Here is a 46543-nt window from a genome sequence, read left to right on the forward strand (position 1 = left end):
GGGAATGCCAATATCGAATACCATATTCTAGACGAACTTAAAGTGAGTGTTAACGTTGGACACAATGATGAGGCCGTGAATCGTTATACTGCTGTTCCTGCAACCCATCCTATTGGACAGGCTGAAAATGGTCGTGCCTCAATTAGTAAAATACAAAATTCAAGTTCGTTGATTGAAACAAACCTAACGTATAACGAAGAATTTGCAAACAGCAGTTCATTAACTGTTCTGGCAGGATATTCTTTTCAACGATTCGTGACCGAAAATACGTTTACTGCTGCCAATCAGTTTGTTGCATCTTCAGTTAAATGGAATTTGATGCAATCAGGAAGCCTGGTATCCAATACTTCCTATAAGTCTGCTAATCGTTTAGCCTCAATGTATGCCCGCGCAAATTATAAACTACTGGATCGTTACATATTTACTGCGACATTACGTCGAGATGGTTCCAGTCGCTTTGGGGGCAACAACCAGTATGGACTTTTCCCGTCAGGTGCATTTGCCTGGAAGTTGTCTGATGAGCCTTTCTTTAGCAGCTCAATAATCAGTAATATGAAAGTTCGCTTGGGGTATGGTGTGACTGGTAATCAGGAAATTCCGAATGACCTGTTTCGTGAGCAGTTATCCATCTCAGGTTCTAATGTTTACGTTTTAGGTGGAACTGCTATTCCAAGTGTGCTACCAAGTAACTACCCAAATCCGGATTTGAAGTGGGAAACAACCAGCCAAGCCAATATTGGAATCGACTTTGGATTGTGGGATCAGCGCTTAACCGGTACGTTAGACTTTTATAAGAAACATACTACTGACCTACTATTGGAGTTCTCAACTGCATCTCCATCCGTGGTTACTAGTCAGTGGGCCAATGTTGGTGAAGTTGACAATACCGGTTTCGAATTATCGTTGGATGGTAAGATTATACGCAAAAGTGAATTCCAATGGAACGCGAATTTCAACTTCTCTACCAATAAGAATGAAGTTATTACGCTCTCGAATGAGAATTTCTCGAGAGATGAAATCTTAACGAATGCAACTTCAGGAGTTGTTAGTAACGGAAGTTCAACACAAATTATCAAACCCGGGTATGAGTTGGGTACTTTTTATGGACGGCAATTTACCGGTTTGGACGCTGACGGCATGGAAACTTATCTTGATGAAGATGGAGTGGATGGAGCTGATATGGTCGTTTTGGGATCTGCTAATCCTGATTTCACATTTGGATTTAGCAATAGCTTTTTCTGGAAGAACTTCGATATGTCAATTTCTTTCAGGGGTGTTTCCGGAAATAAAATATATAACAACACAGCAGCTGAATTTTCATACGTGAATGCTGCCCCTGGTGTTAATATTCTTAAATCAGCACTTGACCTCGGAATGAGTCGTGATCAGATTTCTCAGTTCTCTTCTCAGTGGTTGGAAGATGGCAGTTACTTTCGTTTGGATAACATGAGTATCGGGTATACGTTTGACACCAGTCGTTTGACCTTTTTATCAAAAGCACGACTTTATCTGACTGGGCAAAACTTATTTGTTATAACAAACTATTCTGGCTTTGATCCTGAAGTAAGAACGAATACAAACCGCGGAGGTGTTGCTCCGATTGGTATTGACTATTTATCTTATCCAAGACCCCGTGTTTTCATGCTTGGAGCAAGTTTGTCATTTTAAACAGAAGGGTGAATAACTATTAAAATTTAAGATTATGAAATTTTTCAAATTACTTATAAATAAGCAATTTATTGTTTGTCTCTCCTTCTTGCTTGTTATGTTTTCAAGTTGTGAGCTTGAGGAAGACGTTTATTCAATCTATACCCCGGATAACTTTTATGCGAATGATGCGCAGGTTCTTTCATCGTTATCAGGAGCCTACAGAAATTTTGCCGGAATCCCTACTTTTGGTGCTCCATATCGAGTGCTGGAGTGTTGCACTGATCAAGTAGTCGTACATGGTAAAATTCAAGGCTGGTGGGCAAATAGTAGTTTTGAGCAATTGGCCGAACATCAGTGGGATGCAGATCATGGTTATCTTTGGAGCATGTGGAATACCTTGTTCCTGACTGTTGGTCAGGCCAACGCCCTGATTGCTTCACTTGACGCTGCCGGTTTGGATAATGTTGCAGGAGCAAAAGCTGAATTGAGAGCTTTAAGAGCTTACGCCTATTTCTATTTGATGGATCTTTTTGGTAGCGTTCCAATTTTTACTGAACCTAAAGTTGATCCCAATAACCTACCGGATCAAAATTCGAGACAACAAGTTTTCGATTTTGTCATTTCGGAGTTGGGTGAAGCTGTTGTAGAATTGCCTTCACAAAACGATGTCGGAAGTGAATACTATGGAAGATTAACCAAAGAGGCAGTTTACAGTCTATTGGCCATGGTTTATTTAAATGCCGAAGTTTATACAGGAACAGCGCAGTGGGATAAAGTAATTACAAATGCTGATCTGGTTATTAATTCTGGTGCCTTTGGTTTATTGGATAACTATTTCGATAACTTCGTATACAACAATGAGGAAAACGAAGAAATGATATGGGCAGGTGTGTATACACCTGATATTACCGGCGGAATTGGACACCCAATTGTACAAAAAGTACTTCCCGGAATTGGGGGCGGTTTGTTTGGGCTACCTTATACTCCTCAAAATGGTTTTGGAACCAGACCTTCTGTTGCTGCTTTGTATGAAGAGCAAGATGATCGAAAGGGATTGTTCTTAATGCCTGGCGAATTAAAGGATCCTCGTAATGGTGAAACAGTCATGGTTGAGGAAATTGTTCCGGATGGTAACTCATTTTTATATGTTGAGGGAGAATCAGCTAAAGGTCCCGTTCCTTATGTGATTATTGAAGCAACTGGAATTAGAAATCAGCCAATGAATGCTGGAATCAAATGGATTAAGTGGGGACTTGACCCAAATACAAATGGCGGAAATGCAGGAAATGATATTGCCTGGTTTCGCTTAGCTGACATTATTCTCATGAAAGCTGAAGCATTGGCTCGTCAAAATAAATTTGGTGAAGCTTTACCTTTGGTCAATCAAGTTCGGGAACGAAGCCATGCGAGTACATTAACGTCAGTTACTTTAAACGATATTTTTGAGGAACGTGGTCGTGAACTGGCTTTTGAAATGAAGCGCAGAAATGACTTGATTCGTTTTGGTAAATTTAACGATGCGTGGGAATTTAAAGCCGCCGCATCTGATGATCATTGGAACTTGTTTCCAATACCAAAAAGAGCCATTGATGCAAATAATAAATTGCAACAAAATCCTGGTTATTAATTTTAATCTTACAAAAAAACAGCCCGGAATTTATTCCGGGCTGTTTTAGCTTTTTTAGTTTCTGTTATCTATAAATTCCTTAAATATCAAACGTAATATTTAAGGCGGTGTTGCCTATACACCGGAATAGAACGTTCATGTTTATATCTTACTTAAACCTAACCAAATGAAGAATTATAGCATTATTCCAGCCTGTCAAGTCAGAACCCTGACAAACCTTTCGTTTAGGAAAATACTTTTGATTAGTTGTTTTGTATTCATTGCAGTGGCAAGCCGAAGCCAGACGGTAAATGGTGTTGATTATTCCCATCTATCGGGAGTTTATCACACATTTGATATGGCGGGAGATGATGTCTTTGGACAACGTTTCCCTTCCGAAAATTTCACCTATGTTGATGACGTGACTGGAACAACAGATAACGCCTTGACCACTTCACGCCACAACAACTCCAAAATGTACCAAACTCATCCGCAATGGACTGCGGATGGGAAATACGTCGTGATCACTTCTGACCGCACATCTACTCGTGAAAAAAGAGATCGGCAAGCCTATGCGATTTCCATGGATAATTTTGAAATTGTTCAAATAACAACAGGAGACAGGGGTAGTAACCTGCACTTGGGGTGGCACAAAAACTCAGCTTACCTATTTCGAGGAAATAAACTAGTTGAACTTCAGCTTGAAAAACTGTTGGAAGATAGCAAGAATGGGACGGTTGGAAGCCCGGAAGATTACGAAATTGTTTTGGCTACGGTTCCTGATTCAATTCACCCTTCTGGCTTGGGCTTGGATGCCAACGAAAATCGTGTGTTTTTCTCAACCAGAATAAACAAAGACACTTCGGCTATTTATAGTGTTGAGTTTAATTCAGGAAAAACCAAGAAAGCATTGGAAGTACCTTTTCGTATCGGGCATCTTCAATCAAATCCATTTGTAACCGGAGAGGTGATGTATTGTTGGGAAACCGGCGGCGATTCTCCGCAACGGATGTGGTATATGACAATCGACGAAGATGGAAACGTGACCAACAAACCAATTTATAACGAGGATGATAATGACTGGGTGACACATGAGGTATTCATGGGGCCTGATCATATTTTGTTTCACCTGATGGGACACCTGGATCGTTTGCAAACCAACCAAACCGGACTCTATTCGTTAAATATCCGTACCAACGAGCCCGAATTTCACGGTCAAACGGTAATGGGCGGGTACTGGCATTGCAATGCTACACCCGACCGCAAATGGATTGTTGCTGACACCTTTGATGGAAAGCTTTACCGAATTAATGCTGAAGATAACGATGATGTGGTGCTACTGACTCAGGGACACCGAAAAAATAGTATTAGCCCGTTTACCGATGAAGCCCACCTACATCCGTCCGTAAGTCCTGATGGTAAATGGGTGTTGATTAATTCCAGTTTATTCACTGATAGCGATGTATTGCTTTTACCATTATTCCCGAAGAAATAAAGGGAAACGGTTATATACACGGATACTTTTAAATTTATAGGCAATGAATAAAAGGAGACTTCTTTTATTAACAGTATTTGGATTTTTTTCTTTGGCTTCTTCATCTGGTGAGTTTGAAAATCCACTCGGGAACCAGAATTTTATTTACTCTGAAGAAAATCTAAATGAATATATTAAAAAGGCTCATGATACCAACCCATTGCGTATTCATCAAGCCTTTGAGCAAGCTGCTATAGAAAGTGGAGACGATGCGAGAATACCATATCATTCTTATTTTGCTTCTTTATGGCTGGGTAGAGATCTTGATCGGGTGAATGAGACTTTGCTTGCCATCTTCACGAGCGATGACCCTCAGGTAAATGGACTGGATGACTACTGGAATCTATCTCTAAATCAATGGCTTTATCATTTATATTACGCTTTTGGGGCAAAGGGGACTGTTTCTCCCGGACGGTTATATCCTGAAACAGAAAAAGCACTTTTGGAAATGCTTTGGCAGCGAATGGAGTATAAAGATGATATCCTTTTAGCCAGATGGAGCACGTGGTGGATGGAAGGCAGTGAAAACCACGACATCGTTGCTAAGGTTAGTAGCTTAATCACTTCTCAGATTTTCATGAATGAGCCGGAATTTAAGGACCGCATATATCCTGATTTGGGCAATGGTGGTGGTTATAAGTTCTGGTTTCATAGTATGTATGGAGGTGGATCAGATGACGGGCCCAAACCGCGCGGAAATTATAAAGATGGAAAGCAATACACTGCTGCCGAGCATCATAGGGAATGGGTTGCTTATTTTGATAAGTATTTTTTGGAAAGGGCGAAAAAAGGATTTTTCCTTGAGGTTGCTTCTCCTGGATATATGGCAGTCAGTATTTCGTACCTCACAGATATATTTGATCTTTGCAACGAGCAAAAACTTGCAATAAAGGCTGAAAATTTTTTAGACGCTGTTTGGGCGGATTGGGCATTGGATCAGCTTAACGGTGTGCGGGGTGGCGCTAAAACGCGTGTTAAGGATGGAAATAAATGGAGCAGTGCGATGTATCTTCAAAGCCGCTTTTATTTTGGTGGTGAAGGCAGTGCGGAAGATCATTATTTTACGCAGTTGATTAGTAATTATAAACTGAAGCCGATTCACTGGAGCATCGCACTGGACCGGCAGGGGCTTGGCGAATTTGCTTATGTGTCGCGCAAGCCGGGGGAAGAGGAAAATATATGGCCAAGGCCTTTGGGAACCGAACGCACCATGTTATGCGATACGGAAGCTCGTTTTGTGCGATATAGCTGGATTACACCGGATTATATTATGGGCTGTCAAATGGATCACCCGGTAGCTGTTCACAGTCATTTGAGTGTCCAGGCTCGCTGGTTGGGAATTATCTTTAAAGGAGAAAACGGGCCACGAATTTATCCAACTGATGCTGCAGTGAATACAAAAGGCTGGACAAACGAACATGCACTTTGCAGGGCTGTCCAACACGAAAACGTGATGCTGGTTCAGCAGACCCGCCGTTTTTCGCAGGTTAATCCTGACTGGTACCCATCTAAGCTTATGATTGGGAATGATTACGGTATTTATATTGGCGATACTCATGATCGGGTGGTTGAAAAGAAAGGCTGGATATTTGTGGAAAAAGGAGATGCATTTGCAGCAGTTCGCGTAGTGAAAGGCAATGATGGTGGCACATCGGGGGTGCATAGTGAATTGGTAGACGATAGTTATTCTTGGAGTTCGGATAAAAAAATGATCTATTTAAACGACAAATATGCCGGGATGATATTTGAAACATCGCGGCGGGTTCATCATAAAACCTTTGAAGCTTTTATGGATGATATTTTAGATAACCAGCTGGTGCTGGATAAAACCGTTGTCGCAGGTTTTAATATCTTGCACTATCGGGGATGTGGCGAAAATGCGAAGGAGATGTATTTCAATCTGGCAAACGAAGAAATATCGATGATTGGCGGTGAGCGGGTTAATTACTCGCCTGACGTGCTATTTGACAGCCCGTATATTAAATCGAGATACAAAAGCGGTGTTATTAAAATCAGTAAGGATGATCAGGAACTTGTTCTGGATTTCAATCAGTATTAATTGTTAACTTGAATTCAGAAAGTATTGATATAAAAATTTTAGAAATGTGTAAAATCGGAAAGACAATATTCGCATTGATTTTCATAGTGTTCGGTCATAGTCAGGTCATGGTTATGTCTCAGGAAGCATCGGTCGTTCAACTAAACTGGCTTGGAGATAATTCTCCAAAACATTCGACAGGGGTCAGCTGGGGAGTTCCATTTTCAGAAGGAGCAATTACAAAATCAGATCAGTTTATTTTGACAAACGAACAAGATCAACAATTGCCTGTTCAATCGTGGCCTTTAGCCTATTGGCCTGACGGCAGCTTTAAATGGGTTGGTTTGAGTACGGTTGTGTCAGGAAGTGAAGGTACAGCATTTCAACTTCAATCTGATCGATCGGAACGAAGTGATTCGTCGCAACTTCTGGTTGCAGATGATGTTGACAATTTAGTTGTCAATACAGGATTTTTGCAATGTGTCATTCCCAGGCAGGGATCGAGTATAATCCAATCATTGTCGATCAATAATCAGGAAATTTCTTCCGGTGGAAAATTGGTGTGTATTACACAACAAGGGCCAGATCGTGAAGTTGGCGAGCAACCGACAAAGAATAAGTTTGTTGGACAAATTGAGAGAGTAACTCTTGAGCAAAATGGCGACGTGAGAGCTGTTGTGAAAATTGAAGGGAATCATATCTCCGAAAATGGAGATCGGGAGTGGCTGCCTTTTGTATTGCGGCTTTACTTTTATACCGGGCAGCAATCTGTGCGGATGGTTCATACAATTATTTATGATGGCGATCAACATCAGGATTTTATTCGTGGGCTTGGAGTATTCTTTGATGTTCCTCTCAACGAAACTTTGTATAATAGACATGTTCGGTTTTCAGGAGAGAATGGGGGCTTGTGGGATGAACCGGTGCAACCGTTAAAGGGACGACGCCCGTTTATTCACAATCGGGAAAATTTATATGAAAAGCAGTTGAGGGGAGAGCGAATTCCTGAAATAGAAGCGCTTGACAAGGGCAATCAGTTTTTGGTGAAACACTGGGCTTCGTGGAACGATTTTCAATTGGCTCAGAATAACGCGGATGGTTTTCAAGTAAAAAAGCGTACGAACGACCAAAGTGCCTGGATCGACGCCGGAGCTGGAGGAAGATCGAACGGATTGGCATTTGTAGGAGATGTTTCTGGTGGTTTGGCTATTTGCATGCGCGATTTTTGGCAGTCATTTCCGTCGGCTTTGGAGGTGAAGAATGCTAGAACAGATCAGGCAGAATTACGAGCCTGGCTTTGGTCGCCTGAAGCTGAGGCGATGGACATGCGCCATTATGATACCTTGCAGTGGGGGCATAACCTGAATGCCAGCTACGAAGATGTTCAGCCGGGGCATAGCACGCCAACAGGTGTGGCCCGTACTACTGAATTTGTACTATTTGCGTCATCAGAAGTCCCTTCCTACGAGTCTTTAAGTAACTTGGCTGAGCAAGTTAACAATCCCCCTTTGTTAACCGCTTCACCAGAATATATTCATCAAATTCCGGTTTTTGGTGTATGGAGCTTACCAGATAAAAGCACGAAAGGCAAGCGGTGGATTGAAAATCAACTGGATAGTGCTTTTGAATATTATCAGTTGGAAGTTGAACAACGACATTGGTATGGCTTCTGGGACTATGGTGATGTGATGCATGCCTACGACTCAGAAAGACACGTGTGGATGTATGATATCGGAGGTTTTGCCTGGGATAACACTGAGTTGATGCCGAATATGTGGCTTTGGTATAGTTATCTGCGATCAGGCAGAGAGGATATTTTTAGAATGGCTGAAGCGATGACCCGTCACACCGGGGAAGTCGATGTGTATCATTTGGGTGAGTTTGCAGGTTTGGGTTCCCGACACAATGTCCGCCACTGGGGAGATGGAGCGAAAGAAGTTCGCATTGCTCAGGCAGCTCTTGGTCGCTTTTATTATTACCTGACCACGGATGAACGAACCGGCGATTTGATGCAAGCCTCCGTTGAAGCATCCAATCAAGCCATAGGGAGACTCGATCCCTTACGTCTCATTCTGGATAAAAGCAAATATCCTACGCATGCGCGATTTGGCCCCGACTGGCTGGCTTTAGTTGGCAATTGGATGACGGCTTGGGAACGAACCGGAGATGATCAGTACAAAGAACGGATTTTGGCAGGAGTGAATAGTTTGGATGAAATGCCATATGGATTTTTCTCAGGCAAAGGTGCTGCAATGGGATACGACCCGGAAACTTACAAGTTGTACCAACTTCATCCAGAGGATATTGGACACAGTCATCTTTCAGTGCTAATGGGTGGGCCGGAAATAGCTTTTGAATTAACAAAATTGATTGATAATTCGACATGGGACAATCGCTGGATGCAATTTTGCCAATTGTATGCACAACCTGTTGATTCGGTACAAAAAGCATTTGGCGTTGGGGTAACGCTGGGAGATCCTGCTCCATGGTATGCAAGACTACCAGCTTATTATGCAAAAAGAACAGGGAATCAGGATTATGCAAAAATGGCCTGGAAAATGTTTTTCAATGCCGATTCGAGATGGGGAAACACAAATTTCAATATGGAGAAGTTTGAAGGCATACAAAGTTTGGAGCCCGTTTACGAAGTGGAAGGCGTATCAACAAATAACACCGCACAGTGGTGTTTGAATGCCATTGAACTATTGGAGTTGATTGGAGATCAATTGCCGGAGGATAACCCGAGAGTACAGGATGCAAAATAGTTTGATCTCATTAACTTAGTCGTAAACTTTGGAAAGGAGACAGTGTATAAAAATGAAATTAAGCTTACCACATCGATAGGATTTTAATATTTTCCCTCTCCTTTTTCACTCAATCTGCCAACTGTCAGATTGTGAGTAAAAACAGAGCAATTTTTTAAAGATGGCAAAAGACTAAACGAATAAATCAATGAAAAATCGAACAGAATCAGGAATTGGAGCAGTGCTTTTGCTGGTGTTGCTCCAATTTGGTTGTCAATCCACAAAACAAACATCTACAGCTGAAGAGCCGATTAATCGGTTCGATCTGGTGAACCGACATAATGTTGTTTTACACGAAATTGACCCGATGGCTGCAATGTCTGTTGGGAATGGTGACTTCGCATATACCGCCGATGTCACCGGTATGCAGTCGTTGAGTGATTTTTATTACCAAAATGGTCTTCCGTTGGAAACCCGTACGACCTGGTCCTGGCATTCTTTTCCCAATCAAAAACATTTACAATTAAAAGATGCCATGAAGGAGACTGATTTTCATGGCCGACCAATTTATTATGCCAGTAGTCAGAAAAGTCCGGCAGGCGACTATTTTCGTAAAAATCCACAACCGCTTCCGATGGGACAAATTGGTCTGGTTGATGAAAAGAATCAACCGCTGACACCCAAAATGATTCAGGACATCAACCAGAAGCTGAATTTGTGGAATGGGCTGGTCACTAGTCAATACAAATTGAACGGCCAGCAAGTGAAGGTTGAAACAGTCAGTCATCCGGAATTGAGTGTTGTCGTTTTCAAACTAAAATCCGATTTGCTAAAGTCTGGAAAATTGAAACCGGCTTTTCGATTTCCTTATACTTACGATCTTTCTAAAAAGAACAAACCGGCTTTCGATTGGAGCAAGCCTGATCAGCATCAAACAGAAGTGATTGAGCAAGATGCCAACCATGTTCTTTTGAAGCGAACCGTTGATACGACCCGCTATTTTGTAAATATTCATTGGCATGAAACCGGAAAATGGCAAGAGAATACGAAGCACGAGTTTTCATTGGACTGCACAGGATCAGACAGCTTGACCTTGGTTTGCGAGTTTGTGCCCGCTAGGGAAATGAAAACCATGCCTTCATTTGAAGAAACCAAACAGGCCAGTGCTCAATCCTGGAAAGCTTACTGGACAAAAGGCGGGGCAGTAGATTTAAGTGGCAGTACCGATCCTCGCGCACAGGAACTTGAACGGCGCATTGTTTTGTCGCAGTATCTCATGAAAGTCAACTATTCAGGTTCTTTCCCGCCTCAGGAGTCCGGACTGGCAAATATTAGTTGGTACGGAAAACACAATTCCGAAGTGTACTGGATTCATGCAGCTCAGTTTTATCAATGGAACCACACGGAGTTGCTGGAAAAGGGTTTGAAATGGTATCATAAGATTTTGCCAGTGGCGTTGGCCGACGCAAAAAGCAAAGGTTTAGATGGCGCCCGCTGGCCAAAAATGTCGGGAATAAACGGCCGAATCAGTCCGGGAGAGATCAACCCGTTTATCATCTGGAACCAGCCCAATCCCATTTATTTATCGGAATTGGTTTATCGCGCGCAACCCGATTCAGTTACGCTAAACAAGTACAAAGACATTGTTTTTGAATCAGCAAAATTCCTGGCTTCTTATGCATATTATGATGCCACTACCGATCGTTATATACTGGGGCCTCCTATTAAATCGGTAAATGAAAGCACCGAGGAGAACACAACAATGAATCCCACCTTCGAACTGGCCGGGTGGTATTATGGGTTGAAAGTGGCGCAGGATTGGCGCGAAAGACTTCATTTGGAACGGGATTCACTTTGGGATAATATTTTAAATAAGCTGGCACGTCCGACCATTCAGGACGGAAAGTATGTTGAGTTGGAGACCGATCCCAATATGTACGATAGGCAAGGGTATTTTTCTTCTGCTATGTTGATGGCGTTGGGATATCTCCCGAAAACACCAATGATTGACGAACAGATCATGCAAAATACGTTCAACGCTATTGTTGAAAGAAATGGCATCAACAGCTTCGTGAGCTGGAGCATGGGAAAGGGTGCGCTTACGGCAGCCCGTTTGGGCGACAGACAAACAGCTATTGACATTGTTTGTAATGATGCACCCAAGGCAAAATTTTATAAAACGGGCTATGTTCCCCGACCCAAAGAAGGAATCAAAAATCCGGCTTATTTGCCTGTGAATGCTTCTTTTCTTGAAGCAATCGGATTAATGGCTGCAGGATGGGATGGTGGTCCGGATGAAGTTGCTCCTGGTTTTCCACAGGATGGAACTTGGAACGTAAAGACCGAGAACCTTCAGAAACTACCTTGACAATTGTTGAGTAGATACCGTAAAGTGAAAGAAACGATAATTCTTTTTATTTTGCAGATTATAAAAACGAATATATAACGAATAAATATGAACGAAATGAAACGATACACCTTATTTGCTTCAGCGGGAGCAGCAATTTTAACACTTCTGTTTAGTCAATGCCAAACGGCAACAAAGGACATTGAGATTGCATTAACGAATACGGCTACTATCGATTTGACCGATAAAGCGATTTCCATTGACCGATCAGAGATTTCTGATCTTCCGGAAGGTGAAGTTTTTCCATTGATTGTTTCTACGGAAGGAGACACGATCCCTTCTCAATTGAATGATCTGGATGGTGACCAGAAGTGGGATGAACTGTTTTTTGTTGTTGATCTGCTTTCAAATGGATCGGAAACTTACTCTTTGCAATGGGTCAGTGAGAAGCCACAATATGTGGTTCGCACAAGTGCCCGTTTTGGGAAACGCAGTTCGGCTGATACTCCGGTTGAACCTGCTACCAGCGAAACTTTATACGCCGATGATCTTCCAAAAAGTATCGGCTTTCAACGCTATCAAACGGATGGGCCTTCATGGGAAAACGACAAAGTTGGCTTCCGCGATTATTTGGATGGTCGCAATGCCAAGGATCTTTTCGGCAAAACAACGTCATTAATGTCGCCGGAAAATGTTGGAATTAATGCTGAAGGTGCAGTGGAGGATACCTACCATGTTATGGCTGACTGGGGGCGCGATATTTTATCCGTCGGTAATTCTGTAGGGATCGGAGGTTATGCCTTAGCGGTTGAAGACCAATTGATGCGCTTGGGCGTAACGGTTGATGATTCCATCAATAATGTTGAGGAGACAACTTTCCGGATTGCGGCTGAAGGTCCGGTGAAATCGGTATTGAGCTATCATTTTGAAAACTGGCATCCGAATGACCGGGAATACAATGTGGATGAAACCACCAGTATTTGGCCCGGCATGTATGCATACCAGAATACCGTGAAGTTTTCAGGCTTGAAAGGCGACGAAAATCTGGTGATTGGTTTGGTCAATATCAATAATCAAAACCCGTTGGAGGAAATTGAAATGAATGACCAGTGGGTTGTTTTGTTCACCCATGATATGCAGACCTACGACCGACAATGGTGGCTTGGGTTGGCACTAATCGTCCCGCGCGATTTATATCAAGGATATTCCGAAGCACCGGAAACAGGACAGTTATCCAAGTCTTTTTTAGCTAAACTGAAAGTTGAAGATGAAAAGCCGGTAACTTATTATGCTGTGGCAGGTTGGGAATTGAGCGACCAGGGTTTTAAAGATCCTGACTTTTTCAAAAGCTATTTGGAAAATTTAGTGAGTCAGCTTTCGGCCAATGTTGAAGTGACTATTAAATAGCGCAGTCATTTGTTGTCAATTAGTTGTGCCCAAAATCAATTAATGGGCATCGAATGACGTTGTGTAACAGATATTAACAGGATTCAATAAAATCAATCTTTCATGCGACAAATCAATTATATTCTCGCAGTTGTTTTTTTTCTCTTGTTAGGAATTCAAAGCTCTGCAACGGCGCAGGATCGAGAGACGCAAGCTTGCATTGAGCAATATCGAAAAAGTCAGCTTCTTTATCAGGACAGTTTTGACCACGGACTGGGAAACTGGGCGGTGGAAACCCCCGACTCTCCCTATTCTTCAATATCGACTGAAAATGGAAAACTGATCGTCGATGTTGATCATGGTGCGACTGTTTGGTTAGACAAAAAGTTATCAGGCAATATTTTGATTGAATATCATCGCGAAGTGATCATGAATAATGGTCACAATGATCGGCTTTCTGATTTAAACATGTTTTGGATGGCAACCGATCCTGATAATAAGAATCTGTTCACCCGGGATGGGACTTTTGCTGAGTATCATCCTTTAAACCTGTATTATGCCGGCATTGGGGGGAATTACAATTCGACGACACGGTTTCGAAAATATGATGGAACAGGTGAGCGGGAATTGTTGCAAGAGAAAAATGATGAGAGTCATTTACTGAAGCCCAACCATAACTATCTAATCCAAATAGTCGTTTCCGACGGAACAACTAAGGTCTTTGTGGATGGAGAAGAGTATTTTTCATACACCGATCAACAAGCTTTAACTGAAGGTTATTTTGGGTTCAGAACAGTAAAATCACATCAAGTGATAGATGATTTGAAGATTTACCAATTGAAATAACGATAACCAGATTAATAAAATGAAATCAACAAATCAATTAATAACAAATCGACTCACTCTGAAAGCAATTTCTGCAACTTTAATGGTTGTTGTGCTGCTGCTTGGAGTGTTTCCAACCTATCTGCATGCAAGTGTGACAGGACAGCACGAGAAGGTTTTCAATGTATTGGACTTTGGAGCAGTTGGCGATGGGGAAACATTGGACACCGAAGCGATACAAAAAGCGATAGATGAAGCTGAAATGGCGGAGCAAGGTGCAAAAGTTTTAATTCCTACCGGGCATCAGTTTTTGATTGGAACTTTAATCTTAAAAAGCAACATCAATTTTCATCTTGAAGGTGATGCGCAATTGATTGTTAGTAATCAACATCAAGACTATTCGGGTGAAGCTGCGATAGTTGCGAACGGAGCCACCCATTTAACTATTTCAGGGACTGGAAGTGTGCAGGGCCGTGCGTTGGAATTTATGTCGCATTACGAAGAAGAGAATGAATGGTGGATACCGAAAGAGTGGCGTCCGAAGTTATTTATCCTTACAGAATGCAAGGATTTACACATTCAGGATATCACCATTGAAAAAGCCCCGCTTTGGACGGTTCATATGCTTGGTTGCGAAGACGTTCTAATTGAAGGAATCAAAATTAACAACAATCTTAATGTGCCGAACTGTGACGGAATTGATCCGGATCATTGTCGCAATGTGGAAATCCGGAATTGTCAGATTTCTTGTGGCGATGATGCGATTGTTGTAAAAGCCACACGGCAGGACCAGGATTATGGCCCATCCTCAAATATTTGGGTTCACGACTGCGTGTTGGAAACCCAGGATTCGGGCGTAAAAATTGGAACCGAAACGACTCAGGATATATTTGACATCGTTTTTGAACGGTGTGAAATTAAAACCAGCTGTCGCGGACTGACCATCCAGCTTCGCGACGAGGGAAGTGTTTATAATGTTGTTTTCAGAGACGTTAATTTTGTTTCGCGTTATCATTCGGCTCCCTGGTGGGGACGAGGAGAGGCTATTTCGTTTACTGCTATTCCCCGAAATCCGGGCGGCGAAATTGGATCAATCCACAATATTGTCGTCAAAAATGTAACCGGTAAATCTGAAAATAGCGTGCGAATAAATGGAACAAAAGAAAGCCGGATTAGCAACATTCGTCTTGAAGATGTCAACATTACCATGGAGCGCTGGACTGATTACCCCGGAAACTTAATGGACAATCGCCCAACAAAAGCATATCCTGCTATTGAATTCCGGGATAATCCCGGCTATTACATACGTTTTGCAGATAACATTGAGTTGATTAACAGCAGTATCCAATGGGGAGAAAATATCCCCGACAATTATACTTATGCTGTGGAAGCGCACGATGTTTCAAATCTGAGCATAGAAGGTTTTGAAGGAACGGCTGCCCATCCTGAACGTGATGAGGCAATTGTTATTCAAAAAGAAAATTAAAAAATCAATACTAACTATCAAATAAAACTAGAATGAAAAAGAAGTTTCAATTAATTTGCATGGCAGGTCTTGTGTTGCCTTTTTTGTTGGGGGCTTGTACAACAAATACAGATCAGGAAAAAACGCCGGAACCGGTTACTGATACCACGACACCATTACATTTGCTTCAACCCGACTATCCGACTCCTTACGGAGCACCATCGGTTGAGGAGGTCACCGAAGTGATTGATAAGGTCTATACTTATTTGGACGAATCGACTCCTGCAAAAGTGAATGATGGAAAGACCAACGAAGAGGTGACGGATTTTACTTCATTACCGGAAGAGGCCGTATTTGCACCGGGTGATTTTCGCTTGACGAGCTATGAGTGGGGAGTAACCTATGCCGGAATGCTTTTGGCCAGCGAAATGACAGGCAATTCAAAATATGCTGAGTATACAACAAAGCGTTTAAATTTGATCAGTGAATTGGCTGGTTATTACTGGAGCTTGGGGGACGTTGAAGCCGAAAAGCGTTCTATGATTCACTCCGTATTGCATCCGGGCGCTTTGGACGATGCCGGAGCGGTTTGCGCTGCCATGATAAAAACCGAGCGGTTGGAAACAATTGAAAGCTTACGGCCGGTGATTGATAATTTTGCCGATTATATTCATATGAAGCAGTTTCGATTGCCTGACGGAACATTGGCCCGAAATCGTCCGCAGCCTAACACCTTGTGGTTGGATGATTTGTTTATGAGTGTGCCTGCATTGGCTCAAATGGGCAAACTGACCGGTGATTCAAAATATTACGATGACGCTGTCAAGCAAGTTCTACAATTCTCTGAGCGGATGTTCAATTCCGAAAAAGGCTTATACATGCATGGTTGGGTGCAACACATGGATATTCATCCTCAATTTCACTGGGCTCGGGCAAATGGCTGGGCTGTAATGGCCATGGTTGAATTGTTGGATGTGCTCCCCGAAACGCATGAAGGATACCCTGCCGTTTTGGAACAACTACAGGCGCATATCAAGGGATTAGTCAAATACCAGGATGGAACAGGTTTTTGGCATCAGTTGATTGATCGGAATGATACCTATCTTGAAACATCGGCGACAGCCATTTATACCTATTCTATTGCGAAAGCAATTAACCGAGGCTGGATTGATAAGTATGCTTATGCTCCGGTGGCTATGCTGGGATGGAACGCTGTTTCAACCATGGTAAACGAGAAAGGACAGGTTGAAGGAACCTGTGTCGGGACTGGAATGGGATTTGATCCTGCTTTCTATTACTACCGCCCAATCAATGTATATGCAGCACATGGTTATGGTCCGGTTCTGCTGGCTGGGGCAGAAGTTATCAATTTATTGAAAAAACATCAATTTGAAATAAATGACAGCTCGTTACAGATGATAAAAGAGTAGCTAAAAATTAGTTAATGAAACAGTCATTTTACACCTCCCTTTTTTTGATTTTTGCAGTTTTTAATTGTTGGTCGCAAGAAAACAGGGAGTTTAAAATATTTCAATTCCCAAAAGATCAAATCCCGGTTATCAACGGAAATGTTGATGACTGGGACTTGGTGCCGGAAAGCTATACCGTTGGAATGGATCAGGTTTGGGATGATAGCGGCAAGCATGAAGAGGTTGATCCGGAAAATTTGACTTTCAGTGTGAAAGTGGGTTGGGTGAAAGGATTAAATCGGCTTTATTTTCTTTATGAGGCTTATGATAATTATTGGGACTATTCTCGCCCCGGATTGCACAACGATACCTTTGAGCTGATCGTAGATGCAGATCAATCGGGTGGTCCATTCATTGATCGTTTTCACCCTAACAAGTCGATGGCTCCAATGGATGCTTTTTTCTCTTTTCATGGTGTGCATGCACAGAACTACCATATTTTTACTCCGGCAAAAGGAAAGGATTGGACACTCGTTTGGGGAAGTCAACCGTGGATAAAGGAATTGCCGTACGCGAATGCAGCTTGTCAATATGATTTCGAGTTTGGTGAATCCGGTCAGTTAGTGCTTGAGTTTTGGATCACCCCATTTGACTACGCTGGTAACGATCCTTCCCGTGCCGTAAAGTCGGTTTTAGAAGAGAATAAACTGGTTGGCTTGTGTTGGGCTGTGATTGACTACGACGACGTAAACAAGGAAAGCAATAATGGTTTTTGGAACCTTTCGAAAGAGCATACGATGTATGGAAATGCATCTTATAGTTTACCTTTTCAATTGATGCCGTTGGAACCGAAATTTCAAAAGCAGATTGAAGCAAAATGGGATTTTCGAGTGGTTGATATGGGGCGGCGTTTGGTCGCTTTTACCGATGAGTCGGTTGGTGAAATCAATTCCTGGAAATGGGATTTTGGTGATGGGACAAGTTCAACAGAACAGCACCCAATTCATCACTATCAGGAAGCTGGCAAGTATGTTGTTGTACTTTGGGTGGAAGGAGATGCCGAAAAGTCTCGCCTTTCAAAAATTTGGGATGTGGTTGTAAAATAATAGGGGAGGAAATCGTTTTTTCAAAGTTGCCGATAAGCAAATCGAAAGCCTTAGATATCTACCAAATCATTTTTCAAGGCATAAATAATAACCTCCACAATATTTTTTGCGCCTGTTTTTTCCATGAGGTTTGCACGATGTTTTTCAACCGTTCGATCCGAAATGTTTAGTTGATCGGCAATCATTTTAATGGGAAGACCTTTGCACGAAAGTGTAAGAACTTCTTGTTCCCGTTTTGAAAAAATATTTTTACTAACTAATACATCTGATTGATCTTGGTGATATTTCAATTGCGATGGCGTAAACGCTTTGTGAAGCTTATGGGCAAGATCTCCCGAAATCGTAATTTTTTCTTCTTCCAGGATATTAACTAGTTTTTTATATTCTACTGGAGGAGCTGTTGATTCAGTTTTGTGTTCGAGAGGGGATAATAACCCAATCAGTAAAGTGAAACCACTGTATTTTTGGCTGGGGGTTACGTGCAACCTGAATTTTTCTGTGTCGCCATCAGCGTTTTTTATTTTTATATCTTCCTGAAAATTATCGCTCAACCCATTTATACACTTTAAAATCGGACCTTCAATCTTGTTATATTGCTTTGGCGTTAAGAGATTTTCGAATGTAGTATTTTTAACTTCGGAATCGGACAAGCCCGTAACTTCCAGGAATGCTCTGTTTGTTTCGTAAATCGTTTCTCCATCAAAAACAAAGACGCCGTATGGTGAAAGATTGAGTAAAGCTTTATAATTATTTTTCCCAATATTTACGAGCTTTTCATATTTATCGAGCCTGACTTTAATCGATTTCAGTAAATCTTCGTTCTCAAAAGGCTTGACAATATAGTCATCAACTCCTAACTCAAGCCCCATCCGAATATCGTTTAACTCCGATCTTCCGGTAATGAAAATAAAAGGTATCCTACTCGTCAGTATGCTGTCTTTAAGAATGTTGAAAACCTGATATCCGTCTATTGGTTTCATGTTAATATCACACAAAATCAGATCGGGGCAATATTCATACGCTTTTTGAATACCTTCCGCTCCAGAGCTAGCAATATCAGCTTGATAATTATTTAGCATCAATACATTTCTCAATGTCTTGGACAATGCAAAATCATCTTCAATAATCAATATCTTTTTATCACTCATTTACCGGTACTTTTATTTCTACTATTGTTCCTTCTGAGAGGGAACTTTTAATCTCAATTGTTCCATTCAGACGTTCAATCGCTTTTTGTGCGATGGGTAATCCCAGACCAATGCCACTAATCATCTTCACTTCTTCACAACGGTAAAACGGGAGGAAAATAGATTGGCGCTTGTCCTTTGGAATTCCGACACCACTATCTTCAATCGTTACATTTACAAATTTGTCATCAGTAAAAATCGTAAGTATAACATCTTTTGCTGAGAATTTATAGGCATTATCCAGTAATTGTGTAACAGCCATGATAAGCAAATGTTCGTCGGAGTTGAATGTGGTATGGGGCGAATGTGTATTAATTTTTATTCTGTCTGATTTATAAAATAATGTTGATTTATTGTTGATTATTTTCTCGATGAACTCATCAGTTTTTATAGCAGAAACATTCTTTGAGACTTCGTTTTTATTTGCCAGATTGATAAAATGAATACCCTCCAAAAAGCCGGTAACCGATCTCAGTGCTTCTTCACATAACATAAAAGATTCACTACGCATCTCTTCATCCATTTGCAAATGCTTATTCTTTAGCAGTTGCAGGTTGGAGCTAAGGATCGTGATAGGGGTTCTCAACTCATGAGAGAGTGAGCTTATTATCTGTCCAATATTTTGAGGAGACGAATAGTCCATGCTTGCTGAGTATCGATAAAATGAAAATTAGAAATCAGAATACAAGTTAAAACATTTGATTTATATTTTTACCATAATTCTTTTATAAAAATAGACATTAATTTCCAATAGCAATATTTATCAAGATCATTATTCGTTAAATCGTGTTATTGATGGCCGCAATCAGATGCTTGAGCTGTTCTAACAGGAAACTTTAAATTATGTTTTTAAGATTTAGCTATTTGTTTTGTTTAATCTTAATGAACACACAAACAGCAGTATCTGTGTGTTTTAAATTGATTTAGCGATGACCTATACTTTAATAATTCTATAAATTATCAAATTGTTATCTTGTTTAATTTAAAGGGTGTTTATCGTCACTTGTAGCGTTTACAGATCAAGCTTGGTTAATTCGTTGGTAATAGCGTAAACAATAGGGCAAATTTCACAGTTTTTTCGGGTGAGATCTAAAATCTGATAAAAGCGTTTGCGGTCGGTGTGCGGATATTCGCGACAGGCACGCGGACGGTTATTGTACACACAGCAGTAGTTGTCGTGCATCAAAAAAGGACAAGGAGTTTGTTGAAACACATAGTCTTGATCTTCGTCCAGATAAAGATGTTGATCAATGAAGTCGGTAGCTTTCATCTTTTGGCTTTTAGCCAGACGATTAATATCGTTGTCAGTTACGATCGGGCTGATGCTGGAGCAACAATTTGCACAGTCTAAACAATCGAATTGACTGAAGGCCTCTTCGTGAAGAGTATGAACAATCGTATCCAGATTTTTCGGCTTTTTCTTTTTCAGTTTTTGAAATAAAGCCGAGAATTCCTGCTTGCGATTAGCAGTCATTTGTTTTAGCTCTTCCGGCTTGTAATAGCAGATCGACTCCATCAGTTGTCCCTTTGTTAGTTTGAAAGGCAAAAATAGGTATAATTTTACCTTTCGAAAACGGAGGTTAAATTGAAACTTGAGGAGTTCTTTTTGCAAGCGAAAGCAAAACAAAAACAGCCAGAGAACTTGCGATGCCAAAGATGATTGGATCTAAGCCTAGTGGTAGATCAAGATTAAGAATAATCAAAGTTAATGATGTACATCCACCTACAATCATCGACCAGAAGGCAGCTAGCGGATTATTATTCGTTTTAATTAGTGCTGCTATTACCGGAATAAATAGCCCCGAAACCATGAATGTGTATGAGTGAAGCATAAGATCCAGGACATTGGGCATTTTAAAGGCTAGCAGCAGAGCGATTGCTCCAATTGCAAAGGTTAATAATTGCGATATACGCAATCCCGAAGGGTGATTGTGTCCTTTAATGATGTCGGTTAGTACATTTCCTGAAGCGGCCATAAGGCAGCTGTCGGCAGTCGACATAATTGCCGAAAAGTAAGCTGAAAGAACGATGCCGGTTAGCCCTACGGGCAGCACTGTTTTTAATAGCACCGGCAATCCCATTTCTGAATCAATCTCACTTCCAATAGGGAAGCCTGAAACAGCAAGCATCCCATTTTCATAGGCAACCTTAGCCAGTAGCCCCAACAGCACACCTGTGAACGCCATTAGAGGGTATTCGAATAGTCCGGCAATAAACCAGGCTCGCTGGGCTGATTTTGGAGTGCGCGATGCGTAAATTCTCTGGTACAAAGTCATTCCGATAAACCAAATAGGAATAACGGTAATCATCCAGTTTAAAAATTGTTGCCAGCTAATGTTGGTAAAACTCAGGTATGAGGCAGGCAGGGTTTCCCGAATAGCATCGAAGCCTCCTACGGCGAAGTAGCAGAGTGGTAAAGCGACAAAGATTAATCCCCCCATCAAAATTATCCATTGGATCGTATCGGTATAAATTACGGCTTTAAGTCCGCCGAGGACCGTGTAAACCACAGCTATTACCCCCATGACAAGCAGTGCCGTGGTGAATGAGAGCGAAGGAAATGTCGCAGCCGCTAATTTGGCTCCGGCTAAAATTTGAGAACTGGTAAAGCCGAGGTATCCAATGGCTGAAATGATGCCTGCAATTAGAGCAACTTGTTTGCTGTAGCTGTTTTCCAAAAACTGAGGAAACGACAGCAGGTTCTGACGTTGCGACAGCCGATGAACTTTTGGAACTAACACAACAGCGGTTAGCCAAGCTCCAATAAGTCCGCTAAATAGCAGCCAGCTACCCGATACTCCCATGACAAATCCCAAACCTCCCAATCCTATGGAGAAGCCTCCGCCAACGTCGGTTGCAACAACCGAAAGGCCGATGTGCAGGCTGCTCATTCGTCGGCCACCAACAAAATAATCGTCAGTATCTTTGTTTTTGCGCAGGAAAAAAAATCCAACACCAAGCATAAAAATGAGGTAGACCGTGAAAATAGTCAGATCAATCCAATGCATTATTTTAAATCAATTTTCAGGGTGTAATAGGGGGGCTGCTCGGTATTGCTAATCCAGTTTTTATCCAATAATAAATTTAAATACTCATGACCACGTTGGTAACTCAATCTGAGTTTCATGACGATATCTCCCATCATGAATTTGTCGTGTTCGCTAAGTAATTTAACGATTTCTCTTTCTGTGTTGTCTTTAATTTTTTCTAATTCAATTTCTTTTCTCATTATCTATTTCTGTTTATATGGGGTTGCTGTTTTTGGAATCTCTTGTCCGGTTTCAGCTAATTTAAACCGCTCACAATTTTTCCATCCTTTTTGTCCTCGGTTGCAAAATACGTTTTTGATCAGGAAGGGAATGACATCCTTAACGATCAACTCCTCCTGAAAAACAGGACATTCCTTTGCATAGGGACATAGATGCCCTAGATGTCTTTGATTAACCATAGCTAAAGTGTTTTGTAATAAACGTTCATGCTTTCAATTTGTCCGGAAATGTTGGTGTTGTTTTTTAGTACTCCAGAAAAATGATACCCATGGTTAATGAAAGTTTTGTTCATTCCCGGCGAATTTAATCGGGCAATTGTATAGGCCGTTTTATAGTTCAGTTCTTGCAACTTTGCTTCCATCTTTTCCAATAAAAAGTAGGCTAGCTTATGTCCCCGATATTCCGGCAATACCGCGAAGTCGGTCATTTCTGCATTCTTGTTTTTGGGATCTACTTCGGCTGAGGAAATACCTACCAATTTGCCCTTATCCCAAACACCAAAATAAATCACCGAACCATCATCCATGGTTTCCTTGATGTATTCAGGATTGGTAACAGGGAAGGGGTAAGTAGCGAAGACCTGCTTGAATATCTCCGACATTTCTGCTGCGTCCTCCGTCTTTGCCATATCTAAGGTAAATTGTTTGTTCAATGCCACGCCATTACTGCTTGCATCCGCTGCCAACAAATCAATTAAAGTTGAAAGTGGAGCTTCCGGCGTAGCATCGCGTTCATCGCTTAAAAATTTCGACATGAAAAATACATCCTCTTCGCCTTTGTAAAACGCAGGAATGAAAGCCTCCTGCCTATATCCATCGATCAGGAAAACAGGTTGTGCAGCAGCGGGCACTTTGGCAATTATTTTCGTGTATCCATTGGTGGCCGCTAAGCTATTTAATAGTTGTGTTATGTTTTGCCTATCCTTATCGCTGTATTTTAGCAGGAAAATACGGTTGTTGAATTTTCCATGATGTACAACTGAGTGGCCAATGTTTTCAATACGATCCATTTTATTCTTCTCTTCTGTTATATCGTTCATTATCTTCAGGGATTAATGAAATTGACGCATCTGAATCGGATAATAGTTTTTCGATTCCCAATGATTTCATCTCATCGCTTTCCTGAAGGTTCAGTTCCAAATTACAGTTTTCGCAGTCGCGATCACAAAATTTATTCTCGTAATGATCTGGTTCTTTGTATGTGGTAATAACTCCCTCGTAGTTGCGAAGAACCACTTTGTCGGTCGACCAAGAAATGATATAGTTTGGCATAACCGGAATTTTACCACCTCCTCCAGGAGCGTCAATGACATATGTAGGAACAGAGAATCCACTGGTATGTCCAATCAAACTTTCCATGATTTCGATACCTTTTCCAACTGGTGTGCGGAAATGCGACAACCCTTCAGATAAATCACATTGGTACAAATAATAGGGGCGTACCCTGTTTTGCACAAGTTTGTGAACCAGGTGTTTCATAATCCGCGGACAATCATTAACATTTGCCAGCAATACGGTTTGATTACCAACAGGAAATCCTCCGTCAGCAAGTTTCCTAACTGCTTCTTTGGCCGAGCTTGTCATTTCACGCGGATGGTTGAAATGAGTATTGATCCATAGTGGCTGATATTTTTTCAAAATATTAATCAAGTTATCCGTGATTCTGTACGGAAGAACAACTGGCATTCTAGTTCCTATACGAACAACCTCAACATGTGGAATAGCTGATAGTTCACTCAAAAGCCAGTCAATTTTACTATCGGGAAGCATAAGTGGATCACCACCAGACAGTAATACGTCGCGAACCTGCGGTGTTTTTTTGATATATTCAATTCCTTTTTGTAGCTGTTCTTTTGAAGGAACAAAATCGACGTCACCCACCTTGCGTTTTCGGGTACAATGCCGGCAATACATTGCACAAACATTACTTACGTGAAATAATACACGGTCTGGATAACGGTGTGTAATTCCTACTTCAGGACTGTCTCTATCTTCAGACAACGGGTCTGCAAGATCGGTATTTAGAACATTCAGTTCGTTAATATTGGCGAATGATTGGATGAATACAGGATCATTCTTGTAGTTCTCTTGCGAAATTAACGATGCGTAGTAAGGGGTGATGGATAAAGGAAACTTATCCAGTGTTTTTCCAAGTTTTCCTTTTTCTTCTTCGCTGAAGTCGATTCCGGTCAATTTTTCAAATTGTTCAATCGTACTGATTGAATGCTTCAGTTGCCACTTCCAGTCTTTCCAGTTCGAAATGGTAGATTGGTTGTTAATCTTGGATGCAATTGCTTGCTGAACGCCATTAAAGATCTCCATAATAAAGTCTGTTTGTTTCTATGCGAACAAAAATACAACATTTAGGCTTCGTTGGCAAAATATGTAACTATCTTCATTTGTCTAATTGATAGGCTATTTATGTGTACTGCGCTGAAATATAGTCCTGTGCACTCCTTATTTAGAATGATGCTAAAGAGAGACGGCTTAACAATCAGTTAAAGTTATGAGAGTGTATTTTTATACGCGTATAGGTTGTGTTGCGTGGAAACGAAGATTAGTTTTTTCCCGGTTTGTTTGGGTTAATTGGTTCTTCAATCGTGATCATTGGTGAAGCTTCAACGTTCTCAATGTCAAGAAGACTGACCAAAGTCTGCAGGTTGTCTTGTATCTGTTGTAGTTCGATGTTGGGCAATGTGGTTAGTTTGGATGTTAGGCGGTCGTGCATTAGTGGCGGAATTCTTTTTAATAGATCAGCGCCTTTTGAAGATAAAGCGATATTAACAACCCTTCGATCTCCTTGTTTTGGAAGACGAACTAGATAGCTTTTGCTTTCAAGACGATCAATAATCCCACTTGTTGTGCTGGAGTTTAAATTCAGGAACTTGCGAATTTCACCTTGCGTTGATTGGTAGTTTTTTGAGGCGTGCAAATAACTAAGACATAGTATTTGAGGAATACTGACGCCATATTCTTTTTGGATCTTTTTCGATTCCAGATTGATTGACCGTACAATTTTACGGATGGTGATTAAAATTTCTGTAGGATCCATTTTTTTTGTTTCAACAGGAAGCAAAAATAAACCAGTTTCACATCTTTTCAAAGGGAAAAATAAATTCTATTCACTTTTAAGCAAATGAGTTGGTGATCTTATTGATATTATGCAAGCTCAACAAGTGTTGCTCCCTGATTTTTCATTTCTTCCCAGGCTCTGTCTTCGTCACCCGGTTGTGCTTGTACGCCTGCAACTGCGTTCTTTATTACTATGGTTTTGTATCCAAGCTTTAAAGCATCCAAAACAGTTGTTTTTACACAATATTCAGTTGTTAAACCACAAATAAATAATTCACCAACCTGATTTTCTTTAAGGTAATTATCTAAGTTTAGGTTGGTTGCTTCAAAGGCGGAATAGCCATCATCATTATCCTTGGTTCCTTTCTGTACAACTCGTCCAATATTTGATTGATCCAGTTGTGCTGGAAAATCGGCTCCTTTGGTTTCTGCTACACAATGAACCGGCCATTTATCAAAATGAACGGTGTCCTTGGGGTGCCAATCTCTTGATGCGATCACCAATGAAAACCGGTTCATCAACTTATTTATTACTGGTATGATTTGATTTCCTTGAGGCGCTGGTAGTGCTCCTCCCGGAAGAAAGTCATTCTGAAGATCAACGATTAGTAGTGCTTTCATCTGTTCTATAATTTTAACATATCGATATTATTTAGCTCATTTGGCCGTTTGCTTTAAAGGTATTCAATAAAATTTTCAAGCTTATTTATATGGAATTCGCATATCGTGATTTTCCTTTGTTGGAAGACTTTTGCATGCTTGTTTCATATTGCTGTATTTTATTGATATTCTAAAAAGGATTTTTTTTTTCAGGTATTTTAGGGCAAGGTCATTTCTAGTCGATAATAGTTGCTCGCTGATCCCAACTTTATAAACATGTGGGTTTAAAAATCGTTTATGCTCATCCGGAAGTTGCTTTAAGCGGGACTGCGTATACAGAGCTAATTCTGAAGGCGTTTGTTGTGGTATTATTGTTTGGCCTCCTTTCATTACTTGGTGTACAAGCGGCTCTTTGATGCACGAGCTTATTTGTTTTTGTTTTTCAGGTTGGGTGATGTGGTAGATTTTTTCATACTCAACTTCCGATTCCAGCGAAATGCCATCGGCACAAAACTGATTGTCGTCATCAATATATCGATGGATGGTTTTTATCCCGGGTAAAGTCATCTTCGAAATATTTTCTGACACTTTTATCGATGGCTTTTCATTAACCATGGATAGCTTAAAAACACCATCCAGAGCTGCATCATCCTTGCCGGTTGCCAGCGCCGTGCCCACTCCATATATGTCAATGGGGGCTCCTTGCAATTCAAGACTTTGAATGATGTTCTCATCCAGTTGGTTTGAGGCGATAATCTTTACGTGTTGTAAGCCTTCATCATTCAGCATTTTTCGGGCTTTTTTGCTCAGGAAAGTCAAATCACCACTGTCGAGTCGAATGCCGGCTAATTCATGTCCTTTTTGTTTTAACTCATGCGCTATTTTTATAGCATTTGGGACGCCGCTTTTCAAGGTGTCGTAAGTATCAACCAGCAGCGTGCATGAATCAGGAAAAATTTTGGCATAACTACGAAAAGCTTCCAACTCATTGCCAAAACTCTGTATCCATGAGTGAGCCATTGTTCCAGTACTTTCAATATTGAAATGACAAGCGCTATATACGTTGGACGTTTTGTCGAAACCTCCGCTAATAGCTGCTTTGCTGGCGTTAATGCCTCCCAGTCCTTGAGCGCGTCTTAATCCAAATTCCATTAACAGTTTTTTGCCGGCAGCTAAGCGAATTCGACTTGCTTTAGTGGCGATCAGCGATTCAAAATTGAGAATATTCAAAAGAAGGGTTTCAATTAGCTGACATTCTAAAATATTGCCATGAACACGAAGTGCCGGCTCATAAGGAAAAATAAGCTCACCTTCCTTTACAGCGTATATGTCACCCTTGAAACTAAAGTCTCTCAAAAATTCAACAAACTTGTTGTTGAATCCAATCGACAAAAGATACTCACAATCCTTATCAGAATAGTTGAAATTTTCGATAATTGAAAGCACGGATGATAAACCGGAGAAGACGACATAGCTCCCGTTGAAAGGGCATTTGCGGAAGAAATAGTCAAAATTGGCCGGCTGTTTATGGAGTCCGCATAAAAAATAGCCTTGTGCCATTGTTAATTCATAATGGTCGGTGTAGAGCCCGGTGCTTTGTTGAAGTGGAAATATCATTGTCTAAATTTTGGATAGCATGTTACAAATACCTTGCAAATTACCAACTAAATTTTGATAAAAGAGTTTTTTACTATCATTCAGTTGATTGATTTGATCACAACACAGGATTTCGAGTTCTAGAAGTGTGTATTTTTCACCTCAGTGGTAGATTTTTCCGCACATTTTTTTCTTGCTTATTTTTGAAGTTAAGGTTTTTGAAATTTGTCTTTCCGGTTGATTACTAGCTTCTTTTGTTGTTTTGTTGAAGTGTTGGTTTGTTTTCGGCACTTGGTTTGCGATACTAAGGATAGTTACATTTTAAATCAAAAAAATCATTCCATGAAAATTAATAAAGCACACGCATTTTGGAAAGGGAATTTGAAAGATGGAAACGGTCGTATGCAATTTGAGAAAAGCGATACTGAGTTTCCGTTTAGTTTTAAATCAAGATTTGAAGACGGAGTGGGAGCAAATCCTGAAATGTTGATTGGATCAGCTCACGCAGGTTGTTTCTCAATGGCTTTTTCAAATATTTTAGATGGTGAAGGTTTTGACCCGAAAGAAGTAAAAGCAGTTGCAAGTATCAAGTTAGATCAGGTTGATGGTGGTTTCAAAATAATAGAAAGCCACTTGGATGTAGAAGCAAAAATTCCAGATATTGACGATGACAAGTTTCAGGAACTTGCGACTAAAGCTAAAGAAAACTGCCCCGTTTCTCAAGCACTTTCAGCCATTAAGATAACGATGGATGCTAAATTGAAGAGTTAAAAATTATCGAAAAAAAATAGCAGTGGAACAGGAAGTTTTTTTCAGTTCCTTTATTTCAATAACAGACCTTTGAAACGAAAACGCCGTCTTTGGATTTCCAAAAACGGCGTTTTTTATTTTCCTATAAGTAGTAAAACTAGCTACTGTGTTTGACATTTGCTAGAGCGGCTGCTATCCGGGCAATCGGAACACGATAAGGAGAGCAACTCACATAGTCTAAATTGACACTGTCGCAAAACTCGACTGAGCTTGGTTCTCCGCCATGTTCACCACAAATACCAACTTTCAAATTTGGCTTTGCTGAACGGCCTTTTTCAACCCCCATTTTGATCAATTGACCAACCCCGTTTTGATCGAGTATCTGGAATGGATCCTGTTGCAAAATACCATTCTCTAAATAAACTGGCAGAAATTTACCGGCATCGTCGCGTGAATATCCCAATGTCATTTGGGTCAGGTCATTTGTTCCGAAAGAAAAGAAATCAGCTTCTGCAGCAATATGGTCAGCAGTTAGTGCAGCTCGCGGAATTTCAATCATTGTTCCAACCAAGTAGTCGATACGGTCACCTTTTTCTTTAAATACTGCCTCGGCGGTAGATCGAATAATTTTGGTCTGGTTTTTTAGCTCGGCAACTGTGCCCACCAAAGGAACCATGATCTCAGGACGTGCATCAACTCCTTTTGCTTTCAGGTTTAGCGCTGCTTCAATAATTGCTCGTGCCTGCATGGCTGTAATCTCAGGATAAGTAATACCTAATCGGCAACCACGGTGTCCCAACATGGGGTTAAACTCTTCTAAATCTGAAATTTTGGACTTGACAGCATCAATTGAGATTCCCATTTCATCAGCAAGTTCTTTTTGAGTTGCTTGTTGGTGAGGTACAAATTCATGCAATGGTGGGTCCAATAACCGAACAGTAACTCCATAGCCTTCCATCGCTTCAAATATACCTTCAAAATCTTCTCGCTGGTATGGGAGTAGTTTCGCGAGTGCTTTTTCTCGCCCTTCCAGAGTTGATGACAATATCATTTCGCGCATTGCTTTAATTCGATGACCTTCGAAGAACATGTGTTCTGTTCGGCAGAGTCCAATTCCCTGGGCTCCAAACTTGCGAGCAACCTTTGCATCATTTGGCGTATCAGCATTGGTGCGAACTGTCATTCGAGCAAATTGATCAGACAAATCCATTATTTTGGCAAAGTCACCTCCAAGATCAGGATTCTTTGTTTTTACTTTGCCTTCAAGAACTTGGCCAGTCGTACCATTCAGTGAAATCCAGTCGCCTTCCTTGATTTCTTTTCCGGCAACGGTCATTACTCTTGTTTTGTAGTTAATTTTAATGGCCCCTGCACCGGAAACGCAGCATTTACCCATGCCGCGTGCAACTACTGCGGCGTGCGAGGTCATTCCTCCTCTGGCGGTTAAAATACCACGGGCAATATTCATTCCTTCCAAATCTTCGGGAGAAGTTTCAATTCGTACAAGAATTGAATTTTCGTACTTGTCAGCTTCGTCGGCAAAGAATACCACTTGACCTGTTGCAGCTCCGGGAGATGCTGGTAGCCCTTTGGCAACAATTTTTGCGCTCTCGAGTGCATCGGTATCAAAAATAGGGTGGAGTAATTCGTCCAGCTTGTTAGGTTCTATTCTTAATAACGCGGTTTTGTTATCAATCATACCTTGCTCCAGCATGTCAACAGCAATTTTAACCATCGCTGCTCCGGTTCGTTTTCCGTTTCGGGTTTGTAGAAGCCACAGCTTGCCATCCTGGATGGTAAACTCCAAATCCTGCATATCCTTGTAGTGGTTTTCCAGTTTTTCCTGAGTTTCCATCAATTCTTTATAAATAGCAGGCATGGTTTCTTCCAGAGAAGGAAATTCGTCTTTACGCATTTCCTCACTAACTTCGGCCAGTTCGGCCCAGCGCTTACTGCCTTCCAGGGTAATCTGTTGCGGAGTTCGGGTGCCGGCAACAACATCTTCCCCTTGCGCATTAATCAGGTATTCACCATTGAAAATATCTTCTCCTGTTCCGGCATCGCGGGTAAAAGCAACTCCTGTTGCTGATGTGTCGCCCATGTTTCCATAAACCATCGCTTGCACGTTAACTGCTGTTCCCCATTCAACCGGAATATTGTTGATCTTGCGATAATAAATAGCACGTTCATTCATCCAACTATCGAAAACAGCCGATATCGCTCCCCATAGTTGTTGCCATGGGTCGTCCGGGAAACTTTTCCCGGTTACTTTTAGTACAGCGTCTTTAAAGCGGGTAACCAGCACCTTTAAGTCGTCAGTTGTAAAGTCGGTATCCAACTCAATGCCTTTTTCTTCTTTCAGGCTTTCCATGATTTCCTCGAAAGGATCAATATCTTCCTTGCTTTCAGGTTTCAGTCCTAAAACAACGTCGCCATACATTTGTACAAAACGACGATACGAATCCCATGCAAAACGTTCGTTTCCCGATTTTTTGGCAATTCCCTGCACTGCTAAATCGTTCAATCCAAGATTTAGAACGGTGTCCATCATGCCGGGCATAGATACCCTAGCGCCGGAACGCACGGAAACAAGACATGGATTATCTTTGTCTCCAAATTTTGTGTTGGTTAATTCTTCAATAAGGGCTACCGCTTCTTCAACTTCATCTTTTATGGATGAAACAGCTGCGTGGTGTCCCTGTTGCGTATAGAGGGTACAAACTTCGGTTGTAATCGTAAATCCAGGGGGAACTGGCACACCAATCAGGTTCATTTCTGCCAGGTTAGCTCCTTTACCTCCAAGGAGGTTTTTCATATCGGCTTTGCCTTCTGCTTTACCGTTACCGAACGTATAAACATACTTTGTCATAAAGCGTTTTTTGTAGATTAGTAATAAAAAATCAGTTTAAGTCTGTTCTCTTTTAGAACGTTATAAAATTGAAAAAATGAATTCTAAAAAACCAATCAATTAGCGTGTTATATAGCCACTTTTAGTTAAATGGTAACTTTCCGGCATCTCAAAGACTTCTTAATTGTTCGTTTAATTCGGGATTGGCTCTTTCAAAAGCTATTTAAGTACGAATATTTGAACCTGATAATCCTTAACATTTATTAACGTTGTTTGAGTGTTCTTAACTATAATCTGACGTACATTTGTATTGTAAGATTTAAGGAAATAGACAAGTAATTTTTTTTTCATAGATAGGTTTGGTTAAGTTAGTATAAAAGGATGGTTGCAACCATCCTTTTATTATTTCTACCAACTGTCAAAAATTCCATCCTTTTAGAACTCTTCCTGAAAATTCCTCTGCTTTTCATAATTTTAAAAGACAAAATGTCCGTATTTCTATAACTAGTAGTTTGTGGCTAACTTTTTGAAGTGCAGCGGGTAGAAATGAATAAAGGAGGAAACCATGAATTTTAACAACTTTACAATTAAATCGCAGGAGGCATTGCAGCATGCGTTTGAAGTTGCGCAAGCTAATAATCAGCAGGCCGTTGAAAACGGTCATGTTTTGAAAGGCTTATTACATGCGGCTGAAAATGTAACCGGTTTTCTATTAAAAAAACTAGGAGTAAATACGGGCATTTTCCAGCAAGCACTGGAGCAAATTATCCAATCGTATCCTAAAGTAACTGGGGGAGAACAATACCTTTCGGGTAATACCAACAAAGCATTGCAGAAGTCAATTGATATTTCCAAAAAAATGGGAGATGATTTTGTCTCGGTTGAGCATATTTTAATGTCATTACTGGAGACTGGAGATACGATTTCTTCTTTGCTAAAGGACAACGGAGTAGGAAAAAAAGAGCTAAACGCGGCCGTCGAAGAATTACGTAAAGGGGCGAAAGTGCAAAGCCAGACAGCTGAAGATCAGTTTAATTCGTTGAACCGTTTTGCAGTTAACCTGAATGAGAGAGCCCGAAGCGGGAAACTTGATCCTGTCATTGGTCGCGATGATGAAATTCGCAGAATTTTGCAGATTCTCTCCCGTAGAACAAAAAATAACCCGGTTTTGATTGGTGAACCCGGAACAGGTAAAACGGCCATTGCCGAAGGTTTGGCTCATCGAATTGTGCGTGGAGATGTGCCCGAAAACCTGAAGTCAAAGCAGTTGTTTTCTTTAGATATGGGAGCGCTTGTTGCCGGAGCCAAATACAAAGGTGAGTTTGAAGAGCGCTTGAAGGCGGTGGTCAATGAAGTGGTGAAATCGGATGGTGAAATTATTCTGTTTATTGACGAAATTCACACATTGGTGGGCGCAGGAAAGGGAGAGGGGGCTATGGATGCTGCCAATATTCTAAAGCCTGCATTAGCCCGTGGCGAACTACGTTCGATTGGAGCCACCACATTAAATGAATATCAAAAGTACTTTGAAAAGGATAAGGCATTGGAACGTCGTTTTCAGATTGTGATGGTGAACGAGCCGGATGCTTTGAGTGCGATATCGATTTTACGTGGACTGAAAGAACGCTACGAAGGTCACCACAAGGTTCGCATTTTGGATAATGCAATTATTGCGGCAGTGGAGCTGTCCCAGCGATATATTTCTGATCGCTTCTTGCCCGACAAAGCCATTGATTTGATGGATGAGGCTGCCGCCAAGTTACGATTGGAGATGGATTCGGTGCCTGAGGAGCTGGATGAAATCGAGCGACGTATGAAGCAGTTAGAGATCGAGCGGGAAGCCATTAAGCGAGAAAAAGATGAAAGTAAGCTGGCTTTGCTTGGCGAAGAGATTGCCAACCTGAAAGAGGAGCAGTCGAGGTATCGCGCACAGTGGGAAATGGAAAAATCGTTGATTGACCAAATTCAGCAAAATAAAACCAATATCGAAAGCTTTAAGTTTGAGGCAGAACAAGCCGAACGATCAGGAGATTATGGCAAAGTGGCTGAATTTCGGTATGGCAAAATCAAAGAAGCTGAAGAGCAAATCATCCGGTTGGAGCAAGAATTGCACGAAGTTCAGGGAGATTCTTTAATCAAGGAAGAAGTAGATGCCGAAGATATTGCAGACGTCGTTGCTCGCTGGACGGGAATTCCTGTTTCCAGAATGATGCAAAGTGAACGTGAAAAGTTACTTCTCCTGGAGGATGAATTACACAACCGTGTTGTTGGTCAAAAAGAAGCCATTCATGCGGTGGCTGATGCGGTGCGGCGTAGTCGAGCAGGCTTACAGGATGAAAAGAGACCGATTGGTTCGTTTATCTTTTTAGGCACAACAGGTGTTGGTAAAACCGAATTGGCAAAGGCATTGGCCGAGTACCTGTTTGATGATGAGAATATGGTTACCCGCATTGACATGTCGGAATACCAGGAAAAATTCTCGGTAACCCGATTGATTGGGTCGCCTCCCGGATATATTGGGTACGATGAAGGTGGACAGTTAAGTGAAGCTGTTCGCCGGAAACCCTATTCGGTTGTCTTGTTTGATGAGATTGAAAAAGCACATCCGGATGTGTTTAACGTCTTGTTGCAAGTACTGGATGATGGTCGGTTGACTGATAATAAAGGGCGACTCGTTAATTTCAAAAACACCATTATCATCATGACCTCAAACCTTGGATCTCAAATTATACAGGAAGGTTTTGAGCGAATGAAAGAAGGCAATGAGGGTGAGGTTTATGAAGAAACTCAAAAGGCAGTTTTCAATTTGTTGAGAAAAACAATTCGACCTGAGTTTCTGAATCGGATTGATGAAACAATCATGTTCACGCCATTGTCACGAGAAGACATCAAACAAATTGTTCGAATCCAGTTCAACCGAATTGTGAAACGAATGAGTAATCAGGATCTGAAGATTGAAATTAGTGATGAAGCAGTTGATTGGTTAGCAGCTATTGGATACGATCCTCAATATGGCGCTCGTCCTGTTACCCGCCTATTGCAAAAGCATGTATTGAATGAACTGTCGAAAAAGATACTTGCCGGCGATGTTAATCTTGAGCAAACGATTCAAGTAGTTCTCGAAAACGATGAATTAAAATTTGTAAGTAGATAAATGAAACGGGCATGTGAAAGTTCTTGCGCAGGATGATGAAATGCGAGTCCATACAATACCTATAAAAAGCAACCGATTATAGTCAAGTGAAAGGGGTATGATAAGTACCCTTTTCTATTTTAGTGAATCCAAAACTTCCTGTAGCTCTTTTTCTGCTTGTGCAACGACAGTATCAAACTCTTGAACGTAGGCCGGGTAAGTATCAATATCAGCAAGCTCCTGAGTTTTTAACTGGAGTTCTTTCAGTTGGTGGCCTAAATTGTCCATGCCAAAAGTCATAACCGACGATTTCGCTTTGTGTGCTAATTCTCCTAATTCTTTGTATCGTTTATTTTTCAGATGCTCGTGCAATCCATCTTTAAACTCAGGAATTTGATCAAAAAACATGTTGATAAACTCCTTTAGAATTTCGTCTTCGCCACCTGTAATTTCTTTCAGGTAGTTTAGGTCAGTATACTTTTGTTCAGCCATTCGTTTGTTGATAAATTTTATCATTCAAAAGTAGTTAAAAAACTTTTATAATGCCAACGGGAGTGCGGACGGGATATTTTGATTCTGGTCTATTTTATTTTGAAGGATGCCCGTGTGCAAAATCAGCCTGGCAGATGATTCTATTGAGAAACGTGATATTTTCAAAGTTGAAAAAATTGCAAAATGGTTCAAAAATTCTGATATTATTCATGGAAAAAGGTTCTTTTAAACGTTACTTTTGCTAGCTTAATTTGAAATTGATGAAGAAAACTTCCTTTAATCAGCTGCATAAAGATGCCGGAGGCAAGATGGTAGATTTTGCTGGTTTTGAAATGCCAGTCGAGTTTAGTGGTATAAAAGACGAACACCTTACCGTACGAAATGGTGTGGGTGTTTTCGATGTTTCGCATATGGGCGAATTTTGGGTGAAAGGATCGAATGCTGCAAAGTTAGTGCAAAAGCTTACAACCAACGATGTTTCTAAACTTAGCATAGGACAGGCACAATACACCTGTTTCCCGAATGGCAAAGGCGGTATTGTCGACGATTTGTTGGTCTATTATTACGAGCCTGAAAAATACATGCTTGTTGTAAATGCGTCGAATATTGAGAAGGATTGGAGATGGGTGGTTTCGCAAAATAGTGTTGGAGCCGAGCTTGAAAATGCATCAGACGAAATAAGTCAATTGGCAATACAAGGGCCAAAAGCCACCACAACACTGCAAAAGCTCACCAAAGTAAATCTGAATGAAATACCATATTACACCTTTGTAACCGGTCAGTTTGCAGGAGTTGATGACGTCATTATTTCAGCAACAGGCTACACCGGATCGGGTGGTTTTGAGTTGTATTTCAGAAATGAACATGCTGAAAAGATTTACAAAGCCATTTTTGAAGCGGGGGAAGAGTTTGACATTAAACCAATTGGTTTAGGAGCTCGTGATACCTTACGTCTGGAAATGGGCTTTTGTCTTTATGGAAACGATATTGATGATACAACGTCACCGATTGAGGCCGGACTTGGATGGATTACTAAGTTTAATGATAACAATGATTTCATTGACAAGGACTTGTTGTTGGTGCAAAAAAGCGAAGGCGTGACTCGTAAGCTTCGAGGATTTGAAATGATTGATCGCGGTATTCCTCGTCACGATTACGAATTGGCTGACAAGGATGGGCATGTTATCGGTAAAGTGACTTCAGGTACACAATCGCCGATGCTGAATAAAGGCATTGGAATGGGATATTTGGATAAAGAATATTCCGCATTTGGAACAGAAATCTATGTGAAAATTAGAAATAGACTATTGAAAGCAAAGGTAGTAAAAGTACCTTTCGTGAGTCTTCTTTAAGGGGGTTGACTTACAACTTTTCTAATCTGGAAAGCCTGCTGATATCAGCAGGCTTTTTTTTGCTTCTCATCGTAAACCATTGAAGGATTAATGTTCCATTATTCTGCGTGCTTCGTTGAGTGTTCTGCATACATTTTTTATTAACCGAACGAGATTCTGATTGGTTGAAAACAGGTTCAATGACTCACCGAGAACAATTCATTTGAATACCGTAATTACAAAAGCTTAACAATTGCACAAATCGTGCAAAATAATCGAAGTATTTCTGAATAGAGGCTTATCTTTGCTGCTCGAAAGTTTACCGACATTTATGAATAAGAAAAAACGTCAGTTGGAGGTTTGTTTAACACCGGCTATTTACGATAAACATGCCAACAACGAAAATATCGTGGTGGTAATTGATGTACTGCGTGCAACATCCTCAATTTGCACAGCTTTTGCGAATGGTGTCCGGCAAATTATTCCGGTTGCTACGGTTGAAGAAGCCCGACAAAAAAAAGAAGAAGGGTACACGGTTGCTTCGGAGCGTGATGGCTACGTGCTCGACTTTGCCGACTTCGGGAATTCGCCATTCAATTTTAGTGGAGATAAAGTTAAGGATAAAGACATTGTTTACTCAACCACAAATGGCACGCGTTGCATTCATATGGCCAGTCATTCCAAAGAGGTGCTTATTGGCTCGTTTCTTAACCTGTCAGCGCTTGCCGGGTATTTAATTGAACAAGATGCGCCGGTACTTCTTTTTTGTGCATCGTGGAAAGATCGTTTTAGCCTGGAGGATACGGTTTGTGCGGGAGCTTTGGCCGAGCGTTTGCTGGCTTCAGGGAAATATGAAAGTATTTGTGATGCGGTAACAGCTTCCTCCGATTTATGGTCGATAGCGAAATGCGATTTAAACCAATATAGTTTGAAAGCAGCTCAAAAAGGACGTTTGGCCAGTAAAGGTCTGGATGACTGCATTGAGTTTTGCCATCAGTTGGATTTTACTGATTTAATCCCTTATTATTCTGATGGCCGTTTGCTTTCGAAAGCGAACGGAACAAATAAAAAGTAGTCAACTTTTTGATGATTTCTACCATGAAGACAGCCTGTTGTAAATTAATGTTTTATAACTTGCGCCTGTTTTCTTTTTGACTGATATTTCTCACAGATCAAAAAGGTAATTTTCAGTTAATTTGAATGAATAACACATATTACATAGAAATAATTTTAACCCTTAAAAAATTATACCAACATGAAGAAGCATAATTTTTCAGCTGGACCTTCAATTTTACCACAAGTTACGATTGAGAAAACTGCTGAAGCCATTAAAGATTTTGCAGGAACCGGTCTTTCTGTGATGGAAGTATCACATCGCGGAAAAGAATTTGTCGCTGTAATGGAAGAAACACAAGCGTTGTTTCGCGAACTACTGAATATTCCTGATAATTATTCGGTATTATTCCTTGGCGGTGGCGCTTCCCTGCAATTCTGCATGGTGCCTTACAACCTGATGAAAACTAAAGCTGCCTACCTAAATACTGGTTCGTGGTCGTCAAAAGCAATCAAAGAAGGAAGATTCTTTGGAGAGGTTGTTGAAGTTGCTTCTTCGAAAGATACCGTTTACAATTACATTCCAAAAGGATTTGAAATTCCGGCTGATGCCGATTATTTCCATTTTACATCGAACAACACCATTTACGGAACTCAAATTCGTAAAGACTTTGACCTGGATATTCCGGTTGTTTGCGATATGTCTTCTGATATTTTCTCTCGTCAGATCGATATTTCAAAATATGGAATTATTTACGGAGGAGCGCAGAAAAACCTGGCTCCGGCAGGATTAGCTTTTGTAATTGTTCGAAACGACATCCTAGGAAAAGTCGATCGTCCCATTCCCACCATGCTGAACTACCAAACTCATATTGATGGTGGTTCCATGTTTAATACACCTCCTGTAACGCCAATTTATGCTGCCTTGCAAACCTTGAAGTGGTTGAAAGAAAAAGGAGGAGTTGCTGCAATGGAAAAAATCAACGAAGAAAAAGCAGCTTTGCTTTATGACGAAATTGATCGCAATCCGGTATTTAAAGGAACCGTATTGAATAAGGAAGATCGTTCGTTGATGAATGTTTGCTTTATTATGAATGACGGTTACCTGGAGTTGGAAAAAGACTTCCTGGAATTTGCTACAGCAAAAGGAATGTCGGCCATTAAAGGTCACCGATCTGTTGGTGGTTTCCGAGCATCAATCTACAATGCCATGCCCAAAGAGAGTATTCAGGCATTGATCGATTGCATGCAGGAGTTCGAAAAAACACATGTAAAATAAGTTCTTTTATATAGCAAGGTGGATTGATTTCCACCTTTTGTTTTTTTGAAGTCATTAAAGCATGAGGAACGGCTAAAGTAACTGTTGAGTTACTTCGATTTGGCTTGCAATGACATTTTATTTTAACCTTAAAAATTGAATAAAATGACAAACGTATTAATTGCAACCGAGAAACCGTTTGCGCCGGCTGCGGTTGCTCAAATGAGTGAAGTTTTCGAGAAGACGGGCTACCAGGTTCAACTCCTTGAAAAGTATCAGCAAAAACAAGAATTGCTTGAAGCTGTCAAAAGCACCCATGCTTTAATTGTTCGCAGTGATAAAATTGACCGGGAAGTGCTTGACGCGGCAGAAGAGCTTCAATTAATTGTTCGGGCAGGAGCAGGCTACGACAATGTTGATTCAGCTTACGCCAAAAAAAAGGATGTTTGTGTGATGAACACGCCCGGGCAAAATTCTAATGCCGTTGCTGAATTGGCGATTGGGTTGGCCATTTATGGGGTGCGTAATTTTTTCGATGGAACTTCAGGTGGAGAATTACGCGGACGAACCCTTGGTTTGCATGGTTATGGATATGTTGCCCGCAATGTACACCGAATTGCCCGAGGATTTGGGATGAATGTAAAGGTTTTTACCCGATTCAGTAAGGCTCAGGCCTCTTCTGAAGGATTGGAGGTTACCAAATCGCTGGAAGAGCTTTATGCGGTTTCTGATGTTATTTCGATTCATGTGCCGGCACGTGGAGAACACATCAAGTCGGTAAGCATGCCAATTTTAAAGCATCTCAAAAAAGATGCCTTAATCGTTAATACGGCCCGTAAAGAAGTAATTCATGAGGAACAGCTTTGTGAATTTATGGCTGAACGAAAAGATGTGAAATACTTGTCGGATATTGCTCCGGATTGTGTGGATCATTTTCAAAGTGAATTCAGCGGACGATATTTTTTCAGCCCTAAAAAGATTGGAGCACAAACATCAGAAGCAAATATAAATGCAGGAGTTGCAGCTGCAGAACAAATCGTTGGGTTTTTCGAAAACAATGATCGGACCTTTCAGGTCAACAAGTAGCAACAATCGATTTCAAAACCGGAATAAAAAACAGACTTTTACACTCATTTTGTGTGTATTTGAAATATCAATTGTATTTTCGTTACGATTTGATATCCGTCAAAATAAACTTGAAAATTTGAAAAAATGGCTACGATAAAACCGTTTAAAGGACTAAGACCACCTCGGGAGATTGCTGAAGATTTAGCCTGTCTGCCTTATGATGTGATGAACTCGGAAGAGGCAACACGCATGGCAGAGGGTAAGGAGAATTCGCTGTTGCACATCACCCGTGCCGAAATTGACTGCCCTGAAGGAACTGATGTTCACTCGGAAGAAGTATACAATAAGTCGGTTGAAAATTTTAAAAAATTTCAGGACAAAGGTTGGCTGAAACAAGATGAGAACGACAAGTACTATATTTATGCGCAAACCATGGACGGGCGCACGCAATATGGCATTGTCGGTGCTGCTGCTTGCAACGACTATCACGATGGAGTGATAAAAAAGCATGAGCTCACCCGGCCGGATAAAGAGGAAGACCGCATGATTTTGACGCGTTATTTAAATGCTAATATCGAGCCGGTATTTTTCTCATACAAAGCCGTGCCTGAAATTGATAAAATTGTGGCTTCTATTGTGAAAAATAAAAATCCGGAGTACAGTTTTGTTGCCGAAGATGGTTTTGGTCATCAATTTTGGACAATTAATGAGAATGGCGTAAATCAACAAATTGAGGAGTTGTTTGCAACCAAGGTAGCCGCGACTTACGTTGCTGACGGACATCATCGAACTGCTGCCGCTGCCCGCATTGGCTTGGAAAAGAAAGCTCAAAATCCAAATCATACAGGCGATGAGTCGTACAATTATTTTATGGCTGTTCATTTCCCTGATGACCAACTGGCGATTATTGACTATAACCGGGTTGTTAAAGACTTAAATGGCCTCAGCAAAGAACAACTTGTTGAGAAATTAAGTGCGGGCTTTGAAGTTGAGAAAATAGGTTCGGAAATATACAAGCCAACTAAGTTGCACGAAATGAGCATGTACCTTGCCGGCGATTGGTATAAACTGACTGCTAGAGAAGGAACTTATGATGATAATGATCCAATCGGGGTGCTGGATGTAACGATTTTGTCGAGTCAAGTGTTGGAACCAATTTTGGATATTCAGGATCTGCGGACTTCAAAACGAATTGATTTTGTTGGTGGAATTCGCGGATTGGAAGAGCTTAAGAAACGGGTGGATCGTGGCGAGATGAAAGTTGCCTTTGCGCTTTTCCCGGTTTCAATGCAACAGTTGATTGACATTGCAGATAGTGGAAACATCATGCCGCCAAAAACAACTTGGTTCGAACCAAAGTTGCGCTCCGGATTAGTTATTCACAAATTGGACTAAGGATATTTGTCACTCAATATCGTAATCCCGGTCATTAGTTTTGACTGGGATTTTTATTGTGCTTTTTCTTCAGTTTTTAGGTGTATTTGAAGCTTTTAGCATCGTGTTGTGTAATATTTTTTCACTGAAATTTTTAAGCAGATTTTTCTATAACTTGGAAATCGACGAAAATAGTAATGTGATTTTTGTTTTTGATCATTAGGCTTGGGAAGGTCTATTCAAATTTATCGTTTATGAGATCCGGATTTGTGCGTTCGATTAGTAAGGTCATCGTTGGTTTCTTGCTTGGGGGGATAATTTTAATGCTGTTAATGATTTTTAGGGAATTTGTCCTGAAAGTTAGTTCTGTCTCTTGGGATGGTATTTTGCTTATTCTTTGCCTCGGTGGAATAACCGGAGGTCTGATTGGCTATTTGTTAGACAGAAATACGAAAAAGACAACTGCGCTTAAAGAAAGTGAAAAAAAATACCAAACACTGATTAATCAATCTCTGGATGGAATTTACATCGAAGATGAGCGTGGAAATATTTTAGAATGTAATACCCAAGGTCATAGGATGTTTGGCTACACGAAGGAGGAAATGTTGAAGTTGTCGCTTCGAGATCTGGTTTCCTCTGAATTCAGAGAGCTTATTCCAGCGATTATTCCGGATGAAATGGCTACAGGAGATGTTTATTTGGAGCGTGAGAATGTCAAAAAGGATGGGACCGTTTTCCCAACTGAAATAAAGGATAATGGCATTGGAATAGCTCAGGAAAAACTGGACGGTTTATTCAGTATGCAAAGTCACGAATCAACCTTCGGCACCGATAATGAAAAAGGAAGTGGTTTGGGATTGATTGTGTGCAAAGAATTTATCGAAAAACACGATGGAAAGATATGGGCGAAAAGTGAAAAGGGCGAAGGCTCCTCATTCTTTGTTGAGTTGCCCCGGGCTAATTAACCTGAAATTGCGATCCGTAAAATGATGCGCTATGAATTCGTTCGATTTCTGTGAGTTTGGATCGAGCAGAAAACAATTGACCACCATCGTTTCCAAACCGTTGTTATCTCAGAAATCAGATTGAAATACGGTGTTTTACTTTAAAGTGTATTCCAAACTTAGTCAATTAGGAGATTGAATTAGACTATTTTAAAACAAACAAAGCCGGCTCAAATTTTTTGAGCCGGCTTTGTTTTATATTCTAGATTTGTAAATCTTTCTAGTATTCACCCCAATGTTTGATGGTGATGTCTTCTAGTGTTTGATTGCAGAAGGCATGAATAAATGCACTTGCCACGCGAGCATTGGTAATTAGTGGTACGTTGTAGTCGATAGAATTACGACGTATTTTGTAACCGTTGCTCAGTTCTCGTTTCGAGTAATTCTTCGGAATATTAACGACAAGGTCAATTTTCTTTTCACGAAGATATTCAACGGTATTCGGGTGTTGATCCTCTTCGTCCGGCCAGTGCAGCATGGTCGATTCTACTTTATTTTCACGTAGGAAGCGATGTGTTCCTTCTGTTGCAAAAACATTGTACCCTTTTTTCACCAACAAGCGCGCGCTGTTCAGCATTTCCAGTTTCGAGCGCGCAGGTCCGGACGAAATTAAGACGTTCTTCTTTGGGAAATTATATCCAACCGAAAGCATTGATTTTAAAATTGCTTCGTAGAAATTCTCACCAATACATGCTACCTCTCCGGTCGACGACATGTCAACTCCCAGCACAGGATCGGCATTCAGTAAGCGGGCAAACGAAAATTGTGGCGCTTTTACCCCAACGTAATCAAGTTCAAACAATGATTTGTCTGGTGTCTGATAGGGAACTCCAAGCATTACCTGTGTGGCTAGTTCAATCAAGTTAAACTTCATAACCTTTGATACGAATGGGAAACTCCGTGAAGCACGAAGGTTACATTCGATCACTTTAATGTCGTTGTCTTTTGCCAGGAATTGCATGTTAAAAGGACCTGAGATTTCAAGCGCTTTAGCAATTTCGCGCGAGATTCGTTTAATACGACGAATTGTCTCTACGTATAATTTTTGTGGTGGGAAAACAATAGTGGCATCACCCGAGTGAACTCCGGCAAACTCAACGTGTTCCGAGATCGCGTAAGCGACCATTTCTCCTTTGTCGGCAACAGCATCGATCTCGATTTCCTTGGCAAGCTCAATGAACTCTGAAACAACGACCGGGTGCTCTTTAGAAACATCAGCCGCAAGTTGTAAGAAATGTTCCAGTTGTTCCTCGTTTGAAACAACATTCATTGCAGCTCCTGAAAGCACGTATGAAGGACGAATGAGTAGCGGATACCCGACTTCTTCAACAAATTTGTAAATATCATCAATGCTCGTTAGTTCGTTCCATCGTGGCTGGTCAACGCCTAGCTCATCCAACAGCGAGCTGAACTTTTTACGGTCTTCTGCATTGTCAATCATTTTTGCTGAAGTCCCTAAAATTGGGACATCCTGTCCGGCCAGTTTCATCGCCAGATTGTTTGGTATTTGTCCGCCTACCGAAAGAATAACTCCTTTCGGGTTTTCCAGGTCGATCACATCCATCACACGTTCGAAGGTTAACTCATCAAAAAACAGACGGTCGCAGGTGTCATAATCCGTACTTACTGTTTCCGGATTGTAGTTGATCATGATCGAACGATAACCTTCTTTGCGAATGGTGTTAATGGCATTTACCGAACACCAGTCGAACTCAACAGAACTACCAATGCGGTAAGCTCCGGAGCCAAGCACAATGACCGATTTATTATCTTTTGGGAACTCGATATCGTGTTCGGTTCCATTGTAGGTCATGTACAGGTAGTTGGTTTGCGCAGGATATTCACCGGCCAGCGTGTCAATTTGTTTGACAACCGGCTTGATGTTTCTTGCTTTCCGGTGTTCGCGAACTTCCACCAGTCTCGCATTCATCTCGCTGTTTGGAGCTTCTAAAACCAAACGTGCTATTTGAAAATCTGAAAAACCTGCTTGTTTAGCTGAAAGCAACAATTCGTCGCTTAGCTCTTTTAAGCTTTGTGGTTCTTTAAGTTCTTCTTTTAGCCGATGTATTTTATACAGTTTTTGCAAAAACCAACGGTCAATTTTCGTCTTCTGGTAGATATCTTCAATCGAGTAGCCTTTTGCAAACGCGGCTGCAATAGCGAATATACGACGGTCAGTCGGACGTGTCAGTTCCTCGTCAATTGCTTCTATTGTAATTTCTTCGTTGTTCGCAACAAACCCATGCATGCCGATTCCAACCATCCGAATTCCTTTCTGAATGGCTTCCTCAAAGCTTCGTCCAATAGCCATGATCTCGCCAACCGATTTCATGGAGCTACCGATTTGTTTTGAAACACCACTAAACTTGGTCAAATCCCAACGCGGTATTTTACAAACCACATAATCCAGTGCAGGTTCAAAGCAGGCGGTTGTAACTTTGGTAACAGAGTTACTTAGTTCGTGCAAGCCGTAACCCAGTCCCAACTTTGCTGCAACAAAGGCCAGTGGATATCCGGTGGCTTTCGATGCCAATGCAGAAGACCGAGATAAGCGGGCATTGACTTCAATGACGCGATAATCTTCGGAGAATGGATCGAGCGCGAACTGAACATTACATTCTCCAATGACACCGATGTGGCGAATAATTTTGATTGAGATCGCACGTAGCTTGTGATACTCTCGATTCGACATGGTTTGTGATGGAGCAACAACAATACTTTCCCCGGTGTGAATTCCCAGCGGGTCAAAGTTTTCCATGTTACAAACGGTAATACAGTTGTCGTATTGGTCGCGAACAACCTCATATTCTACTTCTTTCCATCCTTTTAATGATTCTTCAACCAGGATTTGTGGAGAGTACGAAAATGCGCTTGATGCGAGTTCCTTCAGCTCTTGATCATTTTTGCAAAAACCACTTCCAAGTCCTCCAAGCGTATAGGCAGCCCGAATGATAATTGGATAACCCAATTTCCTGGCGGCTTCCATGGTTTCAGTCATGTTGACGCAAGCCAAGCTTCGTGGTGTTTTTACTTCAATCTCACCAAGCTTCCCTGCAAAAATCTGGCGGTCTTCCGTATCAATAATCGATTGAACGGGAGTTCCAACAACTTCCAGATTGTATTTTTCAAGAATTCCATTCCGAAATAAATCAACACCACAGTTTAGTGCAGTTTGACCACCAAAGGCCAGAAGGATACCATCAGGATTTTCTTTCTTAATTACCTGCTCAACAAAGAAAGCGGTTACAGGTAGAAAGTATATTTTGTCAGCAATCTCCTGCGATGTTTGGATGGTCGCAATATTCGGGTTGATCAGTACTGTTTCAACACCTTCTTCTTTTAGGGCTTTCAGTGCTTGTGATCCGGAATAGTCAAACTCACCGGCTTCACCAATTTTCAATGCTCCTGACCCAAGGACGATTGCTTTTTTTATTCTTTTATTTATCTGGTTACTCATTTTAAGCTGTGTTATTTAATTAGGCTTTCTGCTTAAATTCAACAATATTCTGGATAAACTCATCAAACAAATACTCCGTATCAACCGGTCCGCTCGATGCTTCCGGATGAAATTGGGTTGAGAAGAAAGGTTTGGTTTTGTGCTTGATTCCTTCGTTGGTGTTGTCGTTTACATTCGTAAAAAGAACCTCCCAGTCAGCAGAAAGTGTTTTAGGGTCAATGACGTACCCGTGATTTTGCGATGTAATAAAACAACGATCAGTACCATTTAGTAAAACCGGTTGATTGTGGCTGCGATGTCCGAATTTTAACTTGTAGGTTTCAGCTCCTGCGGCACGAGCAAGAAGTTGATTTCCCAGGCAAATTCCCATAATGGGCTTTTCGTCGTCCATTACCTTTTTTATGTTTTTAACTGTTTCGTCGCAACGAGCAGGATCACCGGGTCCATTGGAAATGAATACGCCATCGAATTCTTCATCTGACAGGTCGTAATCCCAAGGCACGCGAATGACGGTGGTATTTCGTTCGAGCAAACAGCGGATGATGTTGTTTTTCACACCACAGTCGATCAGCGCGACTTTGTATTCCCCGTTTCCGTATACTTCCTTTGTTTTTGTGCTGGCAACAGCAACCAGGTTTTCTTTATTCGGATCGTAAAAGTCAATCGGTTCGTCTTCGAACTCAATTTTTCCTAACATGGAGCCTTTCACACGTAAAATCTTCGTTAAAGCGCGTGTGTCAATACCGTAAAGTCCGGGAACCTTTGATTCTTTCAACCAGTCGCCCAAGCTTTTATCGGCATTCCAGTGGCTATATTCTGAAGAATAATCTGAAATGATTAATCCACTGATATGCACTTTGTGTGATTCATAGTGTGCATGGATTCCATCGTTTTGCATGTTCTTTGGAACGCCATAATTTCCAATCATCGGATAAGTAGAAA

34 protein-coding genes are annotated in these 46543 nt (G+C 41.1%); 19 read left to right on the forward strand and 15 right to left on the reverse strand.

Going from position 1 to position 46543, the window contains the following annotated elements; all coding sequences use genetic code 11:
• The 11 genes from ACTB00_RS15650 to ACTB00_RS15700 all read left to right on the forward strand — a co-directional run.
• A partial coding sequence (locus ACTB00_RS15650; protein WP_463300858.1) for a SusC/RagA family TonB-linked outer membrane protein occupies positions 1–1668 on the forward strand: 1668 nt, incomplete at its 5' end.
• Positions 1669–1702: 34 nt separating this feature from the next.
• Positions 1703–3277, forward strand: a complete 1575-nt coding sequence (locus ACTB00_RS15655) for a RagB/SusD family nutrient uptake outer membrane protein (protein ID WP_463300859.1) — start codon at positions 1703–1705, stop codon at positions 3275–3277.
• 166 nt (positions 3278–3443) lie between these two features.
• Positions 3444–4751: a hypothetical protein gene (locus tag ACTB00_RS15660; RefSeq protein WP_463300860.1), complete on the forward strand. Its 1308-nt coding sequence runs from the start codon at positions 3444–3446 to the stop codon at positions 4749–4751.
• A 43-nt stretch (positions 4752–4794) separates the two neighbouring features.
• Positions 4795–6849, forward strand: a complete 2055-nt coding sequence (locus ACTB00_RS15665; RefSeq protein ID WP_463300861.1) for a hypothetical protein — start codon at positions 4795–4797, stop codon at positions 6847–6849.
• Positions 6850–6893: 44 nt separating this feature from the next.
• Positions 6894–9593: an exo-rhamnogalacturonan lyase family protein gene (locus ACTB00_RS15670; RefSeq protein WP_463300862.1), complete on the forward strand. Its 2700-nt coding sequence runs from the start codon at positions 6894–6896 to the stop codon at positions 9591–9593.
• Between the two features lie 187 nt (positions 9594–9780).
• The gene (locus tag ACTB00_RS15675; protein ID WP_463300863.1) at positions 9781–11940 is read left to right on the forward strand and encodes a hypothetical protein; all 2160 of its coding nucleotides are present in this window, start codon (positions 9781–9783) and stop codon (positions 11938–11940) included.
• A gap of 96 nt (positions 11941–12036) precedes the next feature.
• Positions 12037–13326 carry a DUF4861 domain-containing protein gene (locus ACTB00_RS15680; RefSeq protein WP_463300864.1) on the forward strand — a complete coding sequence of 430 codons (1290 nt, stop codon included), beginning with the start codon at positions 12037–12039 and terminating at the stop codon, positions 13324–13326.
• A 102-nt stretch (positions 13327–13428) separates the two neighbouring features.
• Positions 13429–14151, forward strand: a complete 723-nt coding sequence (locus ACTB00_RS15685) for a DUF6250 domain-containing protein (RefSeq protein WP_463300865.1) — start codon at positions 13429–13431, stop codon at positions 14149–14151.
• A gap of 19 nt (positions 14152–14170) precedes the next feature.
• Complete coding sequence (locus ACTB00_RS15690) at positions 14171–15616, forward strand: glycoside hydrolase family 28 protein (protein WP_463300866.1); 1446 nt, start codon at positions 14171–14173, stop codon at positions 15614–15616.
• Positions 15617–15648: 32 nt separating this feature from the next.
• Positions 15649–17025 carry a glycoside hydrolase family 88/105 protein gene (locus ACTB00_RS15695; RefSeq protein ID WP_463300867.1) on the forward strand — a complete coding sequence of 459 codons (1377 nt, stop codon included), beginning with the start codon at positions 15649–15651 and terminating at the stop codon, positions 17023–17025.
• A 14-nt stretch (positions 17026–17039) separates the two neighbouring features.
• The gene (locus ACTB00_RS15700; protein ID WP_463300868.1) at positions 17040–18110 is read left to right on the forward strand and encodes a PKD domain-containing protein; all 1071 of its coding nucleotides are present in this window, start codon (positions 17040–17042) and stop codon (positions 18108–18110) included.
• A 50-nt stretch (positions 18111–18160) separates the two neighbouring features.
• Here ACTB00_RS15700 and ACTB00_RS15705 read toward each other — a convergent pair whose 3' ends face one another.
• The 11 genes from ACTB00_RS15705 to ACTB00_RS15755 all read right to left on the reverse strand — a co-directional run bounded on the left by ACTB00_RS15705 (position 18161) and on the right by ACTB00_RS15755 (position 27854).
• Positions 18161–19258, reverse strand: coding sequence for a response regulator (locus tag ACTB00_RS15705; RefSeq protein ID WP_463300869.1), 1098 nt, complete (start codon positions 19256–19258; stop codon positions 18161–18163).
• Entirely contained in the window at positions 19251–19940 is a 690-nt protein-coding gene (locus ACTB00_RS15710; protein WP_463300870.1) for a sensor histidine kinase, read from the reverse strand. The genes ACTB00_RS15705 and ACTB00_RS15710 overlap by 8 nt, the downstream gene beginning before the upstream one ends.
• A gap of 369 nt (positions 19941–20309) precedes the next feature.
• A complete protein-coding gene (locus ACTB00_RS15715) occupies positions 20310–20813 on the reverse strand; it encodes a YkgJ family cysteine cluster protein (protein WP_463300871.1) in 504 nt (167 codons plus the stop codon).
• A gap of 64 nt (positions 20814–20877) precedes the next feature.
• A complete protein-coding gene (locus ACTB00_RS15720) occupies positions 20878–22305 on the reverse strand; it encodes a sodium:solute symporter family protein (protein WP_463300872.1) in 1428 nt (475 codons plus the stop codon).
• Positions 22305–22526 carry a hypothetical protein gene (locus tag ACTB00_RS15725; protein WP_463300873.1) on the reverse strand — a complete coding sequence of 74 codons (222 nt, stop codon included), beginning with the start codon at positions 22524–22526 and terminating at the stop codon, positions 22305–22307. Before ACTB00_RS15725 ends, ACTB00_RS15720 begins: the two co-directional genes overlap by 1 nt.
• 3 nt (positions 22527–22529) lie before the next feature.
• On the reverse strand, positions 22530–22745 hold the full coding sequence (locus tag ACTB00_RS15730; protein ID WP_159518097.1) for a hypothetical protein: 216 nt from the start codon (positions 22743–22745) through the stop codon (positions 22530–22532).
• Positions 22746–22747: 2 nt separating this feature from the next.
• Entirely contained in the window at positions 22748–23605 is an 858-nt protein-coding gene (ablB, locus tag ACTB00_RS15735) for a putative beta-lysine N-acetyltransferase (protein WP_463300874.1), read from the reverse strand.
• On the reverse strand, positions 23577–24887 hold the full coding sequence (kamA, locus tag ACTB00_RS15740; protein WP_463300875.1) for a lysine 2,3-aminomutase: 1311 nt from the start codon (positions 24885–24887) through the stop codon (positions 23577–23579). Before kamA ends, ablB begins: the two co-directional genes overlap by 29 nt.
• Positions 24888–25122: 235 nt before the next feature.
• Positions 25123–25617 (reverse strand): MarR family winged helix-turn-helix transcriptional regulator, encoded by a 495-nt coding sequence (locus ACTB00_RS15745; protein WP_463300876.1) that lies wholly within the window; start codon positions 25615–25617, stop codon positions 25123–25125.
• A 107-nt stretch (positions 25618–25724) separates the two neighbouring features.
• Positions 25725–26258 (reverse strand): nicotinamidase, encoded by a 534-nt coding sequence (locus tag ACTB00_RS15750; RefSeq protein ID WP_463300877.1) that lies wholly within the window; start codon positions 26256–26258, stop codon positions 25725–25727.
• Between the two features lie 81 nt (positions 26259–26339).
• Positions 26340–27854 (reverse strand): nicotinate phosphoribosyltransferase, encoded by a 1515-nt coding sequence (locus tag ACTB00_RS15755; RefSeq protein ID WP_463300878.1) that lies wholly within the window; start codon positions 27852–27854, stop codon positions 26340–26342.
• Between the two features lie 321 nt (positions 27855–28175).
• Between ACTB00_RS15755 and ACTB00_RS15760 the strand changes: the two genes are divergently transcribed.
• Positions 28176–28604 (forward strand): OsmC family protein, encoded by a 429-nt coding sequence (locus ACTB00_RS15760; RefSeq protein WP_463300879.1) that lies wholly within the window; start codon positions 28176–28178, stop codon positions 28602–28604.
• 136 nt (positions 28605–28740) lie between these two features.
• Here ACTB00_RS15760 and ppdK read toward each other — a convergent pair whose 3' ends face one another.
• On the reverse strand, positions 28741–31452 hold the full coding sequence (ppdK, locus tag ACTB00_RS15765; protein WP_463300880.1) for a pyruvate, phosphate dikinase: 2712 nt from the start codon (positions 31450–31452) through the stop codon (positions 28741–28743).
• Between the two features lie 544 nt (positions 31453–31996).
• Between ppdK and clpB the strand changes: the two genes are divergently transcribed.
• Entirely contained in the window at positions 31997–34585 is a 2589-nt protein-coding gene (gene clpB, locus ACTB00_RS15770; protein WP_463300881.1) for an ATP-dependent chaperone ClpB, read from the forward strand.
• Between the two features lie 114 nt (positions 34586–34699).
• Here clpB and ACTB00_RS15775 read toward each other — a convergent pair whose 3' ends face one another.
• Positions 34700–35080, reverse strand: a complete 381-nt coding sequence (locus ACTB00_RS15775) for an Hpt domain-containing protein (RefSeq protein WP_463300882.1) — start codon at positions 35078–35080, stop codon at positions 34700–34702.
• A gap of 236 nt (positions 35081–35316) precedes the next feature.
• Here ACTB00_RS15775 and gcvT point away from each other — a divergent pair, with 236 nt between their 5' ends.
• The 6 genes from gcvT to ACTB00_RS15805 all read left to right on the forward strand — a co-directional run bounded on the left by gcvT (position 35317) and on the right by ACTB00_RS15805 (position 42105).
• Positions 35317–36408, forward strand: a complete 1092-nt coding sequence (gcvT, locus tag ACTB00_RS15780; RefSeq protein ID WP_463300883.1) for a glycine cleavage system aminomethyltransferase GcvT — start codon at positions 35317–35319, stop codon at positions 36406–36408.
• 310 nt (positions 36409–36718) lie between these two features.
• Positions 36719–37462: a 2-phosphosulfolactate phosphatase gene (locus tag ACTB00_RS15785; protein WP_463300884.1), complete on the forward strand. Its 744-nt coding sequence runs from the start codon at positions 36719–36721 to the stop codon at positions 37460–37462.
• A 180-nt stretch (positions 37463–37642) separates the two neighbouring features.
• On the forward strand, positions 37643–38719 hold the full coding sequence (gene serC, locus ACTB00_RS15790; protein ID WP_463300885.1) for a 3-phosphoserine/phosphohydroxythreonine transaminase: 1077 nt from the start codon (positions 37643–37645) through the stop codon (positions 38717–38719).
• 144 nt (positions 38720–38863) lie between these two features.
• Positions 38864–39784 (forward strand): NAD(P)-dependent oxidoreductase, encoded by a 921-nt coding sequence (locus ACTB00_RS15795; protein WP_463300886.1) that lies wholly within the window; start codon positions 38864–38866, stop codon positions 39782–39784.
• A 126-nt stretch (positions 39785–39910) separates the two neighbouring features.
• The gene (locus tag ACTB00_RS15800; protein WP_463300887.1) at positions 39911–41161 is read left to right on the forward strand and encodes a DUF1015 domain-containing protein; all 1251 of its coding nucleotides are present in this window, start codon (positions 39911–39913) and stop codon (positions 41159–41161) included.
• Positions 41162–41394: 233 nt separating this feature from the next.
• Positions 41395–42105 carry a PAS domain-containing sensor histidine kinase gene (locus ACTB00_RS15805; RefSeq protein WP_463300888.1) on the forward strand — a complete coding sequence of 237 codons (711 nt, stop codon included), beginning with the start codon at positions 41395–41397 and terminating at the stop codon, positions 42103–42105.
• 259 nt (positions 42106–42364) lie between these two features.
• On the opposite strand, the gene carB is transcribed toward ACTB00_RS15805, so the two are convergent.
• Both carB and carA read right to left on the reverse strand, forming a co-directional pair.
• Positions 42365–45601 carry a carbamoyl-phosphate synthase (glutamine-hydrolyzing) large subunit gene (carB, locus tag ACTB00_RS15810; RefSeq protein WP_463300889.1) on the reverse strand — a complete coding sequence of 1079 codons (3237 nt, stop codon included), beginning with the start codon at positions 45599–45601 and terminating at the stop codon, positions 42365–42367.
• 19 nt (positions 45602–45620) lie between these two features.
• A partial coding sequence (gene carA / locus ACTB00_RS15815; RefSeq protein WP_463300890.1) for a glutamine-hydrolyzing carbamoyl-phosphate synthase small subunit occupies positions 45621–46543 on the reverse strand: 923 nt, incomplete at its 5' end.

The organism is Sunxiuqinia sp., from assembly GCF_055140945.1.

What these genes read in the sequence shown, in the direction of transcription:
- ACTB00_RS15655 (WP_463300859.1), top strand. Translation starts at nt 1,703, where the DNA reads ATGAAATTTTTCAAATTACTTATAAATAAGCAATTTATTGTTTGTCTC.
- ACTB00_RS15660 (WP_463300860.1), top strand. Translation starts at nt 3,444, where the DNA reads ATGAAGAATTATAGCATTATTCCAGCCTGTCAAGTCAGAACCCTGACA.
- ACTB00_RS15665 (WP_463300861.1), top strand. Translation starts at nt 4,795, where the DNA reads ATGAATAAAAGGAGACTTCTTTTATTAACAGTATTTGGATTTTTTTCT.
- ACTB00_RS15670 (WP_463300862.1), top strand. Translation starts at nt 6,894, where the DNA reads ATGTGTAAAATCGGAAAGACAATATTCGCATTGATTTTCATAGTGTTC.
- ACTB00_RS15675 (WP_463300863.1), top strand. Translation starts at nt 9,781, where the DNA reads ATGAAAAATCGAACAGAATCAGGAATTGGAGCAGTGCTTTTGCTGGTG.
- ACTB00_RS15680 (WP_463300864.1), top strand. Translation starts at nt 12,037, where the DNA reads ATGAAACGATACACCTTATTTGCTTCAGCGGGAGCAGCAATTTTAACA.
- ACTB00_RS15685 (WP_463300865.1), top strand. Translation starts at nt 13,429, where the DNA reads ATGCGACAAATCAATTATATTCTCGCAGTTGTTTTTTTTCTCTTGTTA.
- ACTB00_RS15690 (WP_463300866.1), top strand. Translation starts at nt 14,171, where the DNA reads ATGAAATCAACAAATCAATTAATAACAAATCGACTCACTCTGAAAGCA.
- ACTB00_RS15695 (WP_463300867.1), top strand. Translation starts at nt 15,649, where the DNA reads ATGAAAAAGAAGTTTCAATTAATTTGCATGGCAGGTCTTGTGTTGCCT.
- ACTB00_RS15700 (WP_463300868.1), top strand. Translation starts at nt 17,040, where the DNA reads ATGAAACAGTCATTTTACACCTCCCTTTTTTTGATTTTTGCAGTTTTT.
- ACTB00_RS15705 (WP_463300869.1), bottom strand. Translation starts at nt 19,258, where the DNA reads ATGAGTGATAAAAAGATATTGATTATTGAAGATGATTTTGCATTGTCC.
- ACTB00_RS15710 (WP_463300870.1), bottom strand. Translation starts at nt 19,940, where the DNA reads ATGGACTATTCGTCTCCTCAAAATATTGGACAGATAATAAGCTCACTC.
- ACTB00_RS15715 (WP_463300871.1), bottom strand. Translation starts at nt 20,813, where the DNA reads ATGGAGTCGATCTGCTATTACAAGCCGGAAGAGCTAAAACAAATGACT.
- ACTB00_RS15720 (WP_463300872.1), bottom strand. Translation starts at nt 22,305, where the DNA reads ATGCATTGGATTGATCTGACTATTTTCACGGTCTACCTCATTTTTATG.
- ACTB00_RS15725 (WP_463300873.1), bottom strand. Translation starts at nt 22,526, where the DNA reads ATGAGAAAAGAAATTGAATTAGAAAAAATTAAAGACAACACAGAAAGA.
- ACTB00_RS15730 (WP_159518097.1), bottom strand. Translation starts at nt 22,745, where the DNA reads ATGGTTAATCAAAGACATCTAGGGCATCTATGTCCCTATGCAAAGGAA.
- ablB (WP_463300874.1), bottom strand. Translation starts at nt 23,605, where the DNA reads ATGAACGATATAACAGAAGAGAAGAATAAAATGGATCGTATTGAAAAC.
- kamA (WP_463300875.1), bottom strand. Translation starts at nt 24,887, where the DNA reads ATGGAGATCTTTAATGGCGTTCAGCAAGCAATTGCATCCAAGATTAAC.
- ACTB00_RS15745 (WP_463300876.1), bottom strand. Translation starts at nt 25,617, where the DNA reads ATGGATCCTACAGAAATTTTAATCACCATCCGTAAAATTGTACGGTCA.
- ACTB00_RS15750 (WP_463300877.1), bottom strand. Translation starts at nt 26,258, where the DNA reads ATGAAAGCACTACTAATCGTTGATCTTCAGAATGACTTTCTTCCGGGA.
- ACTB00_RS15755 (WP_463300878.1), bottom strand. Translation starts at nt 27,854, where the DNA reads ATGATATTTCCACTTCAACAAAGCACCGGGCTCTACACCGACCATTAT.
- ACTB00_RS15760 (WP_463300879.1), top strand. Translation starts at nt 28,176, where the DNA reads ATGAAAATTAATAAAGCACACGCATTTTGGAAAGGGAATTTGAAAGAT.
- ppdK (WP_463300880.1), bottom strand. Translation starts at nt 31,452, where the DNA reads ATGACAAAGTATGTTTATACGTTCGGTAACGGTAAAGCAGAAGGCAAA.
- clpB (WP_463300881.1), top strand. Translation starts at nt 31,997, where the DNA reads ATGAATTTTAACAACTTTACAATTAAATCGCAGGAGGCATTGCAGCAT.
- ACTB00_RS15775 (WP_463300882.1), bottom strand. Translation starts at nt 35,080, where the DNA reads ATGATAAAATTTATCAACAAACGAATGGCTGAACAAAAGTATACTGAC.
- gcvT (WP_463300883.1), top strand. Translation starts at nt 35,317, where the DNA reads ATGAAGAAAACTTCCTTTAATCAGCTGCATAAAGATGCCGGAGGCAAG.
- ACTB00_RS15785 (WP_463300884.1), top strand. Translation starts at nt 36,719, where the DNA reads ATGAATAAGAAAAAACGTCAGTTGGAGGTTTGTTTAACACCGGCTATT.
- serC (WP_463300885.1), top strand. Translation starts at nt 37,643, where the DNA reads ATGAAGAAGCATAATTTTTCAGCTGGACCTTCAATTTTACCACAAGTT.
- ACTB00_RS15795 (WP_463300886.1), top strand. Translation starts at nt 38,864, where the DNA reads ATGACAAACGTATTAATTGCAACCGAGAAACCGTTTGCGCCGGCTGCG.
- ACTB00_RS15800 (WP_463300887.1), top strand. Translation starts at nt 39,911, where the DNA reads ATGGCTACGATAAAACCGTTTAAAGGACTAAGACCACCTCGGGAGATT.
- ACTB00_RS15805 (WP_463300888.1), top strand. Translation starts at nt 41,395, where the DNA reads ATGAGATCCGGATTTGTGCGTTCGATTAGTAAGGTCATCGTTGGTTTC.
- carB (WP_463300889.1), bottom strand. Translation starts at nt 45,601, where the DNA reads ATGAGTAACCAGATAAATAAAAGAATAAAAAAAGCAATCGTCCTTGGG.